Source organism: Moorena sp. SIO4A5 (assembly GCF_010672005.1).
Lineage (GTDB): Bacteria > Cyanobacteriota > Cyanobacteriia > Cyanobacteriales > Coleofasciculaceae > Moorena.
The window spans coordinates 1-57,671 of the sequence record NZ_JAAHHZ010000032.1 but is presented as its reverse complement, the minus strand read 5'-3'; the positions used below and the strand labels follow the sequence as shown (position 1 = coordinate 57,671).

The window sequence follows — 57,671 nt, the reverse complement described above, 5'->3', positions numbered from 1 at the left end:
AGTTGCATACCAAGCAGCTCCTCTCACTCGCCAAAATTTACGGATTCTGGAGTGAAACCTCTAAAGAAAGCCGAGAAGCTCTACTGCGCTACTTAGAAGCTTTGTTCTATCTGATTTACAAACCTAGAGCGACAAACTTACTAGCCAAGCATAGCTCGCGTTAATCAGAGATTATGGGCTATAAAAAAGTGAGGAGGGGGAGCAGAAAGCATCACAACTGAATGGTTGAGCTGACTGTTTCTAAAGTAATGCTTAAAAGCATTTAAATTCTACTGATTTTAAGCTAATAAGAACTCACTCTTAGTTAATTCCCTCGTAATTTCCGGTGAATCTGGAATTTGCTAGCTAAGATGCACCGCAATGGACATTAGTCCGCTCGTTGTAATGGTTACGACACCTACGAATGACCGCCAGCTCGTAGCCCTGTCGCTAGTAGTTAAAGTGAGGGAAAAATGTGCTGCTAGCCCAACCAGCCTTTACAACATTCCCGTTCGCGGAAGCGGAACTAAGTCCGACAAACGTTACTCCTAATCGGAGTTGTAGAAAACTAATGCAACGATGGAGGCTGATTCTAGAAATTACTCGTTATAGAAATTACTAGTTATTAAGCTTCCTATCGTTAACTGACCTCAACTGATTCTTCCATGTCGGCTACCAACAGCTAACCAAAGATTTGTTGATATGTCAGTTAATGCGGAAATCGCATAAAAATTAGTGAATTCACTAATTATGGGCAATCTGCCTGAGCCAATAACTATTTCAATTAATTGCTAGTAGCCTTCCCTTGACAGCAGGGGTTTAGATTGTCGGGTATGGGGTATGGGGAAAATCTGGTGTTAGTGATCCGAGTTTCAAGGGTGGCGTTGTGCCATCTTCTGTTCACAGCCCCATTACCCCTATCTCCCACTCCCTAAAGCCTACACCCGTTTGCCCCACAAGCGAAGGGAAGCGTTTGACCTCACTCAAGGAACCACCCACCACAGCAACACTAACGACTAACTATGGATGCCAAAGTATCGTCCCCATCTAGCTCTAACCACATCTACACCGACTGGACAGTAACTGAGACCAAGTTTGATCCGACTCAATTGCACTACAAGGAAACCGTTTTTACTATTGGCAATGGTTACCTCAGTACCCGAGGTAGCTTTGAGGAAGGGTATCACGCTGCATGGCCAATGACATTGATTAATGGTGTCTACGACGATGTGCCAGTTGTCTATACTGAACTGGCTAATTGTCCTGATTGGCTACCTATAGTGATAGTTGTAGAAGGTGAACGCTTTCGTCTTGATCAAGGCGAGATCTTGCACTACGAACGTCAACTTGACCTGCATCGAGGCAAGCTAACTCGTGATGTGCGTTGGCGTACTCCTGGTGGTAAGACTATCGATATCCATATCGAGCGTTTTGCCAGTATGGCTGATGACCATCTGTTAGCCCTTCGCTGTCAAATCACTCCGGTGGATTTCGATGGGGCAATCGAAATTCAAGCCAGCATCAATGGTTACCCAGATAACCAAGGGGTGCTCCACTGGGAATGGTTGAAACAGGGTCAGATTTCAACTGGAACTAACCAGACATCCGAAGGCAGTATCTGGTTACACGTTCGCACCCGTCATACTGGAATCGAACTGGGTATGGCTTCGAGAGTCAGTGTCAGTGGTGTTGATGATGCCCAAATACAGCTCAAGGGCTGTGAAGGTCACCCCACCTTAGCCACTACCTTACAAGTGCGCTCAGGACAGCTGGTGACCCTGGATAAAGTAATTAGTGTGTTCACATCCCGGGACACCGAAACCCCAGAAAAGGTAGCCCAGGAACACCTGGTCAACCAACCGGATTATCTCACCCTATTCTCTCGACATGAGGCAGCTTGGGATAAGATTTGGCAAGATAGCGATGTTGTCATTGAAGGGGACCTCAACGCTCAGATTGCTATACGCTACAATTTGTTCCAACTGTTCATTTGTGCTCCCCGTCATGATGACCGGGTGAATATTCCCGCTAAAACCCTTTCTGGTTTTGGCTATCGGGGTCACGTTTTCTGGGACACAGAAATTTTTATGCTGCCCCTGATGATATTAACTCAGCCCCAGATTGCCAGGAATTTGCTGACCTACCGTTACCATACTTTACCTGGGGCAAGGCGTAAAGCTAAGCTTCAGGGCTATCCGGGAGCCGTTTACGCCTGGGAAAGTGCTGACACCGGTGACGAAGTAACCCCTCGCTGGGTTCTCTCCGCTGAGAAGGATGGAGACCCAATCCGAATTTGGTGTGGCGATCGCGAACTCCACATCACTACTGATGTAGTCTATGGTATCTGGAAATATTGGCAAGCTACCGGTGATGATGACTGGGTGGTACGTTACGGTGCTGAAATTATCCTAGATACAGCGGTATTCTGGGGAACTCGGGTTGAGTGGAATGGTAAACGGGAGCGCTATGAACTCCGGGATGTGATTGGTCCGGACGAATACCACGAAGGGGTAGACAACAATGCCTTCACCAACCGCATGGTTCAATGGCACCTAGAGACTGCTCAGTTTGTCCTAGACTGGTTACGCCGGGAACATCCACAGAAAGCTAAAGAACTGGAAGAAACACTGGAGCTAACTCCAAGCCGAGTTAGTCTGTGGTCTGAAATTATCCGTCGGATGTGGATACCCTATGACCATGAAAGGAACTTAATCGAACAGTGTGAGGGGTTCTTCCAAATTGAAGACATCAACCTGGAAGATTACGAGCCACGTACCCGTTCCATGCAGGCTATCCTTGGCATTGAGGGAGCAACTAAAAAGCAAGTACTCAAGCAGCCAGATGTCTTGATGTTGCTATACCTGATGCGGGAGCAGTACGGCGTAACCTCTAACCCAGACAAATATCGGGAAATTTTGCAACGAAGTTGGGACTACTATTCTCCTCGCACCGATCACACCTATGGTTCGTCCCTCGGTCCTGCGGTTCACGCCATCCTCGCCTGTGAATTAGGAAAGACCGAGGAAGCTTATGTACACTTTATGCGGGCAGCGATGGTAGACCTAGAAAATGTGCGGCGTAACGCTCATGAAGGAATTCATGCTGCTTCCGGTGGTGGTCTATGGCAAGCTATAATCTTTGGATGTGCTGGGATCAAGTTCACAGACAACGGACCGGTTGCTACTCCCCACTTCCTACCGGGCTGGACACGTCTGAAGTTTAAGCTGCAATGGCGTGGACAGAAGTACGAGTTTGATCTAAATCCAGAAACCAGTACTCAAACAGCCCAATCTGGGGCTACCATCTCCTCAAGTTCTCGACCCCCCGGCTCTCCAGCTCAAATCCAGGGTGTGATTTTTGACTTAGATGGCGTAATCACTGATACCGCAGAATATCATTACCAAGCTTGGCAAAAACTAGCTGATGAAGAGGGTATTCCCTTTAATCGCGAGGCCAACGAAGCACTGCGGGGTCTTTCACGTCGAGAGTCCCTGATGGAACTTTTGAACGGTCGCTCAGCCACAGAAGAGCAACTCCAAGAGATGATGGATCGCAAAAATAAGTACTATCTGGAATTGATCAAGAACATCTCTAAGGCTGACTTACTACCTGGAGCTCTAGAGTTACTGATTGAACTCAAGGAAGCTGGTATCAAAGTTGCCATTGGCTCCGGTAGCAAAAATGCCAAGGAAGTTATGGAACGATTGGGTATTAGCGATCGCATTGATTCCATTTCTGATGGCTACAGTGTGACCCGCTCTAAGCCAGCACCAGATCTCTTCTTGCACGCAGCACAGCAGTTGGGATTGGAACCCGCTTATTGTGTAGTAGTAGAAGATGCCGGATCTGGTGTCGAAGCCGCTCTAGCTGCTGGTATGTGGGCTGTGGGACTTGGTCCGGTTGAACGAGTTGGAGCAGCCCACCTGGTGTTACCCAGTCTCGAAGGCATACACTGGAGCAACCTCCACAAACAATTGGCAGGGAATCGTTTAATTCCTTGTTAGGGTATTTGAGACTAAATATTTGGAACTAAATTGGCTGGGTGAAGTCTAATTCACCCAGCCATATTTTTTTTGTTACAGTCCTAAGTACCGAGTAGCGAGTGCTGAGTGTCAACTGGCAAGTCCTTGTATACACACACTCAGCTATGCTGTTCTAGCAGTTTCTGATAAGCCGCTTCATAGCCATCAACCATCTTGGGAACACTGAAGAACTCTTCGACATACTTACGGCATTCTTCGCGAGAGAGTTTAAGAGCCTCTGGAATGGCAGCGTTCATATCCTCAGGAGTGGCACAGATTATCCCAGTTTTCTTGTCGGCCACCACCTCCGGTACAGAGCCAAATCTCGTGGCAATCACTGGAGTCCCAACACACATCGACTCAATCATCACCAAACCAAAAGGTTCAGGCCAGGTAATCGGAAATAGGGTCAAGCTGGCTTTGGATATTAATTCCACCTTCTGTTCATGAGTCACTTCACCCAAGAATTGAATTTGTTCACCGTCAATTTGAGGAGCAACTTCTTCTTCGAAGAACTTCCGGTCAACTGTATCAACCTTGCCTGCCATTTTCAACCGCCACCCAGTTTCACGGGCAATTCTGATCGCATGATGAGGTCCTTTCTCTTGTGACAAACGACCCAAAAATGCCAAGTAGGGGGGGTCAGCTGCTTCAGGATTGAACGGATAATCGTCAATCTGAACACCATTGTAAACGGTGGCAATGTAATTCATATCCGGTCCGGATGACCGCTGATGATTACTGATGCTAATATGGGGTATGTGGCGGTATCGCTCATAAATCTTGCTAATATTAGGGCCAAAGCGACCATGCATGGTAAAAACCACAGGGGTCTTAATCCTTTCCATAACCAAAAAGGCTATTGGTCCTAAGTGAAGGTGAATTAAGTCAAACTGATCAGCGACCTCGCAAATTTGAGTCAATTGCAGTAGCTCGTAAATTAGCGGTACCTCTACGGAGGGGTCAAGGCGCAAAGCCTGAGGAGCCACAGAGTCTAGTTTTGCCTTAGTGATCGAATCTCCAGAGGCAAATAGAGTGACATCGTGACCGCGACGAACTAATTCATCAGTGAGGTGGCTAACCACTAGTTCTATCCCACCATACCCTGGTGGGGGAACTCTCTCCCATAAGGGGGAAACTTGAGCTATCCGCATATTATAGTCCTCCAAAAATCTTCTAAATTAGCTTGATTGAGAGCTAACAAAACTTAAGATGGTGTATCTATCACAAATAAAAACTGATTCTGCTATCTTACAGAAAGTTTTTAGCTTTTGGGAAGAAGCTAGACGTAATCTATCTACATGCTCCGAGAGTAAGTCTCTACCATACAGGTGTAGATAGGTTAATTAATTTAAGTTTTATTTAACTTTATGAAGAAATATTAGCTTATATTAAGTAATCTATCAAGCTCGATATTGGTAAATTCAGCCAAATCTCCTAACCAAGGCCCACGCCTCCCTGATGGCGCAGGTAGCACCTAGAGCTAATCTTGCCTCATGAGCTACTTCGTCTGACAAGCTGAGTTAGCGGCTTGATATTCATCAAGCGCATAGTCTGCTGCTCCGGGTCAGTCTTAATCCAGCCCTTACTCTCCAGCTTTTCCATAATTTTGGTAGTATCCTCCACACTGATATCTGTGATATCAGCTAAGTCTTGATAGGAAATGTTATATATTTCTGTGCCTTTTTCAGTGATTTCACCGTAATTGTCTGCCAGACCAACTAGAGTATTGACTAAATTAACCGCTGGAGGCTGATAGCGATTTTGCAACCGAACATTGCTCTGACGTAACCGCCGCACCATCAGTTGTAACATGCGATGGTGCAACTGGGGATCTTTAAAGAGAGTTTGAATAAAGCGTTGCGCAGAAATGGTCAGTAGTCGCACGTTCGACATGGCAACGATATCGGTGGAGCGGGGAGATTCATCAAGAATTGCCATTTCACCAAAAAAGTCACCCCGACCCAAAATTGCCAGTGTGACATCGTTTTCACCGCGTAAGTGTCGCACTTTAACCCAGCCGGAGACAATAAAGTAAACAGCATTACCCCAAGCATCCTCCATGATGATAGCTCGGTCGGTCGGGTACTCATGCTCCACCGCAATGGATTCAAACCATTCTAAGGTTTCTGGGCTAGCTGTATTAAATAGTGGGAAAAGCTCACTATAAGCTGTAGTCTGCATTAGGGTTCTTTAAGCTGAGATTGAAGGTAATGATACGCAGTAGTGACGATCTGGGACTGCTTGGACACTTCCTAGCCTAGCAGTGAAGTGATAGTGGTTAACCACATTCTAATGAACCAACTCTAATGAACCAACAAGTAAATAAAGGTGAAGACTGATAATACTGTCAGCTGTGGACTGTTGAGTGTTATCGTTCACCAGTTACGTAGATAATTTAATTCCACCCTCCCCTACTAACCTGTCGCCCATTTAAATTTAATAGTTTAGTGCCTGAACCCCTTTGTTGGTACTGATGCGTGAAAATTAGATGGGAACTTAAATCTTTTAGATGGGAACTTAAATCTTTGATTGTAGCTTTGATTGTACTAGGAGAGTCTTTTTTTCCTAGAGTATGAACCTATTCACTACCAGAAGGTAGTTAGAGCATCCCGAATCTAAAACCCTCTATCAGTTAATTCTGCGACCCAAAAAAATTGACTACATTTAACACTAGCTATTCCCGTTGTTTTAACCCCAGGTTCAATTGGGAATTGCATCTCTATTAGCACCAGCCCATCTCAGACCATAATGAAATAGCCCTGGTATAACGGTTACTTTTTTTTTTCTATCCAGGTTTTAACGTACTTTTTGCCGTTTAATCCTTTTTTTCAAGGATGTTAACCCGTTAATTCAAATTTAAAATAAAGGGTAGTTTTAATTTAAAATTAACTAAAATGGCCAAAGTTTTGAGGAACTTACTGTATTTTTAAATCCTGACTAACCGGATTTTTTGAACTTGTAGATCATAATCTAAATTACAAACACCAGTTCTCAGGGATTTAATAGTCGTCAATTATTTCTTAGTTTTTGTTTTTATAATGGTATCGACCTTACCATTACTCTTTCAATATATCCTTATATCTTCTCTTAGAGAAGATATAAGGATAAAAAATTGTGTCTTGGCTTACTCTTACTAACTATGGATAGAGTAGCATGGTAATGCCCTCCACCACTTCTTGTTAAAGAAGCTGACGGCGAATAAAGTCAGCGCCTTGAGTTTAATAACTGCGGCTCTATTGACAAACAGTTTCCCTGGTTCGAATCTGCCTATTGTGAGCTTGGGCAATTCTCTGTTTCCGATTTTGGGCAATGGCTTTGACTAGTCTAAAAGGATTAATACCGTGTTCGTTAGCATAGCGTAAGATATCTTGCAGCTCTTCTTCGGTAAAATTAACAGTTGGCTGAGAGTGGGTAGATGGCTGATTTTTGCTATTTTGAGTCATAATCCTGGTTTGCCAATAGGTTGAAAGTTGTAGATGTATCCCTGACTTGCCATAACAGTTGCTTGAAAGATTTTGAGCTGAGGTTGTCAGATGGCTGATCATGGGCAGCTATACCCATTGAGCGGTCAGCTTACGGGCTACTTTCCTGGGTAAACAGCTATTAGCTCGCTCTTCTGTACGGAGATCAGAGCTTAAGTTCAATAGCTAAACCAAAAGCTAAGTTTATACCCAAAGGAAGTATAAGGGTGCAAATGCTCAAGCAATTTGAGATGATTGGTTTTAAGTTTCTAATACGGTTTCGATATTCCTTGATAGTTTGGCTTGGATTAGATCGTTTCCCATACTCAGCTGTTAATGATTAACCACTAACGACTAAACTAATGACTATAATCCTAACGAACGACGATGGGATAGATGCTCCCGGAATTAAAGCACTAGAGCAAGCGGTCAACGGTAACGGTAATTTTGTAATTATCGCTCCGAAGGAGCATCATTCAGGCTGTGGCCATCAGGTGACTACATATAAACCGATTCACGTCCAACGTCGGTCAGACTATGAGTATGCAGTCTCTAGTACCCCAGCGGATTGTACTCGCCTTGCAATATCACATATTATACCAGAGGTAAAGTGGGTTCTGTCAGGTATTAATGCTGGCGGTAACTTGGGGGTTGATGTCTACATTTCTGGTACAGTGGCGGCGGTTAGAGAAGCGGCGATACAGGGAATACCAGGTATTGCGATTTCCCACTGGATTAAAAAACCTTGGGTGATTAATTGGGAGGTGGCGAGTCGTTGGACAGCTAGGGTGTTGGCGGATTTGTTGAATCGTCCGATTGCTGCTGGTACTTACTGGAATGTGAATTTACCTCACTTGGAACCGGGGTCACCTGAGCCAGAGGTGGTATTTTGTGAACCGAGTACTCAACCGTTACCGACAAAGTATCGTGTGGAGGGGGATCACTACTATTATGAGGGGGAGTATGACAAACGCGATCGCGCTCCTGGTACTGATGTAGATGTGTGTTTTTCGGGTAATATTGCTGTGACTCAGTTGCGACTTTAAGGTATCAGGACTTACCCAAAACTGGGCACCAAACCCCCTTAGGTAGTAGGGTGCCCCTACTAGTAGAGTAAGTGCCCAAGTCCTGACCATGCTATGGGTGGTTTGGTTTAGAACCACGAAGGCACAAAGTCCGCCCAGAGGTAATTAATAAATCAGTGAATCAAAGTTTTTAGTAATTAGTGACCATGCGAATTTTAATCATGGGTGGTACCCGGTTTGTTGGGGTTTATTTAACCAAGGTTTTGGTGGAGATGGGTCATGAAGTGGTGCTGTTCAATCGGGGTAATAAGCCAGCGCCACTGCCAGGAGTCCAACAGATTCATGGCGATCGCAAGGATCCCAATCAGCTCAAGGAAATGTTATCGTCTCAAGAGTTTGATGGAATTTTCGATAATAATGGTCGGGAGTTGAGTGATACTCAACCGTTAGTGGAAATTTTTAAAGACCAGGTGCAGCATTTTGTGTATATGAGTTCGGCTGGAGTGTACTTGAAGTCAGATCAGTTACCCCATCTCGAAGGAGATCCAGTTGATCCCAATTCTCGCCACAAGGGTAAACATCATACTGAGGCTTACCTACAAGAACTTGGGGTGCCGTTTACAGGGATTCGTCCAACTTATATCTATGGTCCCCAAAATTATAATGATGTGGAGGCTTGGTTTTTTGACCGGATTGTTCGCGATCGCACTATTCCCATCCCTGGTAATGGCATGCACATTACTCAGTTAGGTCATTGTCAGGACTTGGCGAGGGCAATGGCAGCAGTATTGGGGAATAAGGAAGCGATTGGTAAAATTTACAATGTGTCCGGGGAACGCTATGTCACCTTTGATGGTTTAGCACGAACCTGTGCTATGGCCTGTGGTAAGTCGGCTTCAGAGGTCAAGCTCGTGCATTATGACCCGAAGCAGTTTGATTTTGGTAAGCGCAAGGCTTTCCCATTTCGATTACAGCACTTTTTTGCTGATATCCATAAGGCTAAGACGGAACTTAACTGGCAACCGGAGTATGATTTGCTTTCCGGACTGAAGGATTCCTTCGAGAATGATTATCTCGCTTCAGGTCGGGATCAAGCTGACGTGGATTTTGCCGTTGATGACCAGATATTAGCAGGTAACAGGTAAACTAAACCAGAGATTAAGGTTAGGACCACCGATAGCCAGAAAAGGACTAGGGATGGGATGATCCAGGTGTCGGGAGTTGGAGCAATTAAAAGTGCGATCGCACTAATTTGACTGACGGTTTTGAGTTTACCCCAGATATTGGCTCCCTGTATGCTAGTGCTACCGGATAACTTGGGGTTAACTCGCCAACCTGCGATCGTTAACTCCCGTGCCAAAATCAAACAGACTCCCCAAGCGGGGACCTGACCTAGCTCAATTAATGCTAGTAGGGGCGCGAGTACCAAAAATTTATCGACTAATGGGTCAAGGAATTTGCCTAAATCAGTAATTTGGTTCAGTTTACGAGCTAGATAACCATCTAACCAATCCGTTCCAGCAGCAAGGAGAAAGATCCCGAAACCGATCCAGCGGCTTTGGTCAGTTGGGTGATTCAGGAAGTATAGGATAAAGGGCAACCCCAGTAAGCGAGAAAAGGTAATCCAGTTAGGCAAAGTCATTCTGGTAATCGGTAATGGGTAATGGGTAATCGGTAATTGGTAATTGGTTACTGACCATATTAATTTTAGGGGCACAGGCCGTGCCCCCTTAAGCATTTCGTCTATGGAAGTGAGAACCGACAGAGGAGAGGGAATAAATTTAGTATGTACCTCATCAAACTGAGAACCCCTATCATTCCTCTTCCTCGTTTCCGATTGCCTATTGCTGAATTCCCGAAGACGTCTAATGAACCATTGCTGGTTCAAGCACTATCAAATTGCCCTCCTCATCAACTGTGATCGGCAGAGGTTCGCTGATATCGCCGAGAAAGCTCCCGTCTAGAGCGAAATTACGCCATGACATAAAGTACCAGATCTGATCAGGACCTTGTACCAGTTTCCCGGAATAGAGCCGCTTCACTGAATCAGCCCAGAGCGCCCTTGGAGCAGAAAATGGTCCTAAAGGATTATCAGCAACCATGTAGAACGTTCCCGTGAGGTTACTATCAACAAACTCTCCTGGGGGGATCGAGAAGAGCAGATAGTAGCGCCCCTTGATAAGAACCACTTGCGGACATTCCATAGTCCCGAACGTCATAGGCTCAGTTAATGGTGGTAATACTTGCCAATCAATCAGGTTTTGTGAAGTGGCATGAGCAATCACGCCCCGACTTTCAGCAGGACCATAGTTAACCCGACCAGTAATTAAAGCATGAAATTCCCCTGTTTCTGGATCCTGAAACACCCAAGGATCGCGCCAGGCTTCATCGAACCAAAGGTTTTTCTCAGGGTGCTCGAGATCATACTTCTCGTAGTAGCGACTATCAGCCTCGATCACCGGGTTTTTCGGATGTTTTTCCCAGTGGATTAAATCTTTGGAGGTCGCAAGGCTGATGCGTTGGATTTTTCCTTGCTCTTTGCGATCAGTGCTGGTGTATGGGAGATACCACAGGCCATCATGACGAATTACGCAGCCAGTCCAATTAGTGTACTCATCCACGTCACCATAAGCTTCAGGCTTCATAGCATCTGGTAGAATCTCCCAGTGCCGTAAATCCTGAGAAACAGCGTGACCAAATGAAACATGCCAATGTCGGTCTTCTGGATCCGGTAAATCCTTAGAAGCTTGCAAGTAAAATAAGTGATAGTCGGAAATATCTTGAGCTAGCCAGAAGTCCCAGATCCATTTATCTGGGATTTGTAAACTGTGATTAGGAAGCATGAGTTACCTGCTTTTGTGTAAGAGTATTAGTTAGTGAATAACTGTGACTAACTCCCTAGAACAGTTAGCCTCTTTACTAAGGCGTCAACTAGAGAGTATAAAGTAATAATTCGGTAGTAGGGTAAGGTAAGTAAAATTCCTTACCGCTTAATTAAATCCTATCTAACTAATTATTGTGTAATTTATAGAAGCAACGCCTAATGATTAAACAATAGTCTATGTATCCAAGCCAATTTTTTTTCCTGAATACATTAAACTAGTGAGGAATTACGTACTGATAGGAGTGAAAACTATATCTATACTTTGGACGGGCATAAAGTTTGAGTTTGATTTAGCTATCAGCAAATACCATCACTGTTGACCGCTCAAAGCATAGTAAAGCATAGTGTTTTAATTGCTAAATTACCCTCTAATCAGATAATCAGAGAGTTACTACGTAATTCCTAATATTGATTCAGAATAGGTTAAGGCTATACCATTTAAGCGAGGTCTGTACTCGCTTTTTTACCTATCACTACCAAACTTATTCCAAGATAACAAATAGTGTTGGGAAAATGTCACTAGCCAAATTGCTGATTGATTGCGATCAAAATCAAATCTTTAACTTGTGAAGACATAGACGAAGATTTAACTAAGGTGAGATTACTAGGATGTAAGCATTTAGCTATCAGCTCTCAGCTCTCAGCTCTCAGTTCTCAGCTCTCAGCTTTTTAATAAAACAGGTAAGCATTGCTTTAATTTCTGTTAAGTTAGCTGACCGCTGACCGCTGACCACTGACCACTGACCACTGACCGCTGAATGCTTACACTAGGACTTACGCAGCTGAAAGGAAAACCCGAAGCCAAACTCGAAGCCAAACTCGAAGCCAAACTCGAAGCCAAACTCGAAGCCAAACCCTAATTTTAGGGTTCTAAGGCTTGCAGCCTCTAGATAAGATCTCAGCCTATACCTTGATGCTTACCATTAGCAAGCCTACCGATAAGAGCCTAGATCGCGTAATCTTAATGTAGCATTAAGTATTATATGTGGAGCAGATTTGGCGATCCCAAATCCTTGGGAAATTCTCAGTATTTATACTGAGATTGTGCCCCATATCCCTGCAATTTGATGGATCCCCTTGTCAAAAAAATAATAGATTGATTTAATAAAGTAATATTTCCTTAACAAAACTAAAAATATCTTAAGCAGAAGCTGATGATACAACAACTCGATCACGGCAGGAGCGACGCTGCGACCTTAGAGCAACTGTTCAACCATGATATCAGCATCCAGACAACGCCTCATCAACCTGCTCCAAGTAAAACAGCTCTCTCAAAATATCTCCTGCTTTACCTTCAAGGAGGAAAGGATTTAGAGGGAGTGCCTTGGCAGAGAGGGGAAATGGGTGGGGCTATTCTTAGTGAAGATTTGTCTGTAATTAAGCACTTAGGTCCTGTGTTTCAGCCAGACCGGGATGACTACTGGCGAAGCTCTCGCCTTCTAGCAGGAAGCTTACGGTTGGTAAACGAAAATTCCCTGTATTTCTTTTACGGTGGATCTCCAGACCGTCCTAATTTGCTTCATGAGTATATTGGCTTCTGTAAGGGAATCATTAGGGATAATCACGAGATTGATTGGCAAGCTCCCCAACTGATCGAATTTCTTGATTGGGAGAAATACTACGATTACTCCGACCATCCATTGATGCCAGACCAACGTCACCGCCAGTTGCGGGATCCTTTCCCCATCTTTCACGAAGGCAAGTATTGGATGTTTCTATCTGCTGCTGCCAAGACAAATTCCCAACCCAAGAAAGGCTGTATTGGTCTAGCAGTAGCAGATCAACTCGAAGGACCCTATACACTCTTGCCACCAGCCCTGTTTCCTCATTTCATGACCGATGAAGGTGAGCAAGGTCTCTTTTACGAGTGTGAACGAAGCCACGTTTACTATAAAGGAGGAATGTGGCACATGTTCTTCTCTGTGATGAAGCAACATGTGGATCCCCGTTGGCTTGAGCAACTTGGTGATGACGCTGCCTCGATTACTGACTCCAGCCTGTACCATTTTGTCTCGCCACAGATCAACGGTCCCTATCAGCCAGCAGGGGTGGTACCGGTGGTGAAAGGATCCTCCGAGTCTAACTTGTATGCGATCAACTTCGAGCACAATAACCAACAAGAACTGATCGCTTATGGATTAAATTTAGGAATGCAGGAACTGGATGTTTCTGGTCAGTGGAAAGTGTTGTGGGACAACGATTATCCAGAAATTAAGAAAGTAAGTCCTTCTGGTCAGCAGAGTGTTGCTGATCCCTCGTCACTATTATATGGACGTGAGGGATACTTTATTTGGGATGCAATTCTATTCAAGCTACCTGCCTAAGGTTAACTAGGTTACCAGGTTAAAGGTTATCTTTTGAAGCTTTAACGTAAGCATATGCGCTACCTCACAGGCTAGAAGCCTGTGCCACGCAAGCTACTTGAGGTGCAGTCAGCGGTCAGCGGTCAGCGGTCAGCTTATTTTATTCAAAAGCACCGATGACGCTACGCTGTTCGCTGATAGCTGCATGCTTACCCTTTAACTTTCAACCTTTAACTTTCAACCTTCACACTAATTCAATAGCTAATAGCTTACGGTTCCACAATCGAACCCATGAACAAAATTGCTCCAGTTTTATTGTCCCGAACAGTACAGAAAAAAGGACGGTTAACCACTAGATTGAATGGTTGATCTATACTAATGGAAGTAGTAACAATACCGATAGAAGTAGCAGCCGCTGCTTCTGTGCCTTCTTCATTAACTTCTACAAAGGTTTTGTGCTTGACTTGACTAATCGCTGCTGATTCAGAGGTCAGATTAGAAAAATCCGCCTTATCGGTAAACGCTACATCCATCCCCAAAGCTTTTAGGGAATCGTTGAGTTTAATATCGTATTCAAATTTAAAGCGGGGTAGCCGAATTGACCCATCCCGAGACCTAAACTCTTTCATCCATTGTAGCCAGTTTTCCGCTGTGAGTTGTTGTTGAAATTCTGCCAAGCTGCTCCCTTCACGGGGTAAGAAAACATACAAACTCAGCCGTTCTTTACCGTAGGGAATACTTACAGCTTGAAAGGCATCATTTTCATAGTACTTATACTTCCCATACTGATACATCATTGGGTGTTGCTTTTGGTTTGAATCAGAGATATAAAAAGCTTGATCAGACGTTTGACTTTTATCGAATTCTCTGGTCCAGCTGCCTTTGAAATAGATGGCATTGATTAAGAAGAGTAAATCATCCGCTTGAGTGCGTTCGACAATCGTTTTAATTTTGCCGTTTGTGTTATTTTTGACCCAACGGTTAATTTTTTTGGCAGCCTTGGCACTACTAAAATCAAGTTCTGTGACCTCTGCTTCGTAGAATTTCTGGTTGTTTTTAATAAATTTGGGGTTGATGTCAATGCCTTGGTTAGCCCACAGGGAGTTGGCAATGGACAGCTGAACATCAGGGTCAGCATTTTCCAAGCTAGCCTTTAAGGCGTTATTTCCCTGGTTGAGTTGATCTAGACTTAATCCCTCTAATTCTAGGACTTTTGCCATCGCCTCTTGAGTCTCGCCGCTGGCACCGTTGTAAGCCATGTCTAGGGCAATGGCGATGCTGGTGGGAGAGACAAAAATATTCTTGTTAGTGTCCTGCTTGAGAATTTCTGAGAATAGCTTGAAGCCAAATTTAGTATTAGCGTCTACAAGATTGGTATCTACGTCTAGAGTTGGTTGCTGGTCAGCTGAAATTGATTCTTTCCTTGGTTCGGAGTTAGGCATAGGGTCAAGGGCATTGGTTTTTTCCGACACACACCCCAATATACCTGTAAGCAGGATGCTGACTGCCATAACAGTGGCTATACGACTAAGCATTTGATGGTTCATTTGATCGTCTCCGTTGCTAATACCCTGTTCTAATATGACCATTACAGGATAATTCGGTTCCTTTAGTTACGGTTTTTGCTACCGGGAATGGGTAATCGGTAATGGGGAATGACGATCTATAGCAGAAGTCAGAAGTCAGAAGTCAGAAGTCAGAAGTCAGAAGTCAAACTCTTGCGCTTACTTAGGTTTGAGACTTTTGTAATGTCCGCGCCTGCCCTGGCGACTGCTATAATCCTGGTGTTCACCAGTCTAAATAACCTAATTTACACATAACCAACGTTATCCAAGAGTCATGATTTCATAAATTGTGAAGGTTTTAAGCGCTACACTTCTGGACTTTTCGGTATTTTTTTTGTCCCTTACATATCTGTAGTCTTTTAAGTTGGCTTTTCTGTTATCCATAGCCAGAAAGCGCTGCACAAAAGGCTAGTTGTATCATAGGTAATTATAGTCAAGTTTAGGCAAATATTACCATAAATTACTGATCGTCCAGATTTTTTGCCCTTGACAGCCACAATTTTTATGCTATTATATTAAAATTTGATTAAAAACTATACTCCAGATTCTGCTGAGCAACAACCTAAATCAAATACAAAACCATACATTCAGCAAACCAGATCACAAACATCGCATATCTACAATGAAGTTGACGAATAACACACCCTGCCTCCACTAGTATCAGGCTAGTGGAGTTTTTTGCGCTTAGATCACTTGATGCTCAGATTGACTAGATCGACCAAAACAAGCAAGTTTATAAAAATTTATATGAAATCACACCAAAAATTGACATTAGGCCAACACCAAATCATACATGATTAGCCAATAATAATAATTGAGAACACAAAGAGAAAAGCACACCCCGTTAGTCTGGCCGCTAGCGGGGATTTTTTTTACCGGACCTACGGCCAGGAGCCAGACCATTTGACCAGTAAGGCTCAAAACTGGGTAAATTGATGATGGGCAGAATTTAAAAATTCTCTCTTCAAACACCGCCGGGCAGACGGTGTAAACTTTCCGAGGGTAAGTTCGTTGGAACCCCTATGAAGAAAGAATCCCCGTCCTTCAAGGACGGGGAGTGTCAAAGAAACATATTCCGAAACGTGTCCAGATAGCTGGCTGCAAGCATACCTGCCAGGAAGCCAAATAAATGTCCTTGCCAGGAGATCCCTGTTTCACCAGGAAATAAACCTCTGAGTGTAAAACCATAGAGACCACCGATAGCGCTAGAACCTATGACTAACAGGGGCTTACCTTCTAAATACCCCTGTGCGATCAGAAAAGCTACATACCCAAAAACTACACCGCTTGCGCCATAAGAGACAGTGTTAGGTGAACCAACTAGCCATTCAGCCAAACCACCAATCAAGACTATCGCCAAGGTCACGACCCAGAAATCATCGGTTCCTCGTAACAATACCCAACAGCCAAGGATCGCAAACGGAATAGTGTTTCCGATTAAGTGTTTCCAGTCTTTGTGCAAGAAGGGTGAAAACAAAATACCAACTAGCCCGAGCCAGGTGCGGGGTTGGATACCAAATTTTTCGTTGAGTGCTCCCCCGCATAAGACTAAATTGACAAAACTTATCATCCAGGCGTAAAGAACCAAATCACCCACTGCCTGGAAGTTGTCACCCCAAGCATTTCGGAATTGATTAATCCAATCAAATATAGTTGTCATACTTCACCCGGTAGCCTGCACGCTCATATTTATGTTTACTACTATAATTTATATAGGGTTTCTCATAGTAATAAGGTACACATAATTTTTTCATTATTCCCTATTCCCTATTCCCTACTCCCTACTCCCTACTCCCTACTCCCTACTCCCTACTCCCATTAACCCAGGATTTTGTCCCTCACCTAATTAAGAATTGCTCTCTATATATATAATTGATCATGAGTGCCAATTCAAGGTTATCCCAAGGTAATTGGAGCATGAGTTTATATTCAGAGTTAATTTTTCCCCGATTTCTGGACTGGGTTATGTCTGACCCGGTCTTAACCAAGTATCGTCAAGAGGTTTTATCTCAGGTGTCTGGGCAAGTATTTGAAATTGGCTTTGGCACAGGATTAAATTTAAGTTATTACCCCAAGCACCTGCAAAAACTTACAACTATTGATGTTAATCCTGGGATGGATTCCGTAGCAAAAAAACGTATTGATGAATCGGAAATTAATGTTGATTTTCGGGTACTGAATGGGGAAAATTTACCGATGGCTGACCATAGCTTTGATAGTGTAGTTAGCACCTGGACATTGTGCAGTATTACTAAGGTTAATCAGGCTATACAGGAAATTTATCGGGTGCTAAAACCAGGGGGAAAGTTCTTTTTTATTGAGCATGGCATGAGTGATGAGTCTAAGGTTCAGGTTTGGCAAAATCGCTTGACTCCTGTACAAAAGATTATTGCGGATGGCTGTCATCTAAATCGTAATATCAAGCAGCTGGTTGAAAACCATTTCCAGATTCTGACATTAGAAGAGTTTTATGAACCAAAATTTCCTAAGATTATGGGCTATATGTATAAGGGGGTGGCTCAGAAGTCTTGTTAGCATTAAGCGGTCAGCGGTCAGTGGTCAGTGGTCAGTGGTCAGTGGTCAGTGGTCAGTGGTCAGCCGAATGCTTCAAATAAACTTCATTTGGGATAATTTAATAGTTCGAGATTTTACAGAATTAAAAGTCTGGGGAAAAGCGCATCATAAGCATATGCTGAACGCTGATAGCTGATAGCTGATAGCTGATAGCTGATAGCTGATAGCTTAAATAGGCACATTAGTTCCAACAGGAACTAAATTATTACCCTATTAACTATCTCGATTTAATGCTGAAATTACCGCCTGCTGGCTGACTATCTGATAAATTCCTTTGAGATACTGCATCACACGAGGGTCAGCTGCTCCTAGAGGAATTGTTCCTAAGACATCGAGGACGGTTCCACTATCTGTTGGTGGTGCAATTACCACGAGGGAAGAATCGAGGGGCTGATCGTATTGCCAAAATTGCTGAATATTGACTGAGGTTTCAGGATCGCCGATGGCTGATTCCCCTTCTTCTGTGTTTTGATCAGGGTTTTGATCAGCAGACGTGAGATTTGGGATTGAGGATGGCTGCTCTGTGGCGGAAGTTTCCTCTGTTTGACCACTCCGTAATTTACGCAAGGCATCAAGGATTTGTTCTTTGGTGCTTCCCCGCAACTGGAACAAAACAAAGGGGTCTTCGCTGAAGCGATCGCCTAATTCATAGTATACTGCTGCGATATGCTTACAAGGATTTTTGGGATCGGGGCAATTGCACTGGGAACGAACGTCGGAGAGGGTGAAGGGAAATAAACTTAAACCATTGGCAGTAAAGACTTCTTCGATATTATGGGGCATTTCTCCTGCTAATAACTGAGCTGAGTAAATTGCTTTACTTGCTAGGGTTTGCACCACATAATTCCAGTCTTCCTCGGTAAAGGGTTCGATGGAAATGGTTAATTCATAGGGCTCCGGAGCAGTTCCTTGAACTTTGGCGACTACTTGTGGTCCTAGAAAGTCAATACTGAGAATATTGCCTTCTTTGGCATAGATACGTCCCCGTTCCAAACGCTTTTTGAAGCGATAGGAATTGAGTAAGTCATTCCAACGTTCTACCCACCATTCTTGGGTTTCGATTTCGTAGTTTGTCATTTATATAGCAAAGAAAACAGGGAGTAGGGAGTAGGGAGTAGGGAGTAGGGAGTAGGCAACAAATGCTTATATTAGCACTATAGCTGTTTCTAGTCTAATCAGGTAAGCACTATTTTTTCGCTCTTCCCTGTTCCGAAGTCCCTGCTCCGAACGCGCCCCGCGTTCGGAGCAGGGAGCAGACCGATTTTTGGCAACTTTACACAAGTTAATACAGCGATGCAGCTTCGGAACAGGGGGTTTCCCCCACTCGCGCTTTGCATCAAGAAGTGAGGTTTATTTTTGTCCAGGTACATATTTATGGTTTTTTAGGGAACAGGGAACAGGGAATAGGGAACAGGGAAGAGGTAAAAAATCCTGTGTAGCTGATAGCTATGAAAAACCATGTAAATGTGATATAATTTTAGTGTTACCTAACTCCGTTACTAGTTTCATAATGAAAACAATTTCAAAAAGTATACTGAAAAGCAAACTGCTGGAGTTATTGCAGCTTGTAGAGTCAGAAGGGGAAGAAATTGTAGTCACTGATCGGGGCAAACCAGTGGTGATAATTTCTAAATACGGTAATTTATCCTCAACAGAACAGTTATTTGGAAAAATGCGCGGTAAAGTCAAGTATTTTGAGGATTTAACAACTCCTACAATAGAAGAATGGGGAGAAGTGTTAAAATTGTTCTCGATACTTGCGCTTTGATTTGGTGGAGTCTATATCCAGATAAGCTTTCTCAATCGGCGAAAGACCTTTGCTAAACGCTATAACTGTGTGGAAGATAAATAATTTGGTCTTGATATTCGTTTTCAAAAGATGCCTCAGCTAGAAAAACCAGCTCATCAATATTTTCTCCCATACTTAACTTGGTGTTGAGAATAAAGATTCCTGGTATGTGATTCCCTTCTGCAATATAATCAGCTAAATGGGTAGGCATAGATTTACGATTATTTGTTACCAGCACAAAACCATACTCGTCACACCATTTCAGAATTTGGGGGTCTAACGTTCCTCTTGCAGGAGTATTCGGTTCACCAACAATCCACATCACCAAATCAGGAGAATTCCGGGTCAATTGGATTTTGTAAGCAGGATTGACATTTTCATCCAATAGATAGTTGAGAGTCATCAGCTTTTTTGATTACTTTTCGTTCTGCTCTCAACTTCCGCAATCGCAGGGCAGAGGTCGAGGGGTTTATTTGCTGTGCTTTCAGTTGCTGGTGACTCCACTCTAACCAGTCAGCAACATATTGGCTGACCATTTCTTTATTGTGTAGATAATAAAGAATAGTAGCATAAACCTGTTCTAGATTTAGGGATGGATAGGTTTCGGCAATTTCTTCAGGAGTGCGGGCACGATGGATATAATCATAGAGAATAGTTTCTATTCCTATTCTTGTGCCTTTTATACGAATATCGTCCACACTGAGGAAGTCAAAATAGTCTTCTAGTTGCATTTTTTTATAGCAAAGGGAACAGGGAGTAGGGAGTAGGGAGTAGGGAGCAGGCAAGAGGTAAAAAATCCTGTATACCTGATAGCTATGAAACACCATTTATTAATTTTATCATACTTTGATGATGTTGGAGTACAGGCTTACTGAACCACCAGTATTGGATTCCCGATTCCCAATTCTCTATTCTAAATTCTCTATTCTAAATTCTCTATTCTAAATTCTCTATATATTCCAAAACAAAAAAAAATAGCCGCAGAAATACTATCCACGGCTATTTCAATCACCTATGTCAGAAGTTTCCAAACCAATCCGGATGTGATCCGATGGGATTGGCCAAGGGGGGGAAACCCCCCCAGAAATTTAAGGTGTTATGGCAACAACAAGTACTTGGTCATGATAGTAATGAATTCCCCTGGAACCTCAGTGGGCTGCAGAGGACTCCACTCGGAAATTTCCGCATAGCGCAGACCATAAAGGGCGTACATCGTGTTGAGTACTGCTTTACGAGAACCCTTCAAGATGTGCTTAACGGGTTGTTTGTTGGAGTTTGGAGTAAATTCTGACATAGGTCAAAGATTCAATTTGTTGACAAGTATTATTGTAATGATTATACAAATATTTGTCAAGGGTTTTTAAAGGTTTTTTTTTGAGTATTTTAAAGTTAATAAAAAAAGCAATACTATAACGTTATCGTTAGCTTTTAAATAAACAAATGCCCTAAAATAGACTTACATTGCTATCAATATTTATCCATACTTAAATCCATCAATACCTACAAATTGTCTTTGTAAATAAATGTAAAAAACTAAATTAATACTTGCATTTTTTACAGGATTTATCTATACTATAGATATTGAGACTGAGACTAATAACCGCGCTGGTTCAAACCATTAACCGACGCCAGCGCGGTTTTCCTCCCACCTAAATAGGAGTTACTTCCATGATGGCAAAAATATCACAATTATCAATACAGCGGTTTGCAATTGCTGTTAGGTACAACGTCTGGGCTTTTAGGGAGCAGGGAGTAAGCAATAGGCAATAGGCAATAGGCAATAGGCAATAGGCAATAGGCAATAGGCTTAACAATAGACCAGACCAGGTAATCACTTTTAACACACCAGTACCCATTTATTCCTAACGAGTACTATTTTCTCACACACCAATACTATTTTCTTGTAAACGAGTACTGCTGTGTAACAAATGGGTACCCGTTTCTTCCTAACGAGTACTAGTTTCTCATTAACTAGTACTTGTTGCTAATAAACTAGCCAGTCAGCAAAGCTTGTAGGGTGGGCAAAAACCCTTTGGTTCTTTGAACAATTCTAGATACTATCATTTTGCCCACCCTACGCAACTAATAAACTAGCCAGTCAGCAAAGCTTGTAGGGTGGGCAAAAAGCCGTTGATTCTTTGTAAGTAGGGTGGGCAAAAACCCTTTGGTTCTTTGAACAATTCTAGATACTATCATTTTGCCCACCCTACGCAACTTCTTTTAGGGTGGGCAAAAAGCCGTTGATTATTTGTAAGTAGGGTGGGCAAAAAGCCTTTGGTTCTTTGAACAATTCTAGATACTATCATTTTGCCCACCCTACGCAACTTCTTTTAGGGTGGGCAAAAAGCCGTTGATTATTTGTAAGTAGGGTGGGCAAAAACTCTTTGGTTCTTTTAAAAATTCTAGATAATATCATTTTGCCCACCCTACGAACTGTTCCCTGTTCCCGTCTTGATGCAGTCGCTCATGGGGGAAACCCCCAAGACCGCTTAGGTGCGCTTTCCGTTGGCGAATTAAATTCGCCACGGGTCGCACCTCTGCATCGCTATTCCCTGTTTCCTAAAATCCCTAAATTGTATACCTCACCTAATTAAAAACCGCAATATATTATTTTATAATAGGATCATTACCAGGCAGCCATAGGGCAATTGCCATTTAATTGTTTCCATCTTCCCTACTCCCTACTCCCTACTCCCTACTCCCTACTCCCTACTCCCTACTCCCTGCTCCCTACTCCCTACTCCCTACTCCCTGCTCCCTGCTCCCTGCTCCCTAAAAAAATTATCAGCCCTTTATACACATCACCCCCCATGAGCTTAATCAAAAAAATCTACAATAAATTTCAACCATTTTATCCCTTACCAGCCAACGATCCAGCTTATGTAAACTGTAGTGAAGTCAGGGGAGATGACAATATTTTTCGGGAAATTGGTAAAACTATCCTCTTTTCAGACCAAGCGACTTGTCAACTTTATACTGGACATCGGGGTGTGGGGAAATCAACGGAGTTATTGCGTCTGGAAGATTATTTGCAGAAGAATGGCTGCTTTGTGGTTTATTTTCCAGCAACGGAAGGAGATATTGATGAAATCGATGCTCAATATACAGATATCCTGTTAGCTTGTACTCGTAATATTTTAGATAAACTTAAAGAGTATGCTGCTCCAAATCCGTTATTAAATTGGTTAGAGTCTCGGTGGACTGAATTAAAGGATTTGGCGTTATCCGAGGTGGAATTTGACAAATTAACGGTTGAAGCTCAAATTCAGATTTTTAGTAAATTGACCACAACCTTAAGACGAAATCCTAGTAGCCGTGAAACCATTAGAAAACAGGTTGATAATTATAGTGTATCGTTGATTACAGCGTTAAATGAATTTATTAAAGATGCTCAACATAGATTACCTGAGGAAAAATCCAACATAGTTGTGATCGCGGATAACTTAGATAGAATCATCCCCCTGGAAAAAGGCAATGACAGAACAAGTCACGAGGAAATATTTCTTGATTATAGCAGTCAGTTAACAGCGTTGAATTGTCACGTAGTTTATACAGTACCAATTTCCTTAGCCTATTCCAGTCAAGCTACTGAATTAAGAAATATTTATGATACTCCTCAAGTGTTACCAATGATTATGGTAAAAAACCGTCAGAATGAATCCTATTCACAAGGATTAGATAAATTAAAAGAAGTTATTGAAAAAAGGATTCACTTAGTTGACTCTACGATTGATATTGATACACAAATCTTTGATAGTCAAGATACTCGCATTGAGCTTTGTGCTATGACTGGTGGTCATGTGCGAGAGTTGATGCTATTAATGCAGTCAGTAATGCGTTATATTGATGATTTTCCGATTACTACAAAAATAGTGAGACGGGCGGTTAGTGATGCCAGAGATAGCACCTATCGTAATGCGGTTAGTTCTGAAGAATGGCAAAAATTAGCTGAAGTTTCTGTTTCTAAGTCTATCCCTAATGATGAAGACTATCGTAGTTTGCTATTCCGTCGTTGTGTGTTGGAATATCGAGAGTTTGATGCAGACGGTAATCCTGTGCGTTGGTATGATGTTCACCCTTTAATTGAAGGGACATCTGAATTTAAATCTGCTCTTCGTGATTTAACTAATAGTGAGCATTCAGCAGTCAGCGGTCAGCAGTCAGCTTTCCATAACTCCGATTAAACGAATGCTTACTTGTTTTATTCATAATAAGCACATAAATTAGCGTTGCCATAGCCAACCGATAGCTGTTCGCGTAGCGTGTGCGTAGCACATAAACTGATAACTGTTCGCGTAGCGTGTGCGTAGCACATAAACTGATAACTGATAGCTGATAGCTGATAGCTGATAGCTGATAGCTGATAGCTGATAGCTGATAGCTGACAACTGATAGCTGATAGCTGATAGCTAATAAATGAGTACAATGTCGAGATCAAAGTCACAAAAATTTAAATCAGATGAACAAGAATCCTATCTGAGGTTAAAACGCGATTTATCTTGGCGTGAAGGCTTTGGAATTTTATTTGTGCGGTGTACTCCTGTACAAGAAAAAAGAATTATTGAAGAAATTAAACAAGATATTATTGATAAAACAGTTGAGGTTTTAAAGCTAGACCATTCTATTTATAATTTATATGATTTGATTGAGGAAAAGGTTAACGACAATCCCATTGATATTTTATTTGTTAGTGGCCTTGAAAAGTCTTTAGCCTTAGACGATTATATTAAACGTACCCTTGAAAACCCTAAAAAAGCGTATCAAAGAGAGGCTTTAGCCAGCTTATTAGGTCATCTAAATTGGCAACGGGAAAGATTTAGAGATGATTTTAATTGCTGCTTAGTGTTTACCGTCAGAAAATATACCTTAAAGTATTTAGTCCGTCGTGCTCCTGATTTTTTTGATTGGCGTTCTGGAGTAATCGAGTTTCCTGTAGATAAAGATATTGATTTGCTTCAATATTATACTCCCTTTCAAGCTAATATTGAGCAGCAAAAACCACAGGAGGTATCTCAAGATATAGTTCATAGTACTGACGAGTATTATGATTTGTTGAAAAAGCTACTCTTACTAGAGTATGAAAATGATGGTGATTTACAAGCTATTCATGATGTTGTTGAATCTAATTATGATAAATTAAATAACTCTTTTGCAAAAATTTTAGAACAGTGGCTCCTTAAGACTTGTGCGGAACTAAATCCTGAAGAAAAAGAAGCAATTGCCGGAATCGTAGAAAGCCTTTGTATTGATATTGTTCAATATAATTTAGGAAAAAGTGCCAATAATTTAGAAATAGCTATTACTGGATTAGAAACTGTTTTACAATTACGTCCCCGGGAAACTCTATCCCAAGAATGGGCGCAAACTATATATTATATTGGTGCTGTTTATAGTAATCGTATTGTTGGGGACAAAGCTGAAAATTTAGAAAAAGCGATCGCTTGTTATCAACAGGCTCTTACGGTCAGAAAGTTTGACGCTTTTCCCGAAGATTGGGCAATCACACAAAATAATCTCGGTTTTGCTTACTATTACAGAATCAAAGGTGAGAAATCACAGAATATAGAAGAAGCGATCGCTTGTTACCAACAGGCTCTTACCGTTTATACCTTTGAGGCATTTCCTGAAGATTGGGCAAGGACAGAATATAATCTGGGTATTGCTTACTCTGACCGAATCAAAGGTCCCAAAGCACAGAATATAGAAGAAGCGATCACTTGTTACCAACAGGCTCTTACCGTCATAACCTTTGAGGCATTTCCCGAAGATTGGGCAAGAACCCAAAATAATATCGCTATTGCTTACCTTTTGCGAATCAAAGGTGAGAAAGCACAGAATATAGAAGAAGCTATCACTTGTTATCAAGAAGCTCTTACCGTTTATACCTTTGAGGCTTTTACCGAAGATTGGGCAATGATGCAAACTACTCTCGGTAATGCTTACTATTACCGAATCAAAGGTGAGAAAGCACAGAATATAGAAGAAGCGATCGCTTGTTACCAACAGGCTCTTACCGTTTATACCTTTAACGCATTTCCCGAAAAATGGGCAATGACACAAAATAATCTCGGTAATGCTTACTATTACCGAATCAAAGGTGAGAAAGCACAGAATATAGAAAAAGCGATCGCTTGTTACCAAGAAGCTCTTACCGTTTATACCTTTAACGCATTTCCCGAATATTGGGCAGATACACAAAATAATCTCAGTATTGCTTACCGTAACCGAATCAAAGGTCAGAAATCACAGAATATAGAAAAAGCGATCGCTTATTACCAAGAAGCTCTTACCGTTTATACCTTTAACGCATTTCCCGAATATTGGACAGATACACAAAATAATCTCAGTATTGCTTACCGTAACCGAATCAAAGGTCAGAAAGCACAGAATATAGAAAAAGTTATCACTTGTTACCAAGAAGCTCTTACCGTTTATACCTTTAAGGCTTTTATACCAAATCCGTTTGTCAAAACCCCTTTATAAAAATAGACCAAATCTTTGTATGCCAGTAATCTATGACTATGGGGATAAGGGGGGTATGGGAACAGGATTTGGTATTAATTGCTTACTATCACCGAATCAAAGGTCAGAAATTACAGAATAGTAAACTTGTATTTTTTTATGTACAAGAAGCTCTTACCGTTTATACTTTTTACGAATTCAATTAAGATTACTTCAGGGTAAAACAATTAAAAAATAAATTAAAACTTAGATATATAATATCAATATTGTTATCAAAACGATTATTTTAAGAATTATAGATAATAGTAATTTACCCACTCTAGGCAACTAAACACTAATGACTACCAAATTTCCCCCTATTACTCCCGGTGACATTCTTCTAGAAGAATTTATCAAACCATTCGGCATCAGCCAGAATCAACTGGCTAAGGATATCCATGTACCCATAACACAGATCAATGCCATCGTAAACGGCAAAAAAACCATTACTACCGATACAGCCCTGAGGCTAGCCAGATACTTCGGTACTACTCCCCACTTTTGGTTGAACCTCCAACAACATTATGAGCTTGAACTAGCCGAAGCAACCCTGGGTGATCAGATTTTGAAAACGATCAAGCCCCTTGCTTCTATTGCGGCAAATGACCATGAAGGGTAAGCAAATTATAGGGCTGCGCCAAGGGAACAGGGAACAGGGAACAGGGAACAGGGAGTAGGGAGTAGAAAGGGAGTATGTCAGTTTTCTTCATTCCTGATTCTGATTCCCTGTTGGTTCCCCTTAATAAGGATTCAGATCCCCCTAAATCCCCCTTAATAAGGATTCAGATCCCCCTAAATCCCCCTTAATAAGGGGGACTTTTGAAGACTTATACTGATACTTTGACCAGTACAAAAAAACTTTGTAACGGCAGTGATAACAATCAATTTAAGCACTAAAATAGTCAAATATTATCACTGTTCCCTGTTCCCTGTTCCCTGTTCCCTATTCCCTACTCCCTACTCCCTACTCCCTACTCCCTACTTCCTAATCATCAATAACCGCACTCCGGTCAAGCAAAACCAAATCCCGCAATTGTTCCGTATTCATTTCCGTCAACCAATCTTCTCCAGCATCAACAGTTTGTTCCGCTAACTGTTTCTTACTTTCAATAATGTCATTAATCTTTTCTTCTACAGTGCCAGTACAGATAAACTTATGGACTTGAACATTGCGTTTTTGACCAATCCGAAAGACGCGGTCAGTGGCTTGATTTTCCACGGCTGGATTCCACCAGCGGTCCACATGAAACACATGATTAGCTCTCGTTAAATTCAATCCAGTGCCACCCGCTTTCAGAGACAGAATAAATATGGATGGACCATCGGGGTCATTCTGGAAGCGATCAATCATTTCCTCCCGTTGTTTCTTACGAGTTGCGCCATAGAGGAATAACACTTCCTTGCCAAATTTTTCCTCTAAATAGGGTTTCAGCAATTTCCCCCATTCCGAAAATTGGGTAAAAATTAAGCCACGGTCTCCCTCAGAAATCGCCTCTTCTAACATTTCTTCCAACCGTCGTAACTTACCCGACTGCTGGCTAGACATCAACGAATTATCTCCCGTTTTCCCTTTCGTCTTTTTCCCTTTACTCTCCAACAGAGCAGGATGATTACACAGTTGCTTGAGTCTCAACAACAAGGTCAAAATCATGCCCTTGCGCTTAATCCCCTCAGCCTCTTCAATTTGTGCTAAAGAATCATCCACCAACTGTTGATAAACCGTAGCTTGGGCTGCGGAAAGACCACAAAAAACATTCATTTCCTGCTTTTCGGGCAAATCTTGAATAATAGACTTATCGGTTTTGAGGCGACGGAGGATAAAGGGTTGCACTAGCGATCGCATGGTCTGCAAGGAATCCCGGTCGCCAAACTTCTCAATGGGTACAGCAAATCGACGTTGGAAAAATTGGCGATCGCCTAAATACCCAGGATTGAGAAAATCGATAATTGACCACAATTCCGACAACCGATTTTCCACGGGAGTACCGGTTAAGGCAATCCGAAAGCTAGTGGAAAGTTGCTTCACCGCTTGGGATTGCTTAGCGCTAGGATTCTTAATATTCTGAGCTTCATCCAGCACCACCCCCTGCCATTCCACCCCATCCAGGGTAGTGGCATCCCGATGTACTAAGGAATAACTAGTAATGATCACCTGCTTAGTCTTAACTGCCTTAGCAAAGGTTTTCCCTTTCGAGCGTTTATCCCCGTGATGGACAATAGTTTTCAGGGATGGCGCAAATTTCTTTACTTCCCGTTCCCAGTTTCCTAGCACAGAGGTCGGACATACCACTAAGCAGGGTCCATTGAGGGTACCTTCTTCCTGAAGATGCAACAGAAACGCAATCAGTTGTGCCGTCTTACCAAGGCCCATATCATCCGCCAGACAAGCACCCAAACCCCAACGTTCCAGAAACGCCAGCCAGCCCATACCTCTAGCTTGATAGGGTCGCAATTGCCCCTGAAAACTAGCAGGTTGAGGAATCGGCTCCAGGGATTGATTCCCCTGTAAGTTAGTAATTAACTCTTGCAACGCTCCCGATGCTTCAAACTTTACTACCGGTAGTTTTGCCAAGGTATTATTATCACCAGTAGTGATCCGCAAAGCATCCTCTACCGACAGAGTCATGTTATCTGTCGAACCCTTAAACATCTCTTGAGCTGCACGGACATCAGACGGTTGTAACGCCATCCATTCCCCATCCACCTCCACTAGCGGTGATTTCAGTGCCATCAAGCGATTAAACTCCCGCTTCGAGATGGTTTTATCTCCAATCGCCAGTTGCCACTTAAACTTCAGTAAGCTTTGGAGTCCTAACCGTTGATTCTTCTTTTGTGGTGGCACTTCCGCCACAAGACTAATCCCCAAGCGTTTGGCTCCCGTGCCTGGTTTCAATCCTGGGGGTAGCACAATACCCAAGCCATTGTTTTGCAACCGCCATGCACTAGCCCTAATGAACTCATACACATCTACTATGGTTAGCTCACAAAACTCAGGACGGGGTTGGTGTAGGCTAGGTTCAATGGGAGGATAGAGTCGAGTCGCTAATCCTAACCCTTTCAGGAACGTTTCCTGAGGTTGTTCAATGCTTCGCTGGTTAATCTCCAATCGCTCTCCGGAGTAATTCCAGATCGTCTCAGCATCCACCACCAGGTCTGGGTCATCAACCGCTTGTAAGCCATAGGCCAAGCTCCAATTCTCTTGATCAGAGGTAGGAGGTTTCAGGATAAAACAAGTACGAAACAGATTTTGCCTCAACCTCTTGGACGTCGGTGTCACTAAATTCTGTTGCACCGGAGTGTTCCAAGTAGACAGTGCTGCCGCTAATCGACCTAGGGTTGTTGACTCTAGGGCTAGGGTTTCTGAATTATCTGAATTAGAAGACAAATTAGAAGAAAGCGATCGCAACCATTCCACCATCGGAGAATCTACTACTGGCACCGACTCACCCTTGACAAAATTCCGCACCTGTGTATTAACCACACTACTCAAGAATCCCAGTAGCAATTCCTGAGCCTTAACCAAATCGGTTGCAGGTTGAAGGGTCAACTGTGGAGAACTAACCTCTTGTGAATAAGCACAGCAAGCCGAGGGCATGAGCTTGATATAGGTTTCTAGACGGACTTGATCGGTAGTACTATCAAGCAGAGGTTGCCAGCAAGCCCTTACCTTACCATCAGGCAATCGGTACACTCCTGGTAAAAACTTACCCCGACTCAGCAGATCCAAGCTCCAGCGCATCACCTGAGACCAAAAACGCAACTCCCCTCCCAGGTAGCCGTCTGAGACTTCAAAGGAGCCCAGGGGTAAAGCTTGGAGAAATCTTACCGCTGCCATCGGTTCCAGACTTACCCCTTGCACTTGCCATGGTTGCAATTCCCACTGGGCAGCCTCTGCACTATCGTCTGCACTATCTAAAAACACTTTGCTAGACAGCACTGGATAACCTGGCTCACCTTTGGATGATGCTTCAGTAGGTAACAGAACAATTTGAGACTGCCAGGGATGGTGATCCTGTTTAGCGCCACGCTTACGACTACCTGAACGAGCCTGCTCAGACACCTCTAAAAATTGACCGATGGACAGACGATGAGACTCTAAAAAAGACGTCAATTCTTCCTCAGTCATGGCAAACGGGTGACATGACATCTCATTGGCAGTAGTTAATATCTGCGCCTTCGTGCGCCAGGTTTCTCCCCAAATAAATAGATGACCATTAGTTTCCCTAGATATCCAACTGCCATGTAACGTTGCCATAATAATTTTTGTGTCTTTTTCTGTTATCTAGTCCAGGTTTTGTCGATCAAATTTGCTGAATTTATCCCTTAGGATTAACAGCTATCATATCTGATTAATAGATTTTATAACAAAGGGAGTAGGGAGTAGGGAGTAGGGAGTAGGGAGCAGGGAGTAGGGAGTAGGGAGTAGGGAGTAGGGAGTAGGGAGTAGGGAGTAGGGAACAGAAATTCTCACAATTCATTTAGGCTATCTATAGGTAATTGAGGTTATTATAATGAAGTAAGCCAAATTATTAGTTTAGCTTATTAGGCAAAATTAGCTCTAGATAATTCACCGATCAATTAAGATTTCTTCGCTTATCAAAAAAAACTGGATATATCCGATTTTTAGTTACTATTTTTTAGGACATTAAACGATAAATAATTTGGAGATATAACTAAAAAAAAGGGTTATTTATGAATTAAACTCTATGGCTATTAGTGATAGTCTTCAGTAATATTTAAAGTCTCAAAAAAACCTTGAGGTAAATCCACAATAAAACTGGCCACTTTCAAAAAGAAAGCAACCGTAGGCGTAAAGGAGTTGATCCATTAGCCAAACACCATCAAAAAGTATAGCGTTTCCTAGTCTAATCAGGTGCATCATATAAATTTTTTCATTGCTCCCTGTTCCCGACTCCCGACTCCCGACTCCCGACTCCCGACTCCCGACTCCCGACTCCCGACTCCCGACTCCCGACTCCCGACTCCCGACTCCCGACTCCCTACTCCCTACTCCCCACTCCCTACTCCCCACTCCCTACTCCCTACTCCCTACTTAACACCCCCCCCGAGTGATAAATGCTACGATTGCGACAGAACGAGAACAGTGATCAAACAAAGAAGGAAAAAGTACCGAAATGGTAGAGATAGACAAGTCAATATCCTTTGATGGACGGGATATTAGACTCAAAGTAGGTCTACTTGCCCCTCAGTCTGGTGGTTCAGTAATGATACAGTCGGGGGATACAGCAGTTTTAGTGACAGCAACTCGTGCCCCTGGTCGAGAAGGGGTCGATTTTCTGCCCTTGGTAGTTGACTACGAAGAAAGACTCTACGCAGCAGGTCGGATTCCAGGTGGTTTCCTCAGGCGGGAAGGCCGTCCTCCAGAAAAAGTTATCCTAACTAGCCGTCTCATTGACCGTCCCTTGCGTCCGTTATTTCCCAGTTGGCTACGAGATGATATACAGATTGTAGCAACTACCCTGTCTATGGATGAACAAGTACCGCCAGATGTTTTGGCAGTTACTGGTGCGTCGATTGCTGTGTTGCAGGGCAGCATTCCCTTCTATGGACCAATGGCAGCTGTACGGGTAGGGTTACTCGGGGATGATTTTATGATTAATCCCACCTACAAAGAAATCGAAAACGGCGACTTGGACTTAGTCGTAGCTGGTTCCCCACAAGGGGTAATTATGGTAGAAGCCGGTGCCAATCAATTACCGGAACAAGATATAATCGAAGCCATCGACTTCGGCTACGAAGCGGTACAAGACTTGATCAAAGCCCAGCAAGACCTGCTTGAGGAGTTGGGAATTGACATAGTGATTGGCGAACCCCCAGCCGTAGACTCGAATCTAGAAGAATTTATCCGCGATCGCGCCACTGACAAAATTAAAGCTGTCCTCTCCCAATTTGACCTGGACAAAAACGGTCGGGATGTTGCCTTAGATGAGGTTAAGGACAGTGCTGTCAAAGCAGAAATTGCCCAACTCACAGAAGATGACCCAATCCGTGTAGCGGTTACGGAAAATAGCGCATTAGTCGATAAGCTGTTCAAAAGCCTCACCAAAAAACTGATGCGTACTCAGATTGTGGAAGAGGGAGTGCGCGTAGATGGTCGCAAGCTAGACCAAGTGCGTCCTGTCTCTTGTCAAATCAGTCTATTACCTCAGCGAGTTCATGGTAGCGCTTTGTTCAACCGAGGACTAACCCAAGTCCTATCCACAGTTACCTTGGGAACACCTGGAGATGCCCAAACTCTAGATGACCTTAACCCAGAAGATGAGAAGCGCTATCTGCACCACTACAATTTCCCACCCTTTTCTGTAGGGGAAGTCAAGCCATTGCGATCGCCCGGACGGCGTGAAATTGGTCACGGAGCCTTAGCTGAACGAGCATTAGTGCCAGTGTTGCCCCCTCAACACGAGTTTCCCTATGTGATCCGAGTGGTATCGGAAGTGCTCTCCTCCAATGGTTCCACCTCCATGGGCTCAGTTTGTGGTTCAACTCTGGCCTTGATGGATTCAGGTGTACCCATTACCAAACCCGTTAGTGGTGCAGCCATGGGTTTGATCAAAGAAGGAGAGGAAGTCCGCATTCTCACCGATATTCAAGGTATTGAAGACTTTTTGGGTGACATGGACTTCAAAGTCGCTGGTACCGATACTGGCATCACGGCTTTGCAAATGGACATGAAAATAACTGGTCTGTCCATGGATACGGTAGCCCAGGCCATTGAGCAAGCCAAACCTGCCAGACTGCATATCCTAGAAAAGATGCTGGCGGTGATTGACACACCCTCCACAGACATGTCACCCTTTGCTCCTCGCCTCTTAACCATGAGGATTGATCCAGAGTTCATTGGTACCGTGATTGGTCCAGGGGGTAAGACAATTAAAGGAATTACCGAGCAAACTGGGGCAAAAATCGATATTGAAGATGACGGTACAGTTACCGTATCTGCTATGGATGGGGACAGAGCCACAAAAGCGATCAATATCATCCAAGGCTTAACCCGCAAGCTGCATGAAGGGGATGTCTATGTTGGTCGTGTCACCCGGATTATTCCCATTGGTGCCTTTGTGGAAATACTTCCTGGCAAAGAAGGTATGATTCACATTTCCCAACTAGCTGACTATCGAGTTGGCAAAGTGGAAGATGAGTTAGCGGTAGGAGATGAGGTAGTTGTCAAAATACGGGAAATTGACAACAAGGGTCGTCTTAATTTAACCCGTTTGAACATTCATCCCGACGAAGCTGCGGCAGCACGGGAAGCAGCAGCGTTATAACCTAGCTAGGCTAGCTAGATGATGGTGAAGCGTCAGGAGCAGGGAAGCTTCTCAAGACTGTAGAGAACAGATGTAAGAAGCGTCTGGGGAGTTGGGGGAATAAATTGACCTTACTCTTATGATGCTTCCCTGAACTTACCCTAGGAGTATCGTCTGATCAGCTCAGTGAACAGCAAAAGTTAAACATTTCTGATATTGGCGTAAGTAAAAGCTTTACACTAAATAATGCATTATGGTTTAGAGATGATTTAGTTAAGCTGTGCGCAAAATTGTTATAGCTGGTAATTGGAAAATGAACAAAACTCAAGCGGAAACCGCTGAGTTTTTAAAGGGATTTTTGCCTGAGCTGGAGCAAACTCCCATAGAACGGGAGGTTGTTCTGTGTGCTCCCTTCACCGACTTGGGTGTGATGTCTGAGCATGTACAAAATACTCCTGTACAGATCGGGGCTCAGAATATCCACTGGGAAAATGCTGGAGCCTACACTGGTGAAATTGCTGGTGCAATGCTCAAGGAAATTCGTGTGCGCTATGTCATTGTTGGTCATAGTGAACGGCGTCAATACTTCGGCGAAACTGACGAAACCGTTAATAAACGCCTTCACGCTGCTCAGCGTCACAGTTTGATTCCGATTCTGTGTGTTGGGGAAACTAAAGCACAACGGGATGCTGGTGAAACAGAAGAAATTATTACCAAGCAGTTGGAAAAAGACCTAGTCAACGTTGACCAGCAAAATTTAGTGATTGCTTACGAACCGATCTGGGCAATTGGTACTGGAGACACTTGTGATGCATCAGAAGCGAATCGAATCATTGGATTGATTCGCTCTAAGCTAAAGGAAGCTAATGTCCCAATTCAATATGGTGGCTCCGTCAAACCCAAGAATATTGATGAAATTATGGCTCAATCAGAAATTGATGGAGTACTGGTGGGCGGAGGAAGCTTGGAACCTGCGAGCTTTGCCAGGATTGTCAATTATCAGTAGTTGTAATTAGTCATTGGCTAATTGTTAATTGTTAATTGTTAATTGTTAGTTAGTTAATTGGTTAATTGCAATGGGCAATTTTCAATTCGCAATTAGCCATGATCTATATAGTGATGGATAAAGAAAAATTAACCATCCAGAACTATTCTTTTGAGTGGGGCAAACGAACCTATATCATGGGTATCTTGAACGTTACCCCCGATAGTTTTAGTGATGGCGGAGTATATTACACCCCAGAAGCTGCCTTAAGGCAAGCTCAGGCTCTAGTAGATGCTGGTGCTGATATTATCGATATTGGTGGTCAATCGACTCGACCTGGTGCCGAGCAAATTTCCCTAGGGGAGGAACTCAAACGAGTCGTGCCTGTGGTAGAGGCAATGCGTTCAGTGGTGAAGATACCGATTTCTGTCGATACCACTAGAGCATCTGTGGCTAAGGCTGCGGTAGAAGCTGGTGCGGATATGGTCAATGATATTTCCGGTGGCACATTTGACCCAGACATGTTGCCAGTCGTAGCCCAGTTGGGGGTACCCATTGTGTTAATGCATATCCGAGGCACCCCCGTTTCCATGCAAAAACTAACTGACTATAAAGACTTAATTGGGGAAATCTATAGCTTCCTGGAGGAGCAGGTCAATGCCGCAATCGCAGAAGGAATTAAGCGATCGCATATTATTATTGACCCAGGCATTGGTTTTGCCAAAACCGCTGAGCAAAGTGTAGAGATTCTGCGGCAACTCCCTAGGTTTGATGCCCTTGGTGTACCGATGTTAGTAGGAGTATCTCGCAAAAGCTTTATTGGACGCATCATCAATCAACCAGACCCCAATGGTCGAATTTGGGGAACTGCTGCGGCTTGTTGCAGTGCCATTGCCGGTTCAGCAGACATCCTGCGGGTACACGATGTTAGCGAGCTCCTCGATGTCTGCCGTGTTGCTGATGCGATTTGGCGTGTGTAATGATTCAGCCGTCAGCTATCAGCTATCAGCGTGTCGCGTATCAGCTAATGGGCATAGCGCATATGCTTTGATGGGCTTTTCCCGAGAGTTTCAATGCCCTAATTACTATGACCCACAGATTCAGTTTGAAGCAAATCAGTCATAGCTTCGCTCAGTGCTTTTGGATCCATAAAGACGACTTTAGAATTGCTGCTTTCACCTAATTTTTCATTGGCTTCTACATAGCGTTGAGCGATCAAGAACTGTAGGACTTTCTGAGTATTAGCTTCCTCTTCAAGAGCTTTGGAGATCATTTGGATCGACTCCACTGTACCTTCAGCCTGTAAAATTTTGGCTTGTTTCTCACTCTTAGCAGCTCGCTCCTTCTCTAGGGCATCGATAATGGTCTGGGGTGGTTTAATCTCTTGCACCTCAACCCGCATGACCTTGACGCCCCAATCAGCAGAGGCATCATCTAGTTGTTGTAGTAAGGTCTGATTGATTCTGTCTCGAGAGGCATAAGTCTCGTCTAGTTCCAACTGACCAATGGTAGAACGCAGGGTAGTCATAACTAAATTTTCAATTGCCTCATGAACATTGTCTACAGCATAATAAGCTTTGTACATATCTAAAATTTGCCAATACACGATGGCATCGACTTCTACCTGCACGTTATCTTTGGTGATTGCCTGCTGGGGTTCAATGTCTAAAATCTGCTCACGGGTACTATCTTCTACGGCAATCTTGTCTATAAATGGAACTACATTGAAGTTAAGACCAGGCTCTAGTTTTTTACGATACTTACCAAAGCGTTCTACTAGAGCTTCATTTCCCTCTTGGACAACTTTTGTCGTACCGACGCTGTATCCAAAAGCTACTAAAACAATTGGGGCGAGTATGCTAAGAAGGATATCCATAGTGTTTAAGATCCTTTTAGGAGAATAATCAATTTGATGTTGCGGCTAGCATTTGCTAGAACTAACTTTATCAATAGAAGAGCACAAAATGTGTGTATAGATAACTTTCACTCTAGCGACCCCTCGGTTGACTGTCAAAGCTGTTATCAAAACTACGGAGAACCTAACTTCTGTGGATGAGGGGTATTACCCTCACCATTACCCTCACCTATAGTTAGAAACTGATAAGACAACAAAGGGAAGATCCGCAAGAACTAAAAAATTAGGTTATCAAAGTCGATTTGGTGTAACCATTCAGCCGTGAGCCAAGGCCAAAGGCTGATAGATGATAACTGATAGCTGATAGCTGATAGCTGATTGCTGAATGCTTACGATTTGGTACTAGTCAGTTTTTTCAGCAGCAGATGGCTTGTCTTCTTCAGCCTTGTCCTGATTAACCAGCCATTCTGAGAGGGGGCGTGAGACCGCATACTGAAAGTCCACTGGTACTAACAGCACCTCCGACTGCTCAGATTTGGAATCCAGTGGTAAGACTTGAGCATATAGGAAACTGCGAGTAAAGTCCAAGTTGCCTAAGATCAGCCTCGGACTGTCCTGATTTTTCAGTTTCACTGTTATAGTTGCTGAGGGCTTGTCCAATCCATACTCTGGAAGTTGGTCAGGGCTAACCGTCAGAATGCGATCGCTTTTCCCCTGAGCCAGCAAGTTCAACAAAAAGGAAACAACCGCATCACTAGCTGTCGCCTCTTTGGGCTTTTTCATCCGCCAACCCGATTCTGGCTCACTGGCTCGCTCAAATACTAACGTCTTGTCATCACTATTAACAGTAAACGATTGAATCTCGTCTTGAGTGAAATTAAATATAGGTTTTTTAGGGGTTTTAGCAGCTTCTCGCTTTTGAGAACCCTGAATTTCATAAATATATACACCTCCCCCCAGGAGGATGGCAGAAATGACTAAAATCAGAGTTGTCCGTTGTAGTTTCATGGGAGTGAACTGCATCGATCTAAACACAGCTTAATACTTTATAGGGATTCTCAATTGGGTGAGGTACCCCTCCCTTGGGGGTGCGCGGCAGTAGGGAGTAGGGAGTAGGGAGTAGGGAGTAGGGAGTAGGGAGTAGGGAGTAGGGAGTAGGGAGTAGGGAGTAGGGAACAGGGAACAGGAACCCACCCCTAACCCCCTCATAAGGGTAGGTTTTTTACAAAGGGGCGAGTAGGTACTTTGATTACGTAGAAATTCCTCAAAATATGTATCAAACTACACAATAGTTTCCGGGAGAATTCTCCCCATTTCCCGCTTTTCCCGATTCCCGACTCCCGATTCCCGACTCCCGATTCCCGACTCCCGACCCAAATGTAAAAAACCTACCCCTGTGAGCCCCTAACCCCTCCCAGGAGGGGAAAAGAGGGAACAGGGAGAAAATCCTGTTTACCTCACAAATATGAGAAACGCTATAGCTAGATCTAGCGAAGTGTCTGGGAAATTGCTAAGTAGTGGGACATCAATCAACGCGCTCTGTGTAAACAATTATGAAAACTCCGATCCAAAAAACACTGGTATGGCTATTGGGTGGTATAAGTATCTCAGCGGTAATCGCGCCAGCCTTGGGATTAGATACATCAATCTCAGAAGCTGGTATTAATGTCTATCGGTTACACCAACCTCCCTATAATTTAACCGGTCGCAAAATTGCCATTGGGCAAGTGGAAATTGGTAGACCTGGGTTATTTGGTAAGGATAAGGCCGCTATCAAGAATCGGACAGTAACTCCTGCGGGAGTATTTTATCGCAACACCCCCGCAAAACCTAATACCCATGTTGATGAACATGCGGCTATGGTAGCAGCTGTGATGGTTAGTCGAGACAAAGCTTTGCGGGGAGTAGCACCTGATGCAAAACTCTACGCTTCAGCAGTTGGCTCCCTGTCTAGGAGTGGACAACCAGAAGAGTGCCTGGCGGCTCAGCATATTGCTCAGCAAAATGGCTCAGATGTGCGGGCAATTAATTTTAGTTTTGGTGAATCCCTACAGCGGGACCCGAGGGAGGAAGCGGTGCTGGATGGCAATGCGCTGTTAACTCTATGTATCGATTGGTCAGCTAGGGTGCATGATGTCTTGTATGTGATTGCTGGCAACCAAGGGAAAGGGGGCATTCCGATCCCAACAGATAATTTTAATGGTATCAATGCAGCATACACAGCCAAGCGTCAGGGAGTTTTTAATAAGGTAGACTTTGCTAACTTGAGTGCTTTACCAGTTGGCATTGGTCGTCGTCTGATTCGGCAAGAAATTAATGTTGGTTCCCGCCGCTCGATTAATTTGGTAGCTCCTGGCAACAAGATATCGTTGTATGACCTCAAAGGTAAAGTGACTCAGGTCAGTGGTACCAGTTTTGCTGCTCCCCATATCACTGGTGCTGTAGCATTGCTACAGGAATTTGGTGATTCCGCTTTGCGCAAGCTGCGCTCAAGACAACAAAAACTATTCTTGATGCAGTCCCTCAGGGCGGAAACCCCCAATACCGGGCTGCATCGCTTGTGGATGAATTGGAGTACAGATTCCCGACGCCATGAAGTGATGAAGGCAGTGTTGCTTAATTCTGCTGACAAAATCCAAGATCTCGGTGATGGGATGCTACTAGGGATGAGTCGGACGATTCGCGCAAAGGATAATCACCACTGGTTAGAGTCTGATGCTTACCAAGACCCTAAAATTCCTCTGGATATGCAGATGGGGACAGGACATCTAAATGGGTTTCGAGCTTACCAGCAATTTAAACTAGGCCAATGGAGTCCCAGTGGCATTGGAGTGCCACCAGTGGGTTGGGATTACCGTGCTGTGGAGAAATCATCTTATCGGGACTATGTGTTGACAAAACCCCTAGCAGAAGGAAGTTTTATCTCCTTGACTCTGGCTTGGGACCGTTTGGTGGAGTTAGAGGATGAGAATAATAATGATGCTTATGATTTTGGGGAGAGTTTTCGCGATCGCGGTTTGAATAATCTTGACCTCTATTTAATGCCAGTGGGAGAAGAGGACATTACCAAAAGTGTCTGTGCTTCTATCAGTGAAGCGGATGCTGTGGAACATATTTTCTGCCAAGTCCCTGCTCAGGGTCGCTACAAAATTCGGGTTCAGTATCAACAACAGGTTAATCAGCCGTCTCAAGCTTATGCTTTGGCTTGGTGGACAGTTCCAGATCCCCAATGAGAAGCAAGATGGAGAAGATAGGGAAAGTTGGAAACTTTACTCACATCCGGGAAACTCATGAATTTTCTCAAATTTTACTCATCAACATTACAAAAAAAACAATAATAAACCAACTAAAGTAGGAATGGTAGTTGATTCAGAGTCAGAAGCAATGGAAGCAGAGTTTTACTACCGAGGAATAGATAAAATTCGTCAAGGAGACTTGAACGAAGCAATTGAGGAATTTGACAAAGCCTTAGAGATTAATCCGAACTTCGCCGAAGCCTACTATAAACGAGCTATGGCTCGCTTTGACTTAGGGGATAAACAAGGGGCGATCGCTGATTATACTAAGGCTTTACAAATCAATTCTGAAAGTATTGAAGTTTATTTCGGGCGAGGTTTGGCTCGATTGGCACTCGGAGATGCCACTGGAGCAATAGAAGATGCCAATCAAATACTTAAAATTAATCCTAACCAGCCTGCTGCTTGTAAGCTTCAAGGTAGTGCCTACCGTAAGTTAGGAGATAATCAGGCTGCGATCGCATCATTTAAACAAGCAGCTCAGCTCTACCTAGATCAAAAGGATAAATTAAATTGTCGTCGTTGTCTTGATAGTATCAATCAAATTCAACAACAGCAAATACTAGCTTTGGGTGGAGCGCAGACTAAAGATTTCTGTCATCAAGCAATAAATAAAGTTAACACAGGCAAATACCGAGAAGCCTTGGAGGATTTCAACTGGCTGCTTGAGGTTGACCCAAAAAATGCTCAAGCTTATTGCTATCGAGGTATTGTTCACTGCAAACTCCGTGATTACAGGAGAGCCATTCAAGACCTTGGTCAAGCTATGGAACTAAATCCCCAAGATGCTCAGGTCCGTTACCATCGAGGATTAGTCCGCATTGAACTGGGAGATTACCGGGGAGCTATTGATGACTTGACCAAGTTACTACAAAGCAATCCGGAAAATCGGGATGTCTTGATTCATCGGGGTAATGCCTATATCCAGATGGGAGACTATCGGCAAGCCATCGAAGATTATTCCCGAGTTATTACTCTTAAACCCAATGATGCTCAATCATATCGTTATCGGGCAACCGCTCGTGAAAAGTTTGAGGATCTACGGGGAGCATTTGAAGATTATCAACAAGCGGCAAACCTGTATTTCGATCAACAAGACTGGACTAATTATCGGAAACTGCTCGATAAACTCAAACAGCTACAGCCATTACAACTGACCGAGGGGTCGAGGAATCGAGAATCACAAGTACCATCAAATACTAAACCTAGTAGGGAGTTGCAACAAAGATTACTGAGACTGGTAGGAGGACAATCGGATATCGCAACACGCCTACTTGACTTGGCTAAAGGAAAATACCCAGGAATGCCAGAAAAGTGGTATTGGGAGAAAGTGATCAAGGATTTAGAACGATAGTGCTATAGTAATTTAACTATGGATAAGACTAGCGACAAGAATCATATGCGCTACGTGCAGGCTACGCCAACAGCTATCAGCTATCAGCTATTCCGATTGCTTCAATGGCAGCTTCTAATGCGATCGCAATATGAGTCCAATGGGTTCCGCCCTGACAAAACACAATATAAGGCTCCTTTAAAGGACCATCTGCAGAAAATTCTGAAGTACTGCCATCAATAAAAGTCCCCCCAGCCATAACTAACTGACTCTCATAACCCGGCATTGCTGCTGGCACAGGGTCGAGGTAGGAACCTATCGGGGAATGCCGTTGTATCCCTCGACAGAAAGCAATTAATTTTTCCGGTGAACCCAACTCAACTGCTTGAATCACATCCCGACGGGGTACCATCGGTGGGGGATTGACAGGATAACCCAGTTCTGAAAGAGTATGAGCGATTAAATGACTCCCTTTGAGGGCTTCACCAACCATTTGGGGAGCTAGGAATAATCCTTGAAACAGCAATCGATTCTGATCGAAAGTCGCCCCACCTGAACTACCAATCCCTGGAGCAGTCAGACGACAGGTCGCCGCTTCAACTAAGTCAGCTTTTCCAGCGACATAGCCTCCAGCAGTAGCAATCGTTCCCCCAGGATTTTTAATCAAGGAACCCGCCATTAAATCTGCTCCTACTGCTGTCGGTTCTTGTTCTTCTACAAATTCCCCGTAACAGTTATCGACAAAACAGATAGTATCAGGATTTTGTTGTTTGACAAGCTTGACAATTTTTTTTATTTCTGATATTGAAAGACTCTTTCGCCAAGAATACCCACAGGAACGCTGAATGAAAACCAGGCGGGTATTCTCTCCTACCGCTGTTGCCAAGGCTGACCAATCTAAACTTCCCTCACTAGTTAGGGACAACTGGCGGTAACGAATCCCAAATTCTAGTAGGGAACCTTGACCATCACCTCGTAAACCAATCACCTCTTCCAAGGTATCGTAAGGGGCACCGGCAATCGCTAGCATTTCATCACCAGGACGCAATACCCCAAACAGGCAAGATGCGATCGCATGGGTTCCGGATACAAATTGTACGCGAACAGCCGCAGATTCAGCTCCCATGACATCAGCAAATACCTGATCGAGAGTTTTCCGTCCTAAATCATCATGTCCATAGCCTGAAACACTAGCAAAGTGATGCACTCCTACACGATGTGCTCGAAAAGAATTCAGTACCTTTTTGAGATTTTGCTTGACGGCGGTGTCAATACCATAAAAGATCGGAAATAGTGCTTTTTCTGCTGCTTGCAGCCTTTGAGAGCTGTTCATTCCCAAAATTCGCGCCTCGAAATTTTAGATCAAAGAGAGCGGGTTATTACAATTTGTATCCTATTAGACTTACTGCATGACAATTGCTACTTCAGATAATCTTCGTTTAGATTGGGTCGTTATTACCTATATGGCCTTTATTCACCTAGCAGCGCTGTTTGCCTTACTTCCGAGCAACTTTAACTGGACAGCAGTGGGCTTAATGATCTTTTTCCACTGGGTGACAGGGGGCTTGGGGGTAACTCTGGGATGGCATCGCTTAGTGACCCACCGCAGTTTTCAGACACCCAAGTGGTTAGAATACTTCCTAGTTTTCTGTGGTACCATTTCCTGTCAAGGAGGAGTGATCCATTGGGTAGGACTACATCGCATCCATCATTTGCACTCTGACACCCAACCGGATCCTCATGACTCCCATCAAGGCTTTTGGTGGAGTCACATGGCTTGGATGTTGCATAAAATTCCTGCTGATGAGCAAATTTCTAAATTCACTAAAGATATTTCTGGAGATCGGGTTTATCAGTTTTTGGACAAGTATTTTGTGCTTGTTCAAGTGGTTCTAGGACTGTTGCTCTATGCCATCGGTGGTTGGCCATTTGTAGTGTGGGGGATTTTTGTGCGGCTAGTACTGGTGTTTCACTGTACCTGGTTTGTCAACAGTGCTACTCACAAATTTGGTTATCGCACCTATGAGTCTAATGATTGCTCAAAAAACTGCTGGTGGGTAGCCCTACTAACCTATGGCGAAGGCTGGCACAACAATCACCATGCCTATCAGTATTCTGCAAGGCATGGGATGAAATGGTGGGAAATTGACCTGACTTGGATGACGATTCAGTTCCTACAACAGCTGGGTTTAGCCAAAAACGTGAAACTGATTAGTCCTGAACAGACCTAAGTTTCCCTAGGGTGGTACCTTGAGTGCTACCCTACTAGTTCCCAAGCTAAACAGTTATGAGGGCTGAGTGCTCAACCCTCCTGACTAGCAGAGTATAGCCAAGTTTCAACAGTGCAAGCACCAGGAATTTATCCTTTCTAGTCAGGACTCATGACTCTAGCACTCAGATCCAGGTAGTTTCTCGGAAAATTAGTAAATCTTAAAATTTATTAGCTTTTGTTTACAACAAACGTAAAGTCTGCCTTTATAATCGTATAAGTATTGTTACTATTCTAAAATAGTTCTTATCGAACGTTAACGGATACACCTTAGCAACAACTCCTTAGTGATGCCCCGGATACTGGTCATCGATGACGACCCCGCAATTTCAGAATTAGTCACCATCAATTTGGAGATGGCTGGCTACGATGTTAGTCAAGCAATGGATGGCATCAAGGGTCAGGCTCTAGCTCTGCAACTGCAGCCAGACCTGATTATGCTAGACTTGATGCTACCCAAGGTAGATGGTTTCACCGTCTGCCAACGATTACGTCGGGATGAACGCACTTCCGATATTCCAGTATTGATGTTGACTGCCCTAGGTCAAACCCAAGATAAGGTAGAAGGCTTTAATGCTGGTGCCGATGATTATCTCACCAAACCCTTTGAACTCGAAGAAATGCTGGCGCGAGTGCGAGCATTACTACGGCGCACAGACCGAATTCCCCAAGCTGCTAAGCATACAGAAATCCTGAACTATGGTCCTTTGACCCTGGTTCCAGAAAGGTTTGAGGCGATTTGGTTTGATAAAACCGTGAAACTGACCCATCTGGAGTTTGAACTACTGCACTGTTTACTGCAGCGGCATGGTCAAACTGTTTCTCCCAGCGAAATCCTTAAAGAGGTTTGGGGGTATGACCCTGACGATGATATCGAAACAATTCGAGTGCATATTCGTCACCTGAGAACCAAGCTAGAACCTGATCCCCGCCATCCTAAGTACATCAAAACGGTTTATGGAGCAGGTTATTGCTTAGAGTTACCTAATACAGAAAAGACCCTAGAAGTGAATTCGGCGACTGCCTAGGATGAACTTGGTGATGTCAGAGCTACTACAAATCTATTTTCTGAAGCTAGAGGGGAAAGCCCCCGCCCTTAAGGCGGGGGTAAGCTTTATCGCCGTTAGTCAGTTGGCTACATCTCATCAAAAATTAATCAACTTCTAGGGAGCCAAGGCATTGCCCCGCAACAAGCTACCAATTGTCTTCGCTGTAATCTTCATTTGGATAAGAGGATTAGCAGGTACAACGGTTTTGTAGAGATAGCTATCGAAGGTCAGCCGCTGCACATCCTTGTCAGCGCACATCTCTACAAAGGCTTCCCGGCTAGCATCGGAGTTATAGAAAACTCGTTGTAGAATATCTAGGACTTTGTAGGTCATGCCGTATTTCTTATCCCAGCGCTTCAGGTAAAGCTTGAGGTCATTCTCTGTGGGGATACGGCTACCGCTGTTAGAGGTTTCCACAATGGTTTCAGCACACATGCGAGCTGATTTAGCCGCAAAGTAAATGCCTTCCCCAGAGGATTTAGTGACTGTTCCAGCAGCATCACCTACCAAAGCTACCCGACCAACTACACGTCTAGGTCTAGGATGCTCAGGAATCGGATGGGCTTCCACTTTGATAATTTTCCCACCCACAAGTTTCTTAGCCGCACGGGCACGAATCCCTGCTTGTAGCTTTTTGATCAGGGCTTGGTTGACCCTCATAGTGCCGGTACCAACAGCAACGTGGTCGTATTTAGGGAAGACCCAGGCGTAGAAATCAGGAGAGACATCATTACCCACATACATTTCTGCCAGGTCTTGGTAGTAATTCATCATGTTATCTGGCAGACTGATTCGCTCTTGGAACGCGATCGCATAATTGTAATCCCCAGCATCAATTGCTTTGGCAACCCGGGAATTTGCCCCATCAGCTCCAATTACCACATCTACTTTCAAGGTTTTGTGGGTTCCCTTGACACTGCCATCAGAATGGTCAGAATAATAGATGGTATAGGGTTGAGAGTTACTGGTGGGAATATCGAGTTTATAAACGGTGCCATTAATTAAGTTAGCCCCCAACTCAGCCGCACGATTGCGCATGAACCCATCAAGCACCTCGCGACGGCACATTCCAATATATTCGTTTTGCTTTTCTATATGGATATCAACTTCAATATCAGACGGTGAGATCATCTTCATGTTTCTCACTTGCCGGTCAATAATTTCTGGTGGCAGGTCAAACTCACTCACCATACATAGTGGAATCGCACCACCACAGGGCTTAGCATTGTCCAGCTTACGCTCAAACAAATAGGTTTCGATTCCTGCTTTAGCTAACGTCTCGGCAGCAGAAGAGCCTGCTGGTCCCGAACCAACTACTGCAACCCTTAGTGCTGGCATGTTTTCTCCCATGGTTTTTTAAGCTACGGAATGAATCCTATCACGGACTTTCCTGTCATCTGAACCTTCCCTAATATTTGGGGTCAAGTTGCAATACACCTTAACAAAAGTCCGTAACATTACTTAACAAGTCCTGCTGTGATTGGTCATTTTCATCGTTACTGGTTAATTGTTAAGGTTAATTATTAATTGTTAATTATTGTGCAATTGTTAGGAATTGTTATTGTTAATGGTTAATTCTTAATTATTAGACCTTTATTAAACTTGTTGGAAAAACAAATCTTAAGAGAAAATATCGATAGTGTAGGCAACTCGGTAAAGTAATACCAATTCGTAAAAGTAGGACTACAGATGCAGATGGTCCGAGAGTCGAGTTTTGGAACTACTGAATTTAGCGTTTCAGTTTCTTCCGTGCCTGCTGACGTAGCTTCAGGGCATTCCGGTGGTTAGGTTCAATCTGGAGTGCCTTATTTAAAGAAGTGATTGCCTGATTAAAGCGTCCTAGTGTTATCTGAGCTTCCCCCTTAATCATCCAAGCCTCTGCCAAATCTCGTTGAAGTGCGATCGCTTTCTCCAAAGCCGTAATCGCCTCAACAGAACGACCCAACTTTTGGAGGGTTATTCCCTGTGAAAGCCAAGCTTCCGTTAAATCTGGCTTAAGGGTAAGGGCTTGGTTATAGAGTCTGAGGGCTTCTACAGACCGTTGCTGTTGGTCAAGGGCTTGACCAAGGCTCCACACAGCTTCTGGGTAGTTAGGTTTGAAATATAAGGCATCATTACAAGCAACAACTGCCATCTCCGGCTGTTGGAGTTTATTCAGACTGTAGCATCTGCCCCAATAGGCTTCCGCAAAATCTGCTTTTTTAGCGATCGCTTGGTCGTATAGTTTTAGAGCTTCCTGGTACTGTCGAGATTTCCGCAATTGGTCAGCTTCGTCTAAAAGTTGCTCCGCTGTGACCTTAGCCTCAGTACTATAGTCAGTCTTATATTCAGTGATATAGTCAGCCTTATAGTCAGTATTTTCACCAGTTGCTTGGGCAGATAGAAAAGTTTTCAACAGCACCAAGCCCACCCCCAAGATAGTTATCGATACAGTAATTAAGCCCAACTTCACCAATCGTTGCGGAATAGATAGTGTTGTCCGGTTAGTTGCTGAACCTCTCGAATGTTCGGTGATGTCAAGTTGAGGCGTAGTTCTACTTTGACTCCTGGTGATCATTGACGAGGGGACTGTAGTGTTTGCTAGCTTCCTAATGTCGGGAATTGGGAGTTCCATCCCAGACTGGCTTTCACCGGTAATTTCCTGAGTAGGGATTTCTTCCTCAGCTAATGACAACAGTTGCTGTCTTGGTAAACTAGCCAGTACCTCTAGAGCCTCAGCTGCTGTCTGATAGCGGTCACGGAAATCATAGCGCACCATAATGTCAAGAATATGGGCCAACTCTGGGCTAACCTGCTTTGCGTAGTGTTGCCAATCAATTTCACTAGTTGTGGGATTTTCCTTCAAGTTTTTGGGATGAACCCCAGTTAATGCCTGGATACCAACCATCCCGACAGCATAGATATCACTGCTAAAGCGGGGCCTTCCTGCCAATTGCTCATGGGGCATATAGCCCTGGGTGCCTATAGAAACCGTTAAATGAGTTTCCCCAGTTTCAGGATTAATGTTTTGGCTACTGACTTGCTTAACAGCACCAAAGTCAATCAGCACGATTTTGTCGTCCCCTTGGCGGCGGATCAGGTTAGAGGGCTTAATATCCCGGTGGATAATCTGTTGTTGATGGACAAAGGCCAATACCTGTAGAATATCTATTAATAAAGCAATCACTCGCTCTTGTGAACACGGATGACCCTTGACAAGTTCTCGATTCAAAGGTTGTCCTTCAATCAATTCCTGAACCAGATAAAACTGCTGATCTTCCTCAAAATGCGCCAGTAGGCGGGGGATCTGGTCATGATTACCTAGCTGGTAGAGAAATCGAGCTTCTCTATCGAAAAGGCGTCTTGCCATTTGCAGCGTTGCCGTCTGTTCGGTTTGGGGCAAAAGATGTTTAACCACACATTGGGGTTGATTTGGCAAATGTATATCTTGTGCCAGGAAAGTTCGACCAAACCCACCAGCTCCCAGTTGGTTGATAATTTTGTAGCGTCCGCCTACTAGGGCTTTTGCGGGTTTTGTCTCTCCAGATAAGGGGCTCATCGAGGGGTTAGTGATGACTACCTAATTATGATTCCAAATTTAGCTAATATACCATTGATTTGGATCCTAGAGCTAGTTAGATCACAAAGAAAGTTAACATTACCGATTGTTGAATTCGCCCTCAACTTCCTCAACGTTAACTTTTTCCTTGACTATCGGACATTAATAGACTTGTCCCTTAATAAGGGAAAGTAAGGATAAGTGACTCAAATGAGGGAGTAAGCTGTCACCCATTTAAATTGTGAATGGGGGCTGATGGGGGGATGGTCAGATGGGGAGATGGTCAGAGGGTAGACCGGCTTTTGCACAAGTGGCTCCATGGGAAATTTCAATAGAGCTCTGCGGAAAATACTCAATACCTCTGTGCAACTAGCTCTAAAAACGCGATCGCCAATTTCAATTACCAGTCAGTTTCTAGCTAAAAATAGGTACTTGAGCTAATTGATGTTAATAAATCAGCCTTTTTTTTTAAGAGGGTTATACTCATTGTTTATTTCGACAAAAAAAGCAATCAATTATTATAACGCCATTATATTGGGGGTATTAGTGCCCCAAATCTTAATCTCACTAACCAAAAAATACTGCTAATTATCTGTTCATACTTCCTGGGATTCTTTATCGATGATGTTTTGACAAACATCAGATGCACCCATCACCAACCAAGATGCGCTGCTCTACATGGATTTGAAATTGACCATAGCTGAACAAAATCCCATCAGAGTGCATAATACCCCATAAGACCAGTATTAAACCAGCCTTAAAACCCCCTACCCCCTTTTAAAATTACCAGTTCGTCGAGTATGCTATGGCTATAGCCTTTTGCCAGGAAAGTAGCTTGGTCGCAAGACAAGCGGTTGCTGAGGTCTACTTTCTGAGATCTTCTTCTAAAAGTCGTGCAAGCGATGCAGCGCGGTCTTGAGGGTTTCCCCAATGAGCGACTGCATCAAGACAAAGCGTAAAAAGTACGGCTGGCGATCGCCTTTTAGCTCTTAGCTCAGAGATTACCTCTGGGAGGATGTATGTCAGTCGATCAAATCATTACCTGAAACCAGTATTTCCCGACCAGACGTTTATAGAAGCAAACGTTTATAACTTAATCCAAGACTACCAACCGGATAATGCCAGCAAACTTTGGTCATTACTAGATTTCCATCTATGGTATAAAGAATTTATTTCATGAATACATCTGTCTCAGTAGTTATCACCACCTTTAATAAAGCCCAGTACCTCGAACAATCAGTAAAGAGTGTACTAGCGCAAACATTTTACCAGATTGAATGCATTATTGTAGATGATGGCTCTACCGATAATACCCGCAAAGTTGCTGATCAGTTAGTCCACTACCACCCACAGATACAGTACTTTTATAAAGACAATGGAGGTATATCATCTGCTCGTAATTTTGGCGCTGATAAAGCCACTGGAGAATGGATTCAATTCTTAGATGCTGATGATTGGATTCATGAAGATAAGATCAGATTCCAATTGAGCTGTTTAGAGGGAACTGGTGATAATGGTGATAATATAGTATTTTACTCAGACTATGAACGGGTCTATGTTGATCAAAACGAAAACATTATTGAAACCAAGCCTAATCCTGTTGGTTCTATCACCAAAGAACAGCTAATCCAACGACTACTAATCTGTCCAGATTTTCTGGCAGACTCTCCTTTTCCCTTGTTACAGCAATCGATGCTGTTCAAGAAAAAACTCTTAGACCAGAGGAATTTTGATACTCGCTTGAAAGCCTGTGAGGATCGAGAATGGGTATTAGAACTTCTGCAACGGAACGTCAGATTTATCCATACTCCAATCATCGGAGCCTATTATAGAAAACACCGCTTCAATCTCACCGATAATAGCTCACTGATGCGGGAGTCTTACATTAAGTATTTTGAAATTGTCTTGACAAATCACCAAAAATTAGTTAGCTTATGCCAGAAAAGTATTAAGTATTTGATAGAAAAAAGTTTTGAGGAAAAAGACCAGGAAAGTTTTCCCAGATTAGCTAAATTAGTGGAATTACCAGTGTATCTGCTCAATGGCAAAATTAAAGTTAATCATCGTTGGTTATTAAATTTACTTTATTGGCTCAGAACGATGATACCAAACTTTTTACTATACGAAAGATACCGAGGGCCCCGTTCTCGTAAACTTTTATCCATCATTAGCCGTCGGTCTTAGCATATGGGATAAACCTCCCGTTGCGTAGAATCAGGCTCAGGATAAATCCTAGAGAGCATCCTGATTAAATTCCTGATTAAATTCCTCCTGTCAACAGCAGCAAGACTGTTTGAAATAGCCCCACCATCACTCCTAAAATACCCCCTAAATTCACAATAGCTTGTAATTCACTTTTCACTAAAGTCTGAATCGTGATTTCCATATCTTTTGGAGAAGTAGCGTTTACCCGTTCAACAATCACCTCATCAATAGATAAAATCGGAATCACTTCAGTCATAATTTTTTCCAAATCCTCCTCCAGGTAGCGCTCTATAACCAAGGCGAGTTCCTTGCTAATCATTGCCAAGGATGTAGTCATAATTGCTGACTCTCGGAGCCGATTAACAATTAACACAGACACCTTTTCCCAGTCAATAGATTGATTTAATCCTTGTATAAATCCAGCACCCCCCTCTTGAATATAAGCACGCACCGAATCCCGCAGAGTTTTCCGTAACTGTCTCACTGTTGACAAAGGCAGATTTTGCAATGAGACATTTTGCAACCATTCCCGCAAGCGATCGCGAGTTCCTAGAGCCACAATTAACTCTTCGATGCGAGCATTAGTCGCTTCTTTCTCGTCAAGGCAAAAGCTTCGCAGGCGGATCAAAGCATTGCGCAGACCAAATAAATTTGCCACCACCCAGTATGTCCCACTAGACTTTTCCCGAAAGTCTTCATCAATGATTTGAATGTTGCGGTCAGTTAGGAAATCAATAACTGCCTGTCGCAAAATATCTGGAGGGAGTACTACTTTTAAGATCCACTCAGAAAGCTTCCGAGCTTGTTCTTGATCCAGTTTAAACTCCAATAAAATCTGGTCAAAAACATGGTTAAGTTGGGCTTCTAGGAAATCCTTACGACGAGCTAAGACTTTGAGCATACGTGGCAACGATTCCCCGATCAAGTCTCGGAGAATCCCAGCAAGAATATGAGCTGTTTTCTGTTGCTTATCCGACCGGACTTGATCTAGCGCTAAGTTTAATAGCCACAAGATCGCTGCTTCCACACGTTCAGTATGCAGCAGACGCTTTGCCAGACGCTGTAACTCTGTTGGCGTCAGCAGAGACCCCATAATAGTGTCAGCCACTCGCTTAGCCAGCCGTTCCTGGTTGCGGGGAATTAAACCTGGTGTAAAAGGTAGCTGACGCTTACCGATGTAAATTGGTCTGTAGGGACGGAACAACATTTTGATGGCTAAATCATTGGTGAAATAGCCAATAATTCCCCCAGCTATAGGAGGAACAAACAACAAGAACAAGTTAAACAGATCCAAAACAAAAATCGAGTTGTGTAGAACTTAAAAAGCAGGTAATCTGCAAGTTTAAAGTATGATGGATAAAGTCAGAAGTGTACAATAGTTATAGCATTTCTTAAATAGGTGAGGTACCCCGCCCTTGGGGGAGTAGGGAATAGGGAATAGGGAATAGGGAATAGGGAACAGCGAATATGGAATAGGGAATAGGGAACAGCGAATATGGAAAAAATCCTGTCTACCTCATTACTATAAAAACCGCTATATATGGCTGCGGTTCCTTAACAATTAGTAGGTTTGAGGATTAATTTAAAGATGCACCATCCCTCACCTTTATCCTTGCTGCCTTTACACTTACTATCTTCATCTTTTATACTTCAAGAATTGATTTCATGCCCAATATCTATTGTAGGCTTTTTCCAAAAGTGACATCCTCCCACACTAAACCCTAACGGGATATAATACACATTGCCGTTGATGGCACGGTTCGTTTTCTTTTTGTTTAAACCATGACTGAAGTACCACCAGGCTCTCCTGAAAGTCACCCTCAAACCAATTCAGAACAGATAAATGCTGAAGATTTATTAAACTTACTGCGGCGCAAAGAACGCAACTGGGTGGAGTGGGGTAAAGCCTGTCAGCAGCTACAAAAAGCTGGCTACAGTTCTCAGGTAATTTTTGAAGAAACTGGGTTTGAGCCAATTCAACAGAATCAAGTGATGGTGGCATCTCAGGTTTACACAAGTTTGATTACAGTGGGGGTGTCCGATGAAGTGCGATCGCGTTTTGAGACTAGCGGTAGCGATTCCCTGTACGAGTTGCGGATTCTCACCCAAGAAGAACGAGCTGCTGCTGCTGAATTTCTCGTTGCTAGAAACTTGAACTCCGAAGGAGCCCATGAAGTTGCCAAAGCAATCAAGACCTTTTCCCGCAGAAGCCGTCCACCGGAGGGATTCACCAATCATCCTGGTGATGCTGTTGCCTATCAGTATTGGAAACTTGCCAAACAACACAATGATTTGCAAGAACGTTCTCGTTTGATTGCTCGAGGCTTGATGTTTGCTCATACTCAACAAGCCCGGCAACAAATCGAAGAATTACTCACAGGAATCTTTGGTAGCACTCAGCGTCCAGCTCCCAGATTACCCATATACCGCCTCGAAGCTGAAGAAGATTTACCCCGCTTGCTTCCCGTAGTAGGATCCTTACCCCTGACAATAGCTGATCTCAACCAGGTTCCTAAAACTGACTATACCGGTGCTTTCAGTATAGTTAAAGGGCTTCGAGAGCAGACCTTCGTCGCAATACCCGGCTGGCAGGTAGTTTTGAAGGCACAAGATCCAGTAGTGATTTTGTGTAACAGTAATCAGCTCCCTATTCAACAGAATAACAAACCTGAAGAGATTTTGCTTATTATTGACCGCTCACAGCAGCAGTGGGATGGGGACAGCTACTTTTTGGTTGAAGAATCAGGACAGTTGGAGATTAAGTGGTTTCCAGATTCTCCTGATATTAGTTTTTTGGGACGCCTCATCCTAGTATTACGACCGAAAAAAATTCTGGATGAAGCCTTGAGTCAAGATGTCTGGCAAATTGATGAGTAATTAGTCATTAGTTATTAAGTTAGTTAATTTCTGTTTTGTTGACTGTTAAAAATTACCATCAACAAAACCCTTTTTATCAAAAGGCTCAGGTAGTTCGATTAGCCAGTACTGCATAGAATGGATCGCCTATAGTGATCCCAAGCTGTAGCAGAAAAGTAGGAAGCGGCGATGGTCGAGCAACAACCTCAGGCGAACTAAATCCAGGAATAGACTCGTAATAGCTTTTCACTAACTCCACTCGACTTTTCTCGGTCCCATCTCGCCAGGACTGAATCGCCTTTTGAAAAAACATTCGGTTAGAAAAGCTAATAATTGCTATTCCCCCTGGTTTTAAGACACGATGAATCTCAGCAAAAACTTTTTCGGGGTACTGAAGATACTGAACTGAAACAGCAATCAGGACAGCATCAAAGTCTTGGTCAGGCAATGGCAATTGCTGGTTTTGATTCAGGTCTTGGATAAAGTAGTGATTAAGTCTAGGATTTTTGACCAATTCTTCCAGATTCATCCCATGCCCCTCTACATGAGCAAACTCCATATCTTCTGGGAAGTGAGAAACCCAACTGCTCATGAGATCCAGGATTCGCGTGTTGGGTTGTAGTCGTTCCCGGTATAGGTTTACCAGCTGATCGATAAAGCCCTCATCGACATGAGTCACAAACCTTGGAAATGAATAGAATAGAGCATCATCGCTCTCATCCAATTTACTGCGTTGAAGGCGCTGGTCAATCATTGTATGAGCTAATATCTATCTTGTTAAGCTTGTTAAGAATATTATAAAGATTTATTAAGCTTATGGTAAGTATTTCATAGTTTGGTTTAGGACAAAGAATATTTTGAGCCGGTTAGACAGGGTTCTAAAAAAAAAATAGGGAAGAGCATTGATATCTCTTCCCCCTTGTTGATTTTGGTATTGATTTTTGTTGTCTTGATTTTGGTTTTGGAGTGCTTTCCGACTTTCCGATACTTTTTAGCTACCAAAATCTACTTTGCAGATTTTAGCCCACTAATGCAAGCTGCTCTCGCAGCCAGGGGGTATCTCCCAAGGCCAAGATCGGTTTTGTTCCGCTCAAGGCGCATAAATCTGTGTTTAATAGAAAACGCAACCACTATCATTAAAGCTTTGGTTTTCGGCTTCAATTCAAGGAACCAGAATGTTTTCTTTGACACTAGATTCCTAATCAAAGTCTAACATATTTTTGTAGATACTGCAAGATATTTGTAGAAAATCGTCAACAGTTGCTAGCCCCTTAGTTACAGTGGGCGGGGAGAGACTCGAACTCTCATGACCATAAGGCCGCCACATTTTGAGTGTGGTGCGTCTACCAATTTCGCCACCCGCCCGTTTGGGCATCTCCATTATTATAACTAATTAGCTGCTGATTTAACAAGGACTGATAAGATTGAGAACTTGCCCACCGGTCAATTTCTCGCGCCCGTAGTACAGGTAAGGGATGGCTCAGTTGAGAGATCTGCAATTGTTGGAGTACTTGACCCACCTCAGTATCACCCACGCTGTCGTAAGCCCTAGCTTGAGCGATAAACGCATCTAGGTTCAGTTGTGGTGCCAGAGTTGGGGAACCACCAGCCAGTTTCATCAATACAGACATGACCACTCTCGGATTTTGAGTAGCCAGTAAAGCAGCGCGATCGCAACTAAATTCCGCACATCGTAGCCACTCTAACATCTTCTCCTGTATGCTTTGAGCAATGAGCATCCCCCAATTCGGAATTAAACTAGCAGCTAATACCATGATATTGAGCGGTGTCAGGTACACCCCATGTTCACATTTGAGATGACCCAGTTCATGGGCAATAACCGCCTGAATTTCCTCTGGTGTCAGCAGATCAATTAAAGAGGTGTGCAAGACAATGAAAGGCTGCTTACCCCGCATAGCGAAGGTATAGGCATTGGGAGCAGGATTTTGCTGCACATAAAGCTGAGGCGGCTCTAAATCTAAAGTTGTGCAGGCATCTTCGAGTAGTTTATGAAGATGGGGCAGTTGATTTTGCCCCACCAAGACACTAGCAGCGATATTGTTCAGGTAAAAAAACTGTTCCGCCACAGGACCTAGTAAATTTCGCACCACCAAGTCTATCCCTGGCAACTGTTTCAGGGCTGTGGTTGCTTCCAAATCTAGGGGATGACGAAAATGATCTGCCTTCAGACCAAATAGTGATGTTTTAGTCATTAGCTGTTAGTCGTTAGTCATTAGTCATTACTTATTAGTCTAGGACTTACCCAAAATCTCTGGCTCAAGCCTAATCTATTGTAGGGTTACAAGCCTTGCGCCCTAACTAGATATAGCGCTACCTATAAGCGCGAACCTATATAGCGCAACTGCCTAATTCCTCTAGTCCTTGGTGGTGGTCTTGAACTGACAGACTTTCAACTAACAATCCCCTAAACGCTAAACGACTTACCACAGCCACAGCTTTGATTGGCATTGGGGTTGGTGAATTGGAAGCCACCACCAATCATAGCATCGCTGTAATCCAGTACCAGACCGTAGAGATAAAGCAGACTTTTTGGATCACAGATTATTTTGAAGCCATCGTAGTCAAAGATTTCATCATTCTCCCGAATGTTACTAGGTTCTTCAAAATCCATCATGTAAGACAGTCCTGAACAGCCTCCCTGGCGAACACCAACTCGCAGGTAAAGGTCTTTTCCTTGGCTTTGTTGCAGGGCTAAAACATGCTTTAGGGCTTTATCTGTCAGTTGAATACCTTTTTGCTGTGACTCAGTTGCTTGTGCCATTGCTTACGTTTGACTCCTAATTTTGCTTGGTGTTAAGTTGTTGTGCATCGTCAAGAAAGATAATTATCAGGCTGTAACCCAAGATTTAGCTTAGAGTGTCTCATAAACTAGATGCTTTACAGCTTATAGGTAAATCGGCTCTGCCAGTTCACAGTTTTGCTGTTTATCGATAATTATCTAATTGTCGTTAAATGGAAATTATTGGGGGTTTGAATCTTTATTGTAACGAGTCTTTAGGCTACCAGGCATTAATCATTCTACGTTATGGTTTATCGTTCCACCGTGACTAAGATACTGGCTAATCTCTTCTTCACTAACTCGGTAACCACAGTTAATGATCATCTTGTGTACTTGTTGGCTGCACTGCACCCCTTGCTCAGATATACCCAGACAGTTATAAACTGTCCTGAGTTGAGAAAATTCAGCCTTTTCATGGAACAAGCTCTCCCCCTCCCCAGGATGGGCGATTTCTTGCCAAAGTCTTAAGGCTTGTAAGTGATACGCTAAGGCATGGGGGTAATTTCCCAAGTGGTAGTGAACCGCTCCGATATAATCCAAGCTTCTGGTGTTACCATGAAGTGATTTACTCAGTTGCTGACCAATCTCCAAAGCTTGATGATAGAAATCCAATGCCCGTAGTTCCTCACCTAGTCGGAAGTAAACTGTGCCAATCCTCTCAAGAGTAGTTAACTTGCGACTAGAGTAACGAGAGGATGTTTTTTTTTCGTGAATGGTTAGGGCTTGCTCCAAGACAGCAAGAGCTTGACGGTATCTTCCAAGCTGGGTATAAGCTTCCCCTATATTTTCCAGTGCTCTGCCTTCGCCCTCAACTGAATTGCCTAAGTTTTGAAAAATCTTCATGGCTTGGCGAAAGCATCTCAGAGCCAGCACTGGTTGATGCCAGCTATTGTGAATTTCCCCTAGGTGATTAAGTATTTTAGCAATTTCTGAGTGATCTTGAGTTTTTTGGAAAATCCTCAATGCTTTTAGATAAACCTTAAATGCCTTATCATCCTGGTTAGTCTTGCAATAAGCCATTCCGAGATGATGAAGAATGACCCCTACACTCTTGGGCGAACCAACATCATTGGCCATTTGTAAACTTTGCTGGAGACACTTGATGCCCCAGGCATACTCTCCCAAACGGCAATGAACTAACCCAATGCGTTTGAGAGTATCCACTTGACCAGTCAAATCTTCGTTAGTTTGACAAATTGCTAAGGTGTTTTGCAGTGTTTTTAGTATATTTTTTAACTTACTTTGGCGATACTTACAAGCTTGAGGCTGGAAAGGGTCATCTCCTGCAGTCTTGTTTTGGTGTTGCTTGACTTCCGTTTCAACTAGATTCTGAACCAGATCTGCCATATTAATATTGCTCCCTGATGTAGATGGGGGAGGGATGATGGAGCCAAATAAACTTGAGTAGCCCATCTCCCTTGCTCATTTTCAGCAGTTATGTCTCTGTTCTAACTCGGTTACCAGAGATAATATTACTCACAACTTGCTGTAAATTCCTAAATATATTTTTCAGTAAGTTAAGGAAATTACTGAGCTATTAATAAAAATTAACATCAGTAGCCTGGGCACACTAATCTGGAAAGACCTAGTTGCCGTCATACATACTAGCTTATTTCCCCATCTCCCCGTCAGCCCATTGCCGATGATAGCCCATTGCCGATGATACTATCTTGAAGCGAACTCACTATCAAAATCTTTCCGGAGAAGGGTCACACCTAATCGAATAAGGAAGTAGTAGATGCACCCTGATCACCGCCCCCAGCTTTTACAGGTTGGGGGTTTCCTGATTTTTTAACCTATTCCTGTGGTGTTGAGTATTCTGAGCACTAACCACTTATTTCACCCGAAGAGTACTAATTTCTTTAAGCCTCAGCTCACACAAATAAACTCCAGTACCTGCTCTAGATAAACCCCTGGAGCCTCCAACATCGGAAAGTGAGCTGTATCAGGAATTTCAACATACTTGACGTTTTGACTTAATTGTGATGCTCTACGCCCTAGTGCTGAAGGAATAATTTTGTCGTATTCACCAGAAACTAGCAGGGTTGGCACCTTTAACTGAGCGAACTTATTAGGCATTACCTCAGCCGCATACTTACTAACCGCAGTCAGCA

At 43.3% G+C, this 57,671-nt stretch carries 51 protein-coding genes and 1 tRNA gene (1 of these 52 running past the window's edge); 24 read left to right on the top strand and 28 right to left on the bottom strand.

The annotated features are described in order from the left end of the window. Both F6K57_RS12090 and pgmB read left to right on the top strand, forming a co-directional pair. Positions 1-164 carry the 3' end of a sucrose synthase gene (locus F6K57_RS12090; protein ID WP_293067801.1) on the top strand. It extends 2,257 nt beyond the left edge of the window, so the window shows 164 of its 2,421 coding nt (coding positions 2,258-2,421); its start codon lies off the left edge, out of view; the stop codon is at positions 162-164. A gap of 837 nt (positions 165-1,001) precedes the next feature. Further along, positions 1,002-3,983, top strand: a complete 2,982-nt coding sequence (pgmB, locus tag F6K57_RS12085; protein WP_293067799.1) for a beta-phosphoglucomutase — start codon at positions 1,002-1,004, stop codon at positions 3,981-3,983. A gap of 137 nt (positions 3,984-4,120) precedes the next feature. Here pgmB and F6K57_RS12080 read toward each other — a convergent pair whose 3' ends face one another. The 3 genes from F6K57_RS12080 to F6K57_RS12070 all read right to left on the bottom strand — a co-directional run bounded on the left by F6K57_RS12080 (position 4,121) and on the right by F6K57_RS12070 (position 7,549). Beyond that, complete coding sequence (locus tag F6K57_RS12080) at positions 4,121-5,155, bottom strand: glycosyltransferase family 4 protein (RefSeq protein ID WP_293026252.1); 1,035 nt, start codon at positions 5,153-5,155, stop codon at positions 4,121-4,123. Positions 5,156-5,495: 340 nt separating this feature from the next. Next, a complete protein-coding gene (locus tag F6K57_RS12075; RefSeq protein WP_293026250.1) occupies positions 5,496-6,185 on the bottom strand; it encodes a Crp/Fnr family transcriptional regulator in 690 nt (229 codons plus the stop codon). 1,052 nt (positions 6,186-7,237) lie between these two features. Next, positions 7,238-7,549 (bottom strand): hypothetical protein, encoded by a 312-nt coding sequence (locus F6K57_RS12070; RefSeq protein ID WP_075902243.1) that lies wholly within the window; start codon positions 7,547-7,549, stop codon positions 7,238-7,240. 278 nt (positions 7,550-7,827) lie between these two features. On the opposite strand from F6K57_RS12070, the gene surE reads away from it, so the two are divergent. Both surE and F6K57_RS12060 read left to right on the top strand, forming a co-directional pair. Beyond that, entirely contained in the window at positions 7,828-8,511 is a 684-nt protein-coding gene (gene surE / locus F6K57_RS12065; RefSeq protein ID WP_075902245.1) for a 5'/3'-nucleotidase SurE, read from the top strand. Between the two features lie 185 nt (positions 8,512-8,696). Then, positions 8,697-9,635: an NAD-dependent epimerase/dehydratase family protein gene (locus F6K57_RS12060; protein WP_293067795.1), complete on the top strand. Its 939-nt coding sequence runs from the start codon at positions 8,697-8,699 to the stop codon at positions 9,633-9,635. On the opposite strand, the gene pgsA is transcribed toward F6K57_RS12060, so the two are convergent. Together pgsA and F6K57_RS12050 are read right to left on the bottom strand one after the other, a co-directional pair. Beyond that, positions 9,581-10,132 carry a CDP-diacylglycerol--glycerol-3-phosphate 3-phosphatidyltransferase gene (pgsA, locus tag F6K57_RS12055; protein ID WP_075906374.1) on the bottom strand — a complete coding sequence of 184 codons (552 nt, stop codon included), beginning with the start codon at positions 10,130-10,132 and terminating at the stop codon, positions 9,581-9,583. The two genes, F6K57_RS12060 and pgsA, sit on opposite strands and share 55 nt — an antisense overlap. 223 nt (positions 10,133-10,355) lie before the next feature. Then, positions 10,356-11,333, bottom strand: a complete 978-nt coding sequence (locus F6K57_RS12050) for a hypothetical protein (RefSeq protein ID WP_293067793.1) — start codon at positions 11,331-11,333, stop codon at positions 10,356-10,358. A gap of 1,195 nt (positions 11,334-12,528) precedes the next feature. On the opposite strand from F6K57_RS12050, the gene F6K57_RS12045 reads away from it, so the two are divergent. Then, the gene (locus tag F6K57_RS12045; protein WP_293021163.1) at positions 12,529-13,698 is read left to right on the top strand and encodes a glycoside hydrolase family 68 protein; all 1,170 of its coding nucleotides are present in this window, start codon (positions 12,529-12,531) and stop codon (positions 13,696-13,698) included. 248 nt (positions 13,699-13,946) lie between these two features. Here the strand turns inward: F6K57_RS12045 and F6K57_RS12040 are convergent, their stop codons facing one another. Then, on the bottom strand, positions 13,947-15,224 hold the full coding sequence (locus tag F6K57_RS12040; protein ID WP_293067789.1) for a serpin family protein: 1,278 nt from the start codon (positions 15,222-15,224) through the stop codon (positions 13,947-13,949). A 1,078-nt stretch (positions 15,225-16,302) separates the two neighbouring features. Beyond that, entirely contained in the window at positions 16,303-16,902 is a 600-nt protein-coding gene (locus tag F6K57_RS12035) for a rhomboid family intramembrane serine protease (RefSeq protein WP_293021159.1), read from the bottom strand. Here F6K57_RS12035 and F6K57_RS12030 point away from each other — a divergent pair. Both F6K57_RS12030 and F6K57_RS12025 read left to right on the top strand, forming a co-directional pair. Further along, positions 16,873-17,064 (top strand): hypothetical protein, encoded by a 192-nt coding sequence (locus F6K57_RS12030; protein ID WP_293021157.1) that lies wholly within the window; start codon positions 16,873-16,875, stop codon positions 17,062-17,064. The genes F6K57_RS12035 and F6K57_RS12030 overlap by 30 nt on opposite strands. A 95-nt stretch (positions 17,065-17,159) precedes the next feature. Beyond that, positions 17,160-17,777: a class I SAM-dependent methyltransferase gene (locus F6K57_RS12025; protein WP_293067784.1), complete on the top strand. Its 618-nt coding sequence runs from the start codon at positions 17,160-17,162 to the stop codon at positions 17,775-17,777. A gap of 252 nt (positions 17,778-18,029) precedes the next feature. Here the strand turns inward: F6K57_RS12025 and F6K57_RS12020 are convergent, their stop codons facing one another. Continuing rightward, the gene (locus tag F6K57_RS12020; RefSeq protein WP_293067781.1) at positions 18,030-18,893 is read right to left on the bottom strand and encodes an SWIM zinc finger family protein; all 864 of its coding nucleotides are present in this window, start codon (positions 18,891-18,893) and stop codon (positions 18,030-18,032) included. 187 nt (positions 18,894-19,080) lie between these two features. Here F6K57_RS12020 and F6K57_RS12015 point away from each other — a divergent pair, with 187 nt between their 5' ends. Further along, positions 19,081-19,584: a type II toxin-antitoxin system Phd/YefM family antitoxin gene (locus F6K57_RS12015; RefSeq protein WP_293067778.1), complete on the top strand. Its 504-nt coding sequence runs from the start codon at positions 19,081-19,083 to the stop codon at positions 19,582-19,584. Positions 19,585-19,636: 52 nt separating this feature from the next. Here F6K57_RS12015 and F6K57_RS12010 read toward each other — a convergent pair whose 3' ends face one another. From F6K57_RS12010 to F6K57_RS11995, 4 genes are all read right to left on the bottom strand, one after another. After that, positions 19,637-20,008: a DUF5615 family PIN-like protein gene (locus F6K57_RS12010; RefSeq protein ID WP_075902114.1), complete on the bottom strand. Its 372-nt coding sequence runs from the start codon at positions 20,006-20,008 to the stop codon at positions 19,637-19,639. Further along, positions 19,983-20,336, bottom strand: coding sequence for a DUF433 domain-containing protein (locus tag F6K57_RS12005; protein WP_293044716.1), 354 nt, complete (start codon positions 20,334-20,336; stop codon positions 19,983-19,985). Before F6K57_RS12005 ends, F6K57_RS12010 begins: the two co-directional genes overlap by 26 nt. A 365-nt stretch (positions 20,337-20,701) precedes the next feature. After that, positions 20,702-20,899 carry a hypothetical protein gene (locus tag F6K57_RS12000; protein WP_070394349.1) on the bottom strand — a complete coding sequence of 66 codons (198 nt, stop codon included), beginning with the start codon at positions 20,897-20,899 and terminating at the stop codon, positions 20,702-20,704. Between the two features lie 355 nt (positions 20,900-21,254). After that, positions 21,255-21,461 (bottom strand): hypothetical protein, encoded by a 207-nt coding sequence (locus F6K57_RS11995; RefSeq protein ID WP_293047973.1) that lies wholly within the window; start codon positions 21,459-21,461, stop codon positions 21,255-21,257. 528 nt (positions 21,462-21,989) lie between these two features. Here F6K57_RS11995 and F6K57_RS11990 point away from each other — a divergent pair. Then, complete coding sequence (locus F6K57_RS11990) at positions 21,990-22,199, top strand: hypothetical protein (RefSeq protein ID WP_293021146.1); 210 nt, start codon at positions 21,990-21,992, stop codon at positions 22,197-22,199. Positions 22,200-22,253: 54 nt separating this feature from the next. Continuing rightward, positions 22,254-23,789, top strand: a complete 1,536-nt coding sequence (locus F6K57_RS11985) for a P-loop NTPase fold protein (protein WP_293067773.1) — start codon at positions 22,254-22,256, stop codon at positions 23,787-23,789. Positions 23,790-23,828: 39 nt separating this feature from the next. Here the strand turns inward: F6K57_RS11985 and F6K57_RS11980 are convergent, their stop codons facing one another. Next, on the bottom strand, positions 23,829-23,993 hold the full coding sequence (locus tag F6K57_RS11980; RefSeq protein WP_293067770.1) for a hypothetical protein: 165 nt from the start codon (positions 23,991-23,993) through the stop codon (positions 23,829-23,831). 37 nt (positions 23,994-24,030) lie between these two features. On the opposite strand from F6K57_RS11980, the gene F6K57_RS11975 reads away from it, so the two are divergent. The 3 genes from F6K57_RS11975 (at position 24,031) to F6K57_RS11965 (ending at position 27,199) form a co-directional block, all read left to right on the top strand. Continuing rightward, complete coding sequence (locus F6K57_RS11975) at positions 24,031-26,088, top strand: tetratricopeptide repeat protein (RefSeq protein ID WP_293067768.1); 2,058 nt, start codon at positions 24,031-24,033, stop codon at positions 26,086-26,088. A 316-nt stretch (positions 26,089-26,404) separates the two neighbouring features. Continuing rightward, positions 26,405-26,725: a HigA family addiction module antitoxin gene (locus tag F6K57_RS11970; protein WP_293067765.1), complete on the top strand. Its 321-nt coding sequence runs from the start codon at positions 26,405-26,407 to the stop codon at positions 26,723-26,725. Positions 26,726-26,977: 252 nt separating this feature from the next. Beyond that, entirely contained in the window at positions 26,978-27,199 is a 222-nt protein-coding gene (locus F6K57_RS11965; RefSeq protein ID WP_293067762.1) for a hypothetical protein, read from the top strand. On the opposite strand, the gene F6K57_RS11960 is transcribed toward F6K57_RS11965, so the two are convergent. Further along, positions 27,092-30,361 carry a DEAD/DEAH box helicase gene (locus tag F6K57_RS11960; RefSeq protein ID WP_293067759.1) on the bottom strand — a complete coding sequence of 1,090 codons (3,270 nt, stop codon included), beginning with the start codon at positions 30,359-30,361 and terminating at the stop codon, positions 27,092-27,094. The two genes, F6K57_RS11965 and F6K57_RS11960, sit on opposite strands and share 108 nt — an antisense overlap. An 84-nt stretch (positions 30,362-30,445) precedes the next feature. Then, a complete protein-coding gene (locus F6K57_RS11955; RefSeq protein WP_293067756.1) occupies positions 30,446-30,577 on the bottom strand; it encodes a hypothetical protein in 132 nt (43 codons plus the stop codon). 402 nt (positions 30,578-30,979) lie between these two features. Here F6K57_RS11955 and F6K57_RS11950 point away from each other — a divergent pair, with 402 nt between their 5' ends. The 4 genes from F6K57_RS11950 to folP all read left to right on the top strand — a co-directional run bounded on the left by F6K57_RS11950 (position 30,980) and on the right by folP (position 35,336). Further along, entirely contained in the window at positions 30,980-31,273 is a 294-nt protein-coding gene (locus F6K57_RS11950) for a hypothetical protein (protein WP_293067753.1), read from the top strand. Then, positions 31,242-33,392, top strand: coding sequence for a polyribonucleotide nucleotidyltransferase (locus tag F6K57_RS11945; RefSeq protein ID WP_293067750.1), 2,151 nt, complete (start codon positions 31,242-31,244; stop codon positions 33,390-33,392). Before F6K57_RS11950 ends, F6K57_RS11945 begins: the two co-directional genes overlap by 32 nt. 259 nt (positions 33,393-33,651) lie before the next feature. Next, positions 33,652-34,377 carry a triose-phosphate isomerase gene (tpiA, locus tag F6K57_RS11940; protein ID WP_293067747.1) on the top strand — a complete coding sequence of 242 codons (726 nt, stop codon included), beginning with the start codon at positions 33,652-33,654 and terminating at the stop codon, positions 34,375-34,377. Between the two features lie 98 nt (positions 34,378-34,475). Continuing rightward, complete coding sequence (gene folP / locus F6K57_RS11935; RefSeq protein ID WP_293067744.1) at positions 34,476-35,336, top strand: dihydropteroate synthase; 861 nt, start codon at positions 34,476-34,478, stop codon at positions 35,334-35,336. Positions 35,337-35,434: 98 nt separating this feature from the next. Here folP and F6K57_RS11930 read toward each other — a convergent pair whose 3' ends face one another. The 3 genes from F6K57_RS11930 to F6K57_RS11920 form a co-directional block, all read right to left on the bottom strand. Then, the gene (locus tag F6K57_RS11930; RefSeq protein WP_293039721.1) at positions 35,435-36,232 is read right to left on the bottom strand and encodes a stomatin-like protein; all 798 of its coding nucleotides are present in this window, start codon (positions 36,230-36,232) and stop codon (positions 35,435-35,437) included. Positions 36,233-36,613: 381 nt separating this feature from the next. Next, on the bottom strand, positions 36,614-37,246 hold the full coding sequence (locus F6K57_RS11925; RefSeq protein ID WP_293039727.1) for a DUF4340 domain-containing protein: 633 nt from the start codon (positions 37,244-37,246) through the stop codon (positions 36,614-36,616). Positions 37,247-37,249: 3 nt separating this feature from the next. After that, a complete protein-coding gene (locus F6K57_RS11920; RefSeq protein ID WP_293067741.1) occupies positions 37,250-37,420 on the bottom strand; it encodes a hypothetical protein in 171 nt (56 codons plus the stop codon). A gap of 344 nt (positions 37,421-37,764) precedes the next feature. Here F6K57_RS11920 and F6K57_RS11915 point away from each other — a divergent pair, with 344 nt between their 5' ends. After that, on the top strand, positions 37,765-39,444 hold the full coding sequence (locus F6K57_RS11915) for a S8 family serine peptidase (RefSeq protein ID WP_293067738.1): 1,680 nt from the start codon (positions 37,765-37,767) through the stop codon (positions 39,442-39,444). A 124-nt stretch (positions 39,445-39,568) separates the two neighbouring features. Next, complete coding sequence (locus F6K57_RS11910; RefSeq protein WP_293021121.1) at positions 39,569-40,861, top strand: tetratricopeptide repeat protein; 1,293 nt, start codon at positions 39,569-39,571, stop codon at positions 40,859-40,861. A gap of 76 nt (positions 40,862-40,937) precedes the next feature. On the opposite strand, the gene F6K57_RS11905 is transcribed toward F6K57_RS11910, so the two are convergent. Next, on the bottom strand, positions 40,938-42,173 hold the full coding sequence (locus F6K57_RS11905; RefSeq protein WP_293067735.1) for a methionine gamma-lyase family protein: 1,236 nt from the start codon (positions 42,171-42,173) through the stop codon (positions 40,938-40,940). Between the two features lie 76 nt (positions 42,174-42,249). Here F6K57_RS11905 and F6K57_RS11900 point away from each other — a divergent pair, with 76 nt between their 5' ends. Both F6K57_RS11900 and F6K57_RS11895 read left to right on the top strand, forming a co-directional pair. Next, a complete protein-coding gene (locus F6K57_RS11900; protein ID WP_293067732.1) occupies positions 42,250-43,071 on the top strand; it encodes a fatty acid desaturase in 822 nt (273 codons plus the stop codon). A 328-nt stretch (positions 43,072-43,399) separates the two neighbouring features. Continuing rightward, positions 43,400-44,137 carry a response regulator transcription factor gene (locus F6K57_RS11895; RefSeq protein ID WP_070394338.1) on the top strand — a complete coding sequence of 246 codons (738 nt, stop codon included), beginning with the start codon at positions 43,400-43,402 and terminating at the stop codon, positions 44,135-44,137. A 135-nt stretch (positions 44,138-44,272) separates the two neighbouring features. Here F6K57_RS11895 and chlP read toward each other — a convergent pair whose 3' ends face one another. Both chlP and F6K57_RS11885 read right to left on the bottom strand, forming a co-directional pair. After that, positions 44,273-45,496 (bottom strand): geranylgeranyl reductase, encoded by a 1,224-nt coding sequence (gene chlP / locus F6K57_RS11890; RefSeq protein ID WP_075906354.1) that lies wholly within the window; start codon positions 45,494-45,496, stop codon positions 44,273-44,275. A gap of 391 nt (positions 45,497-45,887) precedes the next feature. Further along, entirely contained in the window at positions 45,888-47,696 is a 1,809-nt protein-coding gene (locus tag F6K57_RS11885; RefSeq protein ID WP_075902086.1) for a serine/threonine-protein kinase, read from the bottom strand. Between the two features lie 1,015 nt (positions 47,697-48,711). Here F6K57_RS11885 and F6K57_RS11880 point away from each other — a divergent pair. Together F6K57_RS11880 and F6K57_RS11875 are read left to right on the top strand one after the other, a co-directional pair. Further along, on the top strand, positions 48,712-48,876 hold the full coding sequence (locus tag F6K57_RS11880) for a hypothetical protein (protein WP_158069714.1): 165 nt from the start codon (positions 48,712-48,714) through the stop codon (positions 48,874-48,876). Then, positions 48,873-49,880, top strand: a complete 1,008-nt coding sequence (locus tag F6K57_RS11875; RefSeq protein ID WP_293067726.1) for a glycosyltransferase — start codon at positions 48,873-48,875, stop codon at positions 49,878-49,880. Before F6K57_RS11880 ends, F6K57_RS11875 begins: the two co-directional genes overlap by 4 nt. Positions 49,881-49,956: 76 nt before the next feature. On the opposite strand, the gene F6K57_RS11870 is transcribed toward F6K57_RS11875, so the two are convergent. Continuing rightward, positions 49,957-51,195, bottom strand: a complete 1,239-nt coding sequence (locus tag F6K57_RS11870; protein WP_293021112.1) for a DUF445 family protein — start codon at positions 51,193-51,195, stop codon at positions 49,957-49,959. A gap of 488 nt (positions 51,196-51,683) precedes the next feature. Between F6K57_RS11870 and F6K57_RS11865 the strand changes: the two genes are divergently transcribed. Further along, the gene (locus tag F6K57_RS11865; RefSeq protein ID WP_293021110.1) at positions 51,684-52,778 is read left to right on the top strand and encodes a RuBisCO accumulation factor 1; all 1,095 of its coding nucleotides are present in this window, start codon (positions 51,684-51,686) and stop codon (positions 52,776-52,778) included. A gap of 85 nt (positions 52,779-52,863) precedes the next feature. Here the strand turns inward: F6K57_RS11865 and F6K57_RS11860 are convergent, their stop codons facing one another. From F6K57_RS11860 to F6K57_RS11835, 6 genes are all read right to left on the bottom strand, one after another. Further along, entirely contained in the window at positions 52,864-53,511 is a 648-nt protein-coding gene (locus tag F6K57_RS11860; protein WP_293021108.1) for a class I SAM-dependent methyltransferase, read from the bottom strand. 527 nt (positions 53,512-54,038) lie between these two features. Beyond that, positions 54,039-54,122: transfer RNA gene (locus tag F6K57_RS11855), tRNA-Leu, on the bottom strand. Then, positions 54,101-54,970, bottom strand: a complete 870-nt coding sequence (locus F6K57_RS11850; RefSeq protein ID WP_293067721.1) for a M48 family metallopeptidase — start codon at positions 54,968-54,970, stop codon at positions 54,101-54,103. Before F6K57_RS11850 ends, F6K57_RS11855 begins: the two co-directional genes overlap by 22 nt. A gap of 212 nt (positions 54,971-55,182) precedes the next feature. Further along, positions 55,183-55,539 carry an iron-sulfur cluster assembly accessory protein gene (locus tag F6K57_RS11845; RefSeq protein ID WP_070394331.1) on the bottom strand — a complete coding sequence of 119 codons (357 nt, stop codon included), beginning with the start codon at positions 55,537-55,539 and terminating at the stop codon, positions 55,183-55,185. 252 nt (positions 55,540-55,791) lie between these two features. Further along, entirely contained in the window at positions 55,792-56,970 is a 1,179-nt protein-coding gene (locus F6K57_RS11840; protein ID WP_293021104.1) for a tetratricopeptide repeat protein, read from the bottom strand. Between the two features lie 456 nt (positions 56,971-57,426). Beyond that, positions 57,427-57,671, bottom strand: a 245-nt coding sequence (locus F6K57_RS11835) for an alpha/beta hydrolase (RefSeq protein WP_293067716.1), incomplete at its 5' end; no start/stop codon positions are given.

Excerpts from the sequence above, each read along its gene's own strand:
- F6K57_RS12020 (WP_293067781.1), bottom strand. The coding sequence starts at position 18,893 with ATGACAAACTACGAAATCGAAACCCAAGAATGGTGGGTAGAACGTTGG.
- F6K57_RS11895 (WP_070394338.1), top strand. The coding sequence starts at position 43,400 with ATGCCCCGGATACTGGTCATCGATGACGACCCCGCAATTTCAGAATTA.
- pgsA (WP_075906374.1), bottom strand. The coding sequence starts at position 10,132 with ATGACTTTGCCTAACTGGATTACCTTTTCTCGCTTACTGGGGTTGCCC.
- F6K57_RS11875 (WP_293067726.1), top strand. The coding sequence starts at position 48,873 with ATGAATACATCTGTCTCAGTAGTTATCACCACCTTTAATAAAGCCCAG.
- F6K57_RS12050 (WP_293067793.1), bottom strand. The coding sequence starts at position 11,333 with ATGCTTCCTAATCACAGTTTACAAATCCCAGATAAATGGATCTGGGAC.
- F6K57_RS11885 (WP_075902086.1), bottom strand. The coding sequence starts at position 47,696 with ATGAGCCCCTTATCTGGAGAGACAAAACCCGCAAAAGCCCTAGTAGGC.
- F6K57_RS12080 (WP_293026252.1), bottom strand. The coding sequence starts at position 5,155 with ATGCGGATAGCTCAAGTTTCCCCCTTATGGGAGAGAGTTCCCCCACCA.
- F6K57_RS12035 (WP_293021159.1), bottom strand. The coding sequence starts at position 16,902 with ATGACAACTATATTTGATTGGATTAATCAATTCCGAAATGCTTGGGGT.
- F6K57_RS12060 (WP_293067795.1), top strand. The coding sequence starts at position 8,697 with ATGCGAATTTTAATCATGGGTGGTACCCGGTTTGTTGGGGTTTATTTA.
- F6K57_RS12010 (WP_075902114.1), bottom strand. The coding sequence starts at position 20,008 with ATGACTCTCAACTATCTATTGGATGAAAATGTCAATCCTGCTTACAAA.
- F6K57_RS11900 (WP_293067732.1), top strand. The coding sequence starts at position 42,250 with ATGACAATTGCTACTTCAGATAATCTTCGTTTAGATTGGGTCGTTATT.
- F6K57_RS11845 (WP_070394331.1), bottom strand. The coding sequence starts at position 55,539 with ATGGCACAAGCAACTGAGTCACAGCAAAAAGGTATTCAACTGACAGAT.
- F6K57_RS11930 (WP_293039721.1), bottom strand. The coding sequence starts at position 36,232 with ATGGATATCCTTCTTAGCATACTCGCCCCAATTGTTTTAGTAGCTTTT.
- F6K57_RS12005 (WP_293044716.1), bottom strand. The coding sequence starts at position 20,336 with ATGCAACTAGAAGACTATTTTGACTTCCTCAGTGTGGACGATATTCGT.
- F6K57_RS11945 (WP_293067750.1), top strand. The coding sequence starts at position 31,242 with ATGGTAGAGATAGACAAGTCAATATCCTTTGATGGACGGGATATTAGA.
- F6K57_RS11970 (WP_293067765.1), top strand. The coding sequence starts at position 26,405 with ATGACTACCAAATTTCCCCCTATTACTCCCGGTGACATTCTTCTAGAA.
- F6K57_RS12070 (WP_075902243.1), bottom strand. The coding sequence starts at position 7,549 with ATGATCAGCCATCTGACAACCTCAGCTCAAAATCTTTCAAGCAACTGT.
- F6K57_RS11865 (WP_293021110.1), top strand. The coding sequence starts at position 51,684 with ATGACTGAAGTACCACCAGGCTCTCCTGAAAGTCACCCTCAAACCAAT.
- F6K57_RS11915 (WP_293067738.1), top strand. The coding sequence starts at position 37,765 with ATGAAAACTCCGATCCAAAAAACACTGGTATGGCTATTGGGTGGTATA.
- folP (WP_293067744.1), top strand. The coding sequence starts at position 34,476 with ATGATCTATATAGTGATGGATAAAGAAAAATTAACCATCCAGAACTAT.
- pgmB (WP_293067799.1), top strand. The coding sequence starts at position 1,002 with ATGGATGCCAAAGTATCGTCCCCATCTAGCTCTAACCACATCTACACC.
- F6K57_RS12075 (WP_293026250.1), bottom strand. The coding sequence starts at position 6,185 with ATGCAGACTACAGCTTATAGTGAGCTTTTCCCACTATTTAATACAGCT.
- F6K57_RS12025 (WP_293067784.1), top strand. The coding sequence starts at position 17,160 with ATGAGTTTATATTCAGAGTTAATTTTTCCCCGATTTCTGGACTGGGTT.
- surE (WP_075902245.1), top strand. The coding sequence starts at position 7,828 with ATGACTATAATCCTAACGAACGACGATGGGATAGATGCTCCCGGAATT.
- F6K57_RS11850 (WP_293067721.1), bottom strand. The coding sequence starts at position 54,970 with ATGACTAAAACATCACTATTTGGTCTGAAGGCAGATCATTTTCGTCAT.
- F6K57_RS11860 (WP_293021108.1), bottom strand. The coding sequence starts at position 53,511 with ATGATTGACCAGCGCCTTCAACGCAGTAAATTGGATGAGAGCGATGAT.
- F6K57_RS11910 (WP_293021121.1), top strand. The coding sequence starts at position 39,569 with ATGGTAGTTGATTCAGAGTCAGAAGCAATGGAAGCAGAGTTTTACTAC.
- F6K57_RS11840 (WP_293021104.1), bottom strand. The coding sequence starts at position 56,970 with ATGGGCTACTCAAGTTTATTTGGCTCCATCATCCCTCCCCCATCTACA.
- chlP (WP_075906354.1), bottom strand. The coding sequence starts at position 45,496 with ATGCCAGCACTAAGGGTTGCAGTAGTTGGTTCGGGACCAGCAGGCTCT.
- F6K57_RS12040 (WP_293067789.1), bottom strand. The coding sequence starts at position 15,224 with ATGAACCATCAAATGCTTAGTCGTATAGCCACTGTTATGGCAGTCAGC.
- F6K57_RS12000 (WP_070394349.1), bottom strand. The coding sequence starts at position 20,899 with ATGTCAGAATTTACTCCAAACTCCAACAAACAACCCGTTAAGCACATC.
- F6K57_RS11975 (WP_293067768.1), top strand. The coding sequence starts at position 24,031 with ATGTCGAGATCAAAGTCACAAAAATTTAAATCAGATGAACAAGAATCC.
- F6K57_RS11905 (WP_293067735.1), bottom strand. The coding sequence starts at position 42,173 with ATGAACAGCTCTCAAAGGCTGCAAGCAGCAGAAAAAGCACTATTTCCG.
- F6K57_RS11880 (WP_158069714.1), top strand. The coding sequence starts at position 48,712 with ATGTATGTCAGTCGATCAAATCATTACCTGAAACCAGTATTTCCCGAC.
- F6K57_RS11995 (WP_293047973.1), bottom strand. The coding sequence starts at position 21,461 with ATGGGTACTGGTGTGTTAAAAGTGATTACCTGGTCTGGTCTATTGTTA.
- F6K57_RS11960 (WP_293067759.1), bottom strand. The coding sequence starts at position 30,361 with ATGGCAACGTTACATGGCAGTTGGATATCTAGGGAAACTAATGGTCAT.
- F6K57_RS12045 (WP_293021163.1), top strand. The coding sequence starts at position 12,529 with ATGATACAACAACTCGATCACGGCAGGAGCGACGCTGCGACCTTAGAG.
- F6K57_RS11920 (WP_293067741.1), bottom strand. The coding sequence starts at position 37,420 with ATGAGGGGGTTAGGGGTGGGTTCCTGTTCCCTGTTCCCTACTCCCTAC.